Origin of the sequence: Pseudonocardia zijingensis (genome assembly GCF_042657305.1) — a bacterium.
Classification (GTDB): Bacteria; Actinomycetota; Actinomycetes; order Mycobacteriales; family Pseudonocardiaceae; genus Pseudonocardia; species Pseudonocardia zijingensis.
Genome location: NZ_JBHSKO010000030.1, coordinates 1 through 57,436 on the forward strand (window position 1 = coordinate 1; position 57,436 = coordinate 57,436).

At 74.7% G+C, this 57,436-nt stretch carries 53 protein-coding genes and 1 pseudogene (1 of these 54 cut by a window edge); 20 read left to right on the plus strand and 34 right to left on the minus strand.

Annotated elements, in window-relative coordinates; translation table 11 throughout:
• Positions 1-123: 123 nt before the first annotated feature.
• The 7 genes from ACFPL3_RS36385 to truB form a co-directional block, all read right to left on the minus strand.
• Positions 124-603, minus strand: a complete 480-nt coding sequence (locus ACFPL3_RS36385) for a DUF456 domain-containing protein (RefSeq protein ID WP_343942807.1) — start codon at positions 601-603, stop codon at positions 124-126.
• A gap of 36 nt (positions 604-639) precedes the next feature.
• The gene (locus ACFPL3_RS36390) at positions 640-1,986 is read right to left on the minus strand and encodes a M16 family metallopeptidase (protein ID WP_343942808.1); all 1,347 of its coding nucleotides are present in this window, start codon (positions 1,984-1,986) and stop codon (positions 640-642) included.
• 72 nt (positions 1,987-2,058) lie between these two features.
• Positions 2,059-4,314 (minus strand): polyribonucleotide nucleotidyltransferase, encoded by a 2,256-nt coding sequence (locus ACFPL3_RS36395; protein WP_343942809.1) that lies wholly within the window; start codon positions 4,312-4,314, stop codon positions 2,059-2,061.
• Positions 4,315-4,523: 209 nt separating this feature from the next.
• A complete protein-coding gene (gene rpsO, locus ACFPL3_RS36400) occupies positions 4,524-4,793 on the minus strand; it encodes a 30S ribosomal protein S15 (protein WP_343942810.1) in 270 nt (89 codons plus the stop codon).
• A 129-nt stretch (positions 4,794-4,922) separates the two neighbouring features.
• Positions 4,923-5,453 (minus strand): helix-turn-helix domain-containing protein, encoded by a 531-nt coding sequence (locus tag ACFPL3_RS36405; RefSeq protein ID WP_343942811.1) that lies wholly within the window; start codon positions 5,451-5,453, stop codon positions 4,923-4,925.
• A gap of 60 nt (positions 5,454-5,513) precedes the next feature.
• Entirely contained in the window at positions 5,514-6,440 is a 927-nt protein-coding gene (locus ACFPL3_RS36410) for a bifunctional riboflavin kinase/FAD synthetase (RefSeq protein WP_343942812.1), read from the minus strand.
• Positions 6,441-6,589: 149 nt separating this feature from the next.
• Positions 6,590-7,465, minus strand: a complete 876-nt coding sequence (gene truB, locus ACFPL3_RS36415) for a tRNA pseudouridine(55) synthase TruB (protein WP_343942813.1) — start codon at positions 7,463-7,465, stop codon at positions 6,590-6,592.
• Between the two features lie 82 nt (positions 7,466-7,547).
• On the opposite strand from truB, the gene ACFPL3_RS36420 reads away from it, so the two are divergent.
• Positions 7,548-9,182 (plus strand): ABC transporter transmembrane domain-containing protein, encoded by a 1,635-nt coding sequence (locus ACFPL3_RS36420; RefSeq protein WP_379590453.1) that lies wholly within the window; start codon positions 7,548-7,550, stop codon positions 9,180-9,182.
• The gene (locus tag ACFPL3_RS36425) at positions 9,179-10,903 is read left to right on the plus strand and encodes an ABC transporter ATP-binding protein (protein ID WP_343946386.1); all 1,725 of its coding nucleotides are present in this window, start codon (positions 9,179-9,181) and stop codon (positions 10,901-10,903) included. Before ACFPL3_RS36420 ends, ACFPL3_RS36425 begins: the two co-directional genes overlap by 4 nt.
• Positions 10,904-10,969: 66 nt before the next feature.
• Here ACFPL3_RS36425 and ACFPL3_RS36430 read toward each other — a convergent pair whose 3' ends face one another.
• The gene (locus tag ACFPL3_RS36430) at positions 10,970-11,650 is read right to left on the minus strand and encodes a DUF5995 family protein (RefSeq protein ID WP_343946387.1); all 681 of its coding nucleotides are present in this window, start codon (positions 11,648-11,650) and stop codon (positions 10,970-10,972) included.
• A gap of 213 nt (positions 11,651-11,863) precedes the next feature.
• Here ACFPL3_RS36430 and ACFPL3_RS36435 point away from each other — a divergent pair, with 213 nt between their 5' ends.
• Positions 11,864-12,424 (plus strand): RNA polymerase sigma factor, encoded by a 561-nt coding sequence (locus ACFPL3_RS36435; protein ID WP_343946389.1) that lies wholly within the window; start codon positions 11,864-11,866, stop codon positions 12,422-12,424.
• A gap of 6 nt (positions 12,425-12,430) precedes the next feature.
• Here ACFPL3_RS36435 and ACFPL3_RS36440 read toward each other — a convergent pair whose 3' ends face one another.
• Complete coding sequence (locus ACFPL3_RS36440; protein WP_379590456.1) at positions 12,431-15,412, minus strand: helix-turn-helix transcriptional regulator; 2,982 nt, start codon at positions 15,410-15,412, stop codon at positions 12,431-12,433.
• A gap of 164 nt (positions 15,413-15,576) precedes the next feature.
• On the opposite strand from ACFPL3_RS36440, the gene ACFPL3_RS36445 reads away from it, so the two are divergent.
• Together ACFPL3_RS36445 and ACFPL3_RS36450 are read left to right on the plus strand one after the other, a co-directional pair.
• The gene (locus ACFPL3_RS36445) at positions 15,577-16,389 is read left to right on the plus strand and encodes a DUF5995 family protein (RefSeq protein WP_343945531.1); all 813 of its coding nucleotides are present in this window, start codon (positions 15,577-15,579) and stop codon (positions 16,387-16,389) included.
• A gap of 42 nt (positions 16,390-16,431) precedes the next feature.
• A complete protein-coding gene (locus ACFPL3_RS36450) occupies positions 16,432-18,108 on the plus strand; it encodes an ABC-F family ATP-binding cassette domain-containing protein (protein WP_343945532.1) in 1,677 nt (558 codons plus the stop codon).
• Here the strand turns inward: ACFPL3_RS36450 and ACFPL3_RS36455 are convergent.
• The 10 genes from ACFPL3_RS36455 to rimP all read right to left on the minus strand — a co-directional run bounded on the left by ACFPL3_RS36455 (position 18,092) and on the right by rimP (position 27,293).
• Positions 18,092-18,244: a cytochrome c family protein gene (locus ACFPL3_RS36455; protein ID WP_343945533.1), complete on the minus strand. Its 153-nt coding sequence runs from the start codon at positions 18,242-18,244 to the stop codon at positions 18,092-18,094. The two genes, ACFPL3_RS36450 and ACFPL3_RS36455, sit on opposite strands and share 17 nt — an antisense overlap.
• Positions 18,245-18,327: 83 nt before the next feature.
• Positions 18,328-19,671, minus strand: coding sequence for an MATE family efflux transporter (locus ACFPL3_RS36460; protein WP_343945534.1), 1,344 nt, complete (start codon positions 19,669-19,671; stop codon positions 18,328-18,330).
• The gene (locus tag ACFPL3_RS36465; protein WP_343945535.1) at positions 19,668-20,294 is read right to left on the minus strand and encodes a class I SAM-dependent methyltransferase; all 627 of its coding nucleotides are present in this window, start codon (positions 20,292-20,294) and stop codon (positions 19,668-19,670) included. Before ACFPL3_RS36465 ends, ACFPL3_RS36460 begins: the two co-directional genes overlap by 4 nt.
• A 75-nt stretch (positions 20,295-20,369) precedes the next feature.
• On the minus strand, positions 20,370-21,341 hold the full coding sequence (locus ACFPL3_RS36470) for a DHH family phosphoesterase (protein WP_343945536.1): 972 nt from the start codon (positions 21,339-21,341) through the stop codon (positions 20,370-20,372).
• Positions 21,338-21,793, minus strand: a complete 456-nt coding sequence (gene rbfA, locus ACFPL3_RS36475; protein ID WP_343945537.1) for a 30S ribosome-binding factor RbfA — start codon at positions 21,791-21,793, stop codon at positions 21,338-21,340. The genes ACFPL3_RS36470 and rbfA overlap by 4 nt, the downstream gene beginning before the upstream one ends.
• A gap of 69 nt (positions 21,794-21,862) precedes the next feature.
• Positions 21,863-22,159 (minus strand): DUF503 domain-containing protein, encoded by a 297-nt coding sequence (locus ACFPL3_RS36480; protein ID WP_343945538.1) that lies wholly within the window; start codon positions 22,157-22,159, stop codon positions 21,863-21,865.
• A 52-nt stretch (positions 22,160-22,211) separates the two neighbouring features.
• Positions 22,212-25,217, minus strand: coding sequence for a translation initiation factor IF-2 (infB, locus tag ACFPL3_RS36485; protein ID WP_379590461.1), 3,006 nt, complete (start codon positions 25,215-25,217; stop codon positions 22,212-22,214).
• A 93-nt stretch (positions 25,218-25,310) separates the two neighbouring features.
• A complete protein-coding gene (locus ACFPL3_RS36490) occupies positions 25,311-25,793 on the minus strand; it encodes a YlxR family protein (protein WP_343945307.1) in 483 nt (160 codons plus the stop codon).
• Entirely contained in the window at positions 25,753-26,772 is a 1,020-nt protein-coding gene (gene nusA, locus ACFPL3_RS36495; protein ID WP_343945308.1) for a transcription termination factor NusA, read from the minus strand. Before nusA ends, ACFPL3_RS36490 begins: the two co-directional genes overlap by 41 nt.
• Positions 26,769-27,293, minus strand: coding sequence for a ribosome maturation factor RimP (gene rimP, locus ACFPL3_RS36500; protein ID WP_343945309.1), 525 nt, complete (start codon positions 27,291-27,293; stop codon positions 26,769-26,771). The genes nusA and rimP overlap by 4 nt, the downstream gene beginning before the upstream one ends.
• A gap of 180 nt (positions 27,294-27,473) precedes the next feature.
• Between rimP and ACFPL3_RS36505 the strand changes: the two genes are divergently transcribed.
• Entirely contained in the window at positions 27,474-27,923 is a 450-nt protein-coding gene (locus tag ACFPL3_RS36505; protein ID WP_379590464.1) for a hypothetical protein, read from the plus strand.
• Positions 27,920-28,375 carry a ferritin-like domain-containing protein gene (locus ACFPL3_RS36510; protein WP_343945983.1) on the plus strand — a complete coding sequence of 152 codons (456 nt, stop codon included), beginning with the start codon at positions 27,920-27,922 and terminating at the stop codon, positions 28,373-28,375. Before ACFPL3_RS36505 ends, ACFPL3_RS36510 begins: the two co-directional genes overlap by 4 nt.
• Before the next feature lie 1,279 nt (positions 28,376-29,654).
• On the opposite strand, the gene ACFPL3_RS36515 is transcribed toward ACFPL3_RS36510, so the two are convergent.
• Positions 29,655-30,677, minus strand: a complete 1,023-nt coding sequence (locus ACFPL3_RS36515) for an aminotransferase class V-fold PLP-dependent enzyme (RefSeq protein WP_343945982.1) — start codon at positions 30,675-30,677, stop codon at positions 29,655-29,657.
• 18 nt (positions 30,678-30,695) lie between these two features.
• On the opposite strand from ACFPL3_RS36515, the gene ACFPL3_RS36520 reads away from it, so the two are divergent.
• Positions 30,696-31,106 (plus strand): secondary thiamine-phosphate synthase enzyme YjbQ, encoded by a 411-nt coding sequence (locus ACFPL3_RS36520; RefSeq protein ID WP_343945981.1) that lies wholly within the window; start codon positions 30,696-30,698, stop codon positions 31,104-31,106.
• 8 nt (positions 31,107-31,114) lie between these two features.
• Here ACFPL3_RS36520 and ACFPL3_RS36525 read toward each other — a convergent pair whose 3' ends face one another.
• The 3 genes from ACFPL3_RS36525 to ACFPL3_RS36535 all read right to left on the minus strand — a co-directional run bounded on the left by ACFPL3_RS36525 (position 31,115) and on the right by ACFPL3_RS36535 (position 36,130).
• Positions 31,115-31,942 carry a protein kinase domain-containing protein gene (locus ACFPL3_RS36525; RefSeq protein ID WP_343945980.1) on the minus strand — a complete coding sequence of 276 codons (828 nt, stop codon included), beginning with the start codon at positions 31,940-31,942 and terminating at the stop codon, positions 31,115-31,117.
• Positions 31,943-31,961: 19 nt separating this feature from the next.
• On the minus strand, positions 31,962-34,106 hold the full coding sequence (locus tag ACFPL3_RS36530) for an FHA domain-containing protein (RefSeq protein WP_343945979.1): 2,145 nt from the start codon (positions 34,104-34,106) through the stop codon (positions 31,962-31,964).
• 272 nt (positions 34,107-34,378) lie between these two features.
• Positions 34,379-36,130, minus strand: a complete 1,752-nt coding sequence (locus ACFPL3_RS36535) for a proline--tRNA ligase (RefSeq protein WP_343945978.1) — start codon at positions 36,128-36,130, stop codon at positions 34,379-34,381.
• A 147-nt stretch (positions 36,131-36,277) separates the two neighbouring features.
• Here ACFPL3_RS36535 and ACFPL3_RS36540 point away from each other — a divergent pair, with 147 nt between their 5' ends.
• Positions 36,278-37,579, plus strand: a complete 1,302-nt coding sequence (locus ACFPL3_RS36540) for an acyltransferase family protein (protein WP_343945977.1) — start codon at positions 36,278-36,280, stop codon at positions 37,577-37,579.
• A gap of 13 nt (positions 37,580-37,592) precedes the next feature.
• On the opposite strand, the gene ACFPL3_RS36545 is transcribed toward ACFPL3_RS36540, so the two are convergent.
• Together ACFPL3_RS36545 and ACFPL3_RS36550 are read right to left on the minus strand one after the other, a co-directional pair.
• Complete coding sequence (locus ACFPL3_RS36545; RefSeq protein ID WP_343945976.1) at positions 37,593-38,036, minus strand: cytidine/deoxycytidylate deaminase family protein; 444 nt, start codon at positions 38,034-38,036, stop codon at positions 37,593-37,595.
• Positions 38,029-38,715, minus strand: coding sequence for a RibD family protein (locus tag ACFPL3_RS36550; RefSeq protein ID WP_343945975.1), 687 nt, complete (start codon positions 38,713-38,715; stop codon positions 38,029-38,031). Before ACFPL3_RS36550 ends, ACFPL3_RS36545 begins: the two co-directional genes overlap by 8 nt.
• 73 nt (positions 38,716-38,788) lie before the next feature.
• Here ACFPL3_RS36550 and ACFPL3_RS36555 point away from each other — a divergent pair, with 73 nt between their 5' ends.
• Positions 38,789-39,166: a VOC family protein gene (locus tag ACFPL3_RS36555; protein ID WP_343945974.1), complete on the plus strand. Its 378-nt coding sequence runs from the start codon at positions 38,789-38,791 to the stop codon at positions 39,164-39,166.
• On the opposite strand, the gene metX is transcribed toward ACFPL3_RS36555, so the two are convergent.
• The gene (gene metX, locus ACFPL3_RS36560) at positions 39,152-40,294 is read right to left on the minus strand and encodes a homoserine O-acetyltransferase MetX (RefSeq protein WP_343945973.1); all 1,143 of its coding nucleotides are present in this window, start codon (positions 40,292-40,294) and stop codon (positions 39,152-39,154) included. The two genes, ACFPL3_RS36555 and metX, sit on opposite strands and share 15 nt — an antisense overlap.
• An 87-nt stretch (positions 40,295-40,381) precedes the next feature.
• Here metX and yaaA point away from each other — a divergent pair, with 87 nt between their 5' ends.
• From yaaA to ACFPL3_RS36580, 4 genes are all read left to right on the plus strand, one after another.
• Positions 40,382-41,128, plus strand: a complete 747-nt coding sequence (yaaA, locus tag ACFPL3_RS36565) for a peroxide stress protein YaaA (protein ID WP_343945971.1) — start codon at positions 40,382-40,384, stop codon at positions 41,126-41,128.
• Between the two features lie 191 nt (positions 41,129-41,319).
• Positions 41,320-42,282, plus strand: a complete 963-nt coding sequence (locus ACFPL3_RS36570) for a serine protein kinase RIO (protein WP_343945969.1) — start codon at positions 41,320-41,322, stop codon at positions 42,280-42,282.
• A gap of 369 nt (positions 42,283-42,651) precedes the next feature.
• Entirely contained in the window at positions 42,652-43,908 is a 1,257-nt protein-coding gene (locus tag ACFPL3_RS36575; RefSeq protein ID WP_379590501.1) for a DEAD/DEAH box helicase, read from the plus strand.
• Positions 43,909-44,039: 131 nt separating this feature from the next.
• Positions 44,040-45,389, plus strand: a complete 1,350-nt coding sequence (locus tag ACFPL3_RS36580) for a GH39 family glycosyl hydrolase (protein ID WP_343945967.1) — start codon at positions 44,040-44,042, stop codon at positions 45,387-45,389.
• Between the two features lie 42 nt (positions 45,390-45,431).
• Here ACFPL3_RS36580 and ACFPL3_RS36585 read toward each other — a convergent pair whose 3' ends face one another.
• The 3 genes from ACFPL3_RS36585 to ACFPL3_RS36595 all read right to left on the minus strand — a co-directional run bounded on the left by ACFPL3_RS36585 (position 45,432) and on the right by ACFPL3_RS36595 (position 47,500).
• Complete coding sequence (locus ACFPL3_RS36585) at positions 45,432-46,565, minus strand: amidase family protein (RefSeq protein WP_379590471.1); 1,134 nt, start codon at positions 46,563-46,565, stop codon at positions 45,432-45,434.
• On the minus strand, positions 46,562-46,954 hold the full coding sequence (locus ACFPL3_RS36590) for a lipopolysaccharide assembly protein LapA domain-containing protein (RefSeq protein WP_379590473.1): 393 nt from the start codon (positions 46,952-46,954) through the stop codon (positions 46,562-46,564). Before ACFPL3_RS36590 ends, ACFPL3_RS36585 begins: the two co-directional genes overlap by 4 nt.
• Positions 46,955-47,041: 87 nt before the next feature.
• Entirely contained in the window at positions 47,042-47,500 is a 459-nt protein-coding gene (locus tag ACFPL3_RS36595) for a GNAT family N-acetyltransferase (RefSeq protein WP_343945964.1), read from the minus strand.
• A gap of 114 nt (positions 47,501-47,614) precedes the next feature.
• Here ACFPL3_RS36595 and ACFPL3_RS36600 point away from each other — a divergent pair, with 114 nt between their 5' ends.
• The 5 genes and pseudogenes from ACFPL3_RS36600 to ACFPL3_RS36620 all read left to right on the plus strand — a co-directional run.
• The gene (locus tag ACFPL3_RS36600; RefSeq protein WP_343945963.1) at positions 47,615-48,370 is read left to right on the plus strand and encodes a M15 family metallopeptidase; all 756 of its coding nucleotides are present in this window, start codon (positions 47,615-47,617) and stop codon (positions 48,368-48,370) included.
• 9 nt (positions 48,371-48,379) lie between these two features.
• The gene (locus ACFPL3_RS36605; protein WP_343945962.1) at positions 48,380-49,753 is read left to right on the plus strand and encodes a mycothione reductase; all 1,374 of its coding nucleotides are present in this window, start codon (positions 48,380-48,382) and stop codon (positions 49,751-49,753) included.
• A gap of 58 nt (positions 49,754-49,811) precedes the next feature.
• The gene (locus ACFPL3_RS36610) at positions 49,812-50,759 is read left to right on the plus strand and encodes an acyl-CoA desaturase (protein ID WP_379590476.1); all 948 of its coding nucleotides are present in this window, start codon (positions 49,812-49,814) and stop codon (positions 50,757-50,759) included.
• A 196-nt stretch (positions 50,760-50,955) separates the two neighbouring features.
• On the plus strand, positions 50,956-51,237 hold the full coding sequence (locus tag ACFPL3_RS36615) for a type IV toxin-antitoxin system AbiEi family antitoxin domain-containing protein (RefSeq protein ID WP_343945960.1): 282 nt from the start codon (positions 50,956-50,958) through the stop codon (positions 51,235-51,237).
• Between the two features lie 256 nt (positions 51,238-51,493).
• A pseudogene (locus ACFPL3_RS36620) lies at positions 51,494-51,796 on the plus strand (endonuclease domain-containing protein); the annotation flags it as partial.
• A 36-nt stretch (positions 51,797-51,832) separates the two neighbouring features.
• Here ACFPL3_RS36620 and ACFPL3_RS36625 read toward each other — a convergent pair.
• A complete protein-coding gene (locus tag ACFPL3_RS36625; RefSeq protein WP_343945959.1) occupies positions 51,833-52,618 on the minus strand; it encodes a lysophospholipid acyltransferase family protein in 786 nt (261 codons plus the stop codon).
• A gap of 120 nt (positions 52,619-52,738) precedes the next feature.
• Here ACFPL3_RS36625 and ACFPL3_RS36630 point away from each other — a divergent pair, with 120 nt between their 5' ends.
• A complete protein-coding gene (locus ACFPL3_RS36630; RefSeq protein WP_343945958.1) occupies positions 52,739-53,485 on the plus strand; it encodes an SAM-dependent methyltransferase in 747 nt (248 codons plus the stop codon).
• 6 nt (positions 53,486-53,491) lie between these two features.
• Here ACFPL3_RS36630 and ACFPL3_RS36635 read toward each other — a convergent pair whose 3' ends face one another.
• The 4 genes in view from ACFPL3_RS36635 to ACFPL3_RS36650 are tightly spaced (at most 1 nt apart) and all read right to left on the minus strand, a layout consistent with a single transcriptional unit that may run on beyond the window.
• On the minus strand, positions 53,492-54,256 hold the full coding sequence (locus ACFPL3_RS36635) for a hypothetical protein (protein WP_343945957.1): 765 nt from the start codon (positions 54,254-54,256) through the stop codon (positions 53,492-53,494).
• Entirely contained in the window at positions 54,249-56,129 is a 1,881-nt protein-coding gene (locus ACFPL3_RS36640) for an alpha-galactosidase (protein ID WP_343945956.1), read from the minus strand. The genes ACFPL3_RS36635 and ACFPL3_RS36640 overlap by 8 nt, the downstream gene beginning before the upstream one ends.
• Positions 56,126-56,941 (minus strand): carbohydrate ABC transporter permease, encoded by an 816-nt coding sequence (locus tag ACFPL3_RS36645; RefSeq protein ID WP_343945955.1) that lies wholly within the window; start codon positions 56,939-56,941, stop codon positions 56,126-56,128. The genes ACFPL3_RS36640 and ACFPL3_RS36645 overlap by 4 nt, the downstream gene beginning before the upstream one ends.
• A 1-nt stretch (position 56,942) precedes the next feature.
• Positions 56,943-57,436, minus strand: partial view of a carbohydrate ABC transporter permease gene (locus ACFPL3_RS36650; RefSeq protein WP_343945954.1) — the 3' portion only. Its footprint extends 433 nt past the window's final position; 494 of the gene's 927 nt are visible here — the last part of the coding sequence; its start codon lies off the right edge, out of view; the stop codon is at positions 56,943-56,945.

Genomic DNA, 57,436 nt, shown 5'->3' on the forward strand with positions numbered 1-57,436 from the left:
TTCTGCCAGCTCAAACACTGGCGAGGACTGGCCACCCGCTATGACCGGCACGCCCGCAACTACCTCGGAGCGCTCCACCTCGCAGCCCTGCTCACCTGGCTTCCATGATCCACCAGACACTCCCTAGGCGAAGACCAGCGCCCCCACCCAGACCGCGGCGGCGAGCAACCCCGCGGCCAGCTCGATCACGATGCTCCAGCCCACGGCGGAGAGCGCCCTGCGGGTGGAGGGCCATGCGGCGTCGTGGCCGCCGAGCCGGGCCAGCTCGGCGAGGTACACGCCGAGCACGAACCCGATGAACAGGCCCAGCACCGGGATCACGAAGAACCCGATCACGCCCAGCACCGCGCCCGCGAGGAGCGTGCGGCCGGGCACGCCCGCGTCGCGCAGGGCCCGGCCGGGCAGGAGGAACTTCACCACCGAGCCGATCACGACGATCGCCGCGACGACCGCGAGCACGATCCAGGCGAGCGTGTCGCCCCGTGCCAGCGTCCACGCCGCCACGCCGGCCACCACCAGTACGAGCCCGGGCAGGATCGGCACCACGATCCCCACGATGCCGACGGCCACGAGCACGGCGGCGAGGACGGTTACGAGCTCCACGCCCGAATCATGTCACCGCGCGAGCGGCGGGGCGCCTCAGCTGCCGTCGGCGAGGGCGCGCAGGGAGTCGGGGAGGTCGCCCTCGTCGTCGTACGGGCCGACCACCGCGGCGGTGAGCGGGGCCGCCAGAAGCTCGGCGGCCAGCTCCTCGACCTGGCCGGAGGTGACCTCGGCGATGCGGTCGAGGCTCTCGGTGATCGTGCGCTGGCGGCCGTGGTCGAGCTCCGAGCGCCCGAGCCGGTTCATCCGGGACGGGGTGTCCTCCAGCCCCAGCACGAGACCGCCGCGCAGGTTGCCCTGGGCGCGGGTGAGCTCGGCCGGGGTGAGGCCGCCCGCGGCGACGTCGGCCAGCACGGCCCGCACCACCGTGGCGACCTCGTCGAGGCGCTCGGGCGCGCACCCGGCGTAGACGGAGAAGCTGCCGGCGTCGGCGTAGGACGCCAGCGCCGAGTAGACCGAGTAGGCCAGGCCGCGCTGCTCGCGGACCTGCTGGAACAGCCGCGAACTAGGCCCTCCGCCCAGCGCGGTGTTGAGCACGGTGAGCACGGTGCGGCGCGGGTCGTGGCGCGCCAGCCCGGGCACGCCGAGCATCAGGTGCACCTGCTCGGTGTCGTCGGGGCGCACCACCAGGCGCGGGCCGGCCGCCAGCTGCGCGGGCGCGGGACGGCGCGGGGGCACCGGACCGACGTTCCCGGCGCGCGCGGCCGCGGCGGCGAGCGCGTCGGAGACCAGGTCGACCACCTCGCCGTGCACGAGGTTGCCCGCGGCGGCCACCACCATGCGAGGGGTGGTGTACTCGCCGCGCCAGAAGTCGTGGAGCGTCTCGCGGGTCATGCGCCGGATCGAGTGCTCCGACCCGATCACCGGGCGGCCGAGCGGGTGGTCGCCGAACAGCGCCTCGTCGAACAGCTCGCCGAGCAGGTCCTCGGGGTCGTCGTCGCGCATCGCGATCTCCTCGAGCACCACCCCGCGCTCGATCTCGACGTCCGGCGGCGCCAGCGTGGCGTCGGTGACGACGTCGGCGAGCACTTGGACGGCGAGCGGGAGGTCGGTGTCGAGCACGTGCGCGTAGTAGCAGGTGTGCTCCTTGGCCGTGAACGCGTTGAGGTCGCCGCCGACGGCGTCGAACTCCTCCGCGATCTCCACCGCCGAACGCCGCCGCGTGCCCTTGAACAGCAGGTGCTCCAGGTAGTGGGCGGCACCCGCCTGCAACGGCGACTCGTCGCGGGAGCCGATGCCGATCCAGATCCCGAGCGACACCGAACGCACACCCGGCACCGACTCGGTGACGACGCGCAGCCCGCCGGGCAGTTCGGTGCGGGAGACGCCGCCGGGGGCGGGAGCAGCTGCTCCCGCCCCCGGCGTCACGAGAACGTCTGTCACACCGAATCCTCGCTGACGCTCGTCATCGGTGCGACACCGTCGCTGTGTCGATGGTTGCCCTCGCAAGCTCGGTCAACTGGGAGAGACCGCCTCAGCCTCGTCGTCCTCGGCGGCAGGGCTCGTCTCGGCGGCGGGCGCGACGCCGTTGGCCGACTCCTCGCTCACCGGGATCAGGCTGATCTTGCCGCGGTTGTCGATGTCGGTGACCTCGACGCGGATCTTGTCGCCGACCTTGACGACGTCCTCCACCTTGCCGACCCGCTTGCCCTGGCCGAGCTTGGAGATGTGGACGAGGCCGTCCTTGCCCGGCACCAGCGAGACGAACGCCCCGAACGCCGCGGTCTTGACGACCGTGCCGAGGAACCGCTCGCCGATCTTGGGCAGCTGCGGGTTGGCGATCGCGTTGATCATGCCGATGGCCTCCTCCGCGGAGGGGCCGTCGGCGGCACCGACGTAGATCGTGCCGTCATCCTCGATCGAGATGTCGGCGCCGGTCTTCTCGGTGATCGAGTTGATCATCTTGCCCTTCGGGCCGATGACCTCGCCGATCTTGTCGACCGGGACCTTGATGGCCGTGACGCGCGGCGCGAACTGGCTCATCTCGTCGGGCCGGTCGATCGCCTCGCCGATGACCTCGAGGATCGTGAGGCGGGCGTCCTTGGCCTGCGACAGCGCGGCGGCCAGCACCTCCGACGGGATCCCGTCGAGCTTGGTGTCCAGCTGCAGCGCGGTGACGAACTCGGACGTGCCGGCGACCTTGAAGTCCATGTCGCCGAAGGCGTCCTCGGCACCGAGGATGTCGGTGAGCGCGACGTAGCGGGTCTGGCCCTCCACCTCGTCGCTCACCAGGCCCATCGCGATGCCCGCGACCGGCGCCTTGAGCGGCACACCGGCGTTGAGCAGCGACATCGTGGACGCGCAGACCGAGCCCATCGACGTGGAGCCGTTGGAGCCCAGCGCCTCCGACACCTGCCGGATGGCGTACGGGAACTCGTCGCGGCTGGGCAGCACCGGCAGCAGCGCGCGCTCCGCCAGCGCGCCGTGGCCGATCTCGCGGCGCTTGGGCGAGCCCACGCGGCCGGTCTCACCGGTGGAGTACGGCGGGAAGTTGTAGTGGTGCAGGTAGCGCTTGTGCGTCTCCGGCCCCAGCGAGTCGATCTGCTGCTCCATGCGCAGCATGTTCAGCGTGGTGACGCCCAGGATCTGGGTCTCGCCCCGCTCGAACAGCGCCGAGCCGTGGGCTCGCGGGACCACCTCGACCTCGGCCGACAGCGGCCGGATGTCGGTGATGCCGCGACCGTCGATGCGGATCTGGTCGCGCAGGATGCGCTGGCGCACGAGCTTCTTGTTGAGCGACCGGAACGCGGCGCCCAGCTCCTTCTCGCGGCCCTCGAACTTCTCCCCGAGGGAGGTGAGCACCGAGATCTTGATCTCGTCGAGCTTGGCCTCGCGCTCCTGCTTGCCCGCGATGGTGAGTGCGGCCGCGAGGTCGTCACTCGCCGCCGCCTCGACGGCCTCGTAGGCGTCGGGCTGGTACGCGGGGAACGTCGGGAAGTTGCCCGTGGGCTTCGCCGCGACGTCGGCCAGCTGCTGCTGGGCCACGCACAGGCTGCGGATGAACGGCTTGGCCGCCTCCAGCCCGGCCGCGACGACCTGTTCGGTGGGCGCCTGCGCGCCACCGGCGACGAGCTCGATCGTCTCGGTGGTGGCCTCGGCCTCCACCATCATGATCGCGACGTCGTCACCGACGACCCGACCGGCGACGACCATGTCGAACACGGCCCGCTGCAGGTCCTCGTACTGCGGGAACGCCACCCACTGCCCGTCGATCAGCGCGACGCGCACGCCGCCGATCGGGCCGCTGAACGGCAGGCCCGCGAGCTGGGTGGACGCCGACGCGGCGTTGATGGCCAGCGCGTCGTAGGGGTCCTGCGGGTCGAGCGACAGCACCGTGACGACGATCTGGATCTCGTTGCGCAGACCGTCGACGAACGACGGGCGCAGCGGCCGGTCGATCAGGCGGCAGGTGAGGATCGCGTCGGTGCCCGGGCGGCCCTCGCGGCGGAAGAACGAGCCGGGGATGCGCCCGACCGAGTACATCCGCTCCTCGACGTCCACCGTGAGCGGGAAGAAGTCGAAGTGCTCCTTGGGCTGCTTGGACGCCGTGGTGGCGGACAGCAGCATGGTCTCGTCGTCGAGGTAGGCGACGACGGAGCCGGCGGCCTGGCGCGCGAGGCGCCCGGTCTCGAACCGGATCGTGCGGGTGCCGAAGCTCCCGTTGTCGATGACGGCACTGGTCTCGTGCACGTCGTCAAGAGGGTCGGTCATGAGGTCCTTCTTCTCGGGACCCACGCCCGCACCGGCGGATCCTCGGCCTGGCCGGTCTTCGATCGAAGCCCCCGGGACCGTGTCCCGGGAGCCACTACCGAGGACCGGCGGATCGGCTGCGGTGAGGCGTGGCGTCGTGGAGTTGTTCGAGTGGAGTTGTGCGAATGTGGTGCCGGCCCGGACCGATCACGGTCCGGGCCGGCGGGGAGTCAGCGGCGCAGGCCCAGGCGCTCGATCAGCGACCGGTAGCGCTGCACGTCGACCGACGCGAGGTACTTCAGCAGCCTGCGGCGACGGCCCACCAGCAGCAGCAGGCCGCGGCGGGAGTGGTGGTCGTGCTTGTGCTGCTTCAGGTGCTCGGTGAGGCCGATGATGCGCTTGGTGAGAAGCGCGACCTGGGCCTCGGGCGAGCCGGTGTCGCCCTCGTGGACCCCGTACTCGTCCAGAACGCTCTTCTTGGTTGCGGCGTCGAGTGCCACGTGCTTCCTCTTCCTTCGCTGTGCCGTGAAGCCCGCTGCCCACGTGGGGAGCGGAAGACGGTGCACGGCCGCCACGGACTGCAGCCGGACCCGGTACGCCACGTTACCAGCCACGATGCACGCGACGTCTCACACCCCGGGACGGCTCGCCGCCTGCCGCAGTACCTCGGCGAGCTCCGGGAACGACGGCCCGAGCGTGGCCGCGGCGGCGGCCAGGCGGGCCGGGTCGGACACCCCGCGCAGCACCGCGGCCGCCGTGCCGTCGGGCACCCCGCGCGCCTGCCGGTGCGGAGGCGGGTGGGGCCTGCCCGTGCGTGGAGCGCCGCTCGTGCGCTGCCCGTTCCAGTGCCAGCGGGCCTCGGCGATCTCGGCGAGCAGCTCGTCGACCACCTGGCGGTCGGCGGGCGGGCGCAGCGAATGGCAACGCTGGTCGAGCATCAGCATCCGCGCCAGCACCGCCGGATCCCCGATCTTCACGCGCCGCGCGCTCACCAGCTGGCTGAGCATCGCCGGGCTCATCCCGAGCGTGCGCGCCAGCCGCGCCTGCGAGATGCCCAGCGCACCCGTGAGACGGCGGACCCGCTCACCGAGGGGGGCGCCGTAGAGCGCGCGCTGCCGTTCCTGGTTCTCGATGAGCGAGGAACTCGTCGCGTCCGCCATGGTCCCGATGCTCGCAGGCCGACCGCCCTCGCCGGGGCGGAACGGTGAAACTGGGGCGCACTACCGCCCGAGCAGCTCCCGCGTGCGCGCCACGTCGCGGTCCATCTGCTCGACGAGCGCGGACACCTCGGAGAACCGCTCCTGGCCGCGCAGCCGGTGCATGAAGTCGACCGCCACCTCGAACCCGTAGAAGTCCTCGTCGACGTCGAGCACGTACGCCTCGACCGTGCGCTCCCGCCCCGAGAACGTGGGGTTGGTGCCCACGGAGATCGCGGCGGGCAGCTCCCGGCCCTTGATCTCGAACAGGCCCGCGTACACCCCGTCGGCGGGCAGCGCCGTGTACGGGGCGGTGGAGAGGTTGGCCGTGGGGAAGCCCAGCTCGCGGCCGCGCCGGTCGCCGTGCACCACCACCCCCTCCACCCGGTGGGGCCGGCCGAGGGCGGCCGTGGCGGCCTCGACGTCCCCCGCGTCGATGCAGGCCCGGATGTAGGTGGACGAGAACGTGATGCCGTCGTCGGTGATCAGCTCGAGCCCCTCGACACCGAACCCGAACCGCTTCCCGAGCCGGGTGAGCAGCGCGACGTCACCCGCCGCCCGGTGACCGAAGGTGAAGTTGCGCCCCACCACCACGTCGGCGGCGTGCAGCCGCTCCACCAGCACCTCGTGGGCGAACTCGGCCGGCGCGGTGCGGGCCAGCTCCGGGGTGAACGGGAGCACGCAGAACGCGTCGATGCCCAGCTCCGACACCAGCTCCGCGCGCCGCCGCAGCGTGGTGAGCCGAGCCGGGTGGCTGCCCGGGCGCACCACCTCCGCCGGGTGCGGGTCGAACGTGACCAGCACGGCGGGCAGCCCGCGTTCCCGCCCCCGCTCGACCGCACGGCCGATCAGCCGCTGGTGCCCGCGGTGCACCCCGTCGAACACCCCGACGGTGACGACGCTGCGCCCCCAGCCGGGGGGCACGGCCTCCAGCCCACGCCAGCGCTGCACGGAACGAGCCTACGAAATGACCGAGGGCGACCTCCGAGCGGGCGCGGTGCGAGGCCGGTCGTATGCCGGCAAGGTGGCTTTACTGGCGCAATAGGCCAGCAAAGCCACCTTGCTGGCATTCCGGGGGCGGGGCAGCGGGGGGCCGGGCCTCAGGTGGACGCCGGGGCCAGGACCACCAGCGGGCGGGCGTTCGAGCCCTTGTCGGCCACCAGGGCCAGTGCACGGCCGTCGGGGGCGAAGACGCCGTAGGTGCCCGGTTCGCCGGTGGGCGGGAGCGGGCGGCCGTGGGAGATGTCGGCAGCCTGGGCGGCGTCCAGATCGCGGCGGGGGAAGGCGAGCCCGACGGCCGCGTCGAGCGGCACCACCGCGGACGGGTCGGCCTCCAGCTGCTCGAGGGCGCGGGCCTGCTCGAGGGTGAACGGGCCGACGCGGGTGCGCCGCAGCGCGGTGAGGTGCCCGCCCACGCCCAGCGCGGCGCCGAGGTCGCGGGCGAGCGCCCGCACGTAGGTGCCCGAGGAGCACTCGACGGCGACGTCGAGGTCGGGGCCGCGGCGGGCGAGCAAGGTGAAGGCCGACACGGTGACCGGCCGCGCGGCGAGCACGACCTCCTCCCCCGCCCGCACCCGCGCGTAGGCGCGCTGCCCGTTGACCTTGATCGCGGAGACCGAGCTGGGCACCTGCTCGATCGCGCCGGTGAGGTCCGCCATTCCGGCCGCGATCGCCGCGTCGGTGACCCCACCCGCGTCGGCGGTGGCGAGCACCTCGCCCTCGGCGTCGTCGGTACGGGTGGTGACGCCGAGCCGGATCGTGGCCGTGTAGGCCTTCGTGTCCAGCGCGAGGTGGCCGAGCAGCTTGGTGCCGCGGCCCACCCCGCACACGAGCACGCCGGTGGCCATCGGGTCGAGCGTGCCTGCGTGGCCGACCTTGCGGGTGTGCAGGATGCGGCGCAGGCGGGCCACGACGTCGTGCGACGTGAGGCCTGCCGGCTTGTCCACGACCACGAGGCCGGGCACGGGGGCGTCCACGGGCTGATTCTCGCAATCCGCGCGACCGGGCCCGAACCACGGGATACGGTCGGCGCGAACCGCAGGTCAGGGGGGCCATCGCATGGAAGGAGCCACGGCCGCGGGTGTCCTGCGCCGCGGGCTGGGGGCGCGCCGCCGGGAGCTGGTGCTGGCATCCCTCCTGGTGGCGCTGCACCAGCTCGCCGAGGCGGCGGTGCCGGTCACGGTGGGGTGGGTGATCGACCTCGCGGTGGTGCACCGCGACTCCGGTGCGCTCCTGCGCTGGCTGGGCGTGGTCGTCGCGGTCTTCGTGGTGCTCGCCGGCAGCGCGTGGTTCGGGTACTGGTGGGGCGCGCGCACCGAGCGCATGGCGGCGCACCGCGTGCGGCTGGACGTGGCCGCGCGGGTGCTGCACCCGGGCGGCGGGGCGCCGGGCCGCCCGGGCGAGCTCGTGAGCATCGCGGGCGCCGACGCCGACCGCGCGGGTGAGGTGTGCCGGGTGGTCTGGGGTGGCGTCGCCGCCCTGGCTGCGCTCGCGGGCGGGGCCGTGGTGCTGCTCGACGCGTCGGTGCTGCTCGGGCTCGTGGTGCTCGGCGGGGTCCCGCTGGTGCTGCTCTCCTCGCGGCTGCTGGCCCGCCCGCTGGTGGGGCGGTCCGAGCGCGAGCAGGAGTCGCTGGCCGCGGCCACCGCGGTGGCCACCGACGTGATCACCGGGTTGCGCGTGGTCAAGGGGATCGGTGCCGAACGGGCGGCGGCCGGCTCGTACCGGCGGGCCAGCCGCGCCGCGCTGCGCGCTCGCCTTGCCGCGGCCCACCTCACCGGCGGCTACCTCGGCGCCACCAACGTTTTCACCGGGCTGTTCCTCGTGGTGGTGGCCTGGGTGGCCGGCCGGCTCGCGCTGGAGGGCACGATCAGCGTCGGCGAGCTCGTGGCCGGGGTCGGGCTGGCCCAGTTCCTGATCGGGCCGCTCGAACGGCTCACCGAGCTGGGCCCGGTGCTCGCGGGCGCGCGCGGCTCGGCCCGGCGCGTGGCCGCGCTGCTGGCCGCGCCGCCCGCCGTGCCGGACGGCCCGGGCACGCTGCCCGACCGGCCCGCGGGCGCGCTGCGCGTACAGCTGCCGACCGGCCTCGCCCTGGACCTCGCGGCGGGCGAGCACGTCGGAGTTGTCGCACTGCGGCCCGCCGACGCGGCCGCGCTGCTCGACGCCCTCGGCCGCGACACCGACGCGCCCGTGCACCTCGACGGCACCGACCTGCGCGACGTCGGGCTCGACGAGGCGCGCCGGGCGGTGCTGGTGGCGCGCCACGAGGCCACGCTGTTCGAGGGCACCGTCGCCGACAACACCGGGCGCGACCCGGAGCCGCTGGCCGCCGCGGCCGCCGACGAGGTGGTGGAGACGCTCCCGGAGGGTCTGGACAGCGAGGTGGGCGAGCGCGGGCGCACGCTGTCGGGCGGGCAGCGCCAGCGCATCGGGCTGGCGCGGGCCCTCGCCGAGCGGGCGCCGGTGCTCGTGCTGCACGACCCCACCACCGCGGTCGACGCCGCCACCGAGCACCGCGTCGCCGCGGGCGTGTCGGCGCTGCGGGAGGGGCGCACCACCGTGGTGGTGGCCTCCAGCCCCGCGCTGCTGGCCCGCTGCCACCGGGTGCTCCTGGTGGACGACGGCGCTGTGGTCGCGTCCGGCACGCACGCCGAGCTCGTCACCGACCCCCGCTACCGGCGGGCGGTGCTGGCGTGAACGTGCTCCCGATCGCCACGCTCGCGCGCACCCGCGCCGCGCTCGGCGAGCTCGTACGGCCCCATCGCGTGCTGCTGGCCTGCACCGCGGTCACCCTGGTGGCGGCCTCGGTGGCGATGCTCGTGGTGCCGCCGCTGCTCGGCCGGATCGTGGACGCGGTGATCGCGCGCGGCCCGGTGGCGCTGGTCGACGGCCTCGCGCTCGGCATCCTGGCCGCCCTCGTGGCGCGGGCCCTCCTCGCGGCGCTGGGCTCGGTGCTCGTGGCCCGGCTCGGCGAGCAGGTGCTCGCCGAGCTGCGCGAACGCGTGGTGGCCAGGGCGCTGGGCGTGCCGCTCGCCGACGTGGAGCGGGCCGGCACGGGCGACCTGCTGCAGCGCGTGGGCGGCGACATCGCCGTGATCTCCGAGGGCGTGCGCCGGGCCGTGCCCACGGTCGTGATCTCGCTGCTCGACGTCGGGCTCACGCTCGTGGGCCTCACGGTGCTCGACTGGCGGCTCGCGCTGGCCGGCCTCGTGCCGCTGCCGATCTGGGTGCTGATCTCCCGCTGGTACGTGCGCGTGTCCGGCCCCCTGTACGCCGCGGAGCGCCGCGCGGAGGGCGAGCGCACGCAGTCGCTGCTCGCGGGGGTCGGGGGCGCCGCCACGGTGCGCGCCTTCCGACGGCGCGGGGCGCAGCTGGCCCGGATCGAGGGCCACTCGCGCGCGGCCGTGGACGCCGCGATGCGGGCCTCCCACGCCGAGCGGCGGTTCGGGCTCGCGATGAACGGGGCCGAGCTGGTGGGCGTGCTCGCCATCCTCGTCACCGGCTTCTTGCTGGTGCGCGCCGACGCCGTCACGGTGGGCGCGGCCACCGCCGCCGCGCTGTACTTCCTGCGGCTGTTCGACCCGATCGGCATCATGCTCTACCTGCTCGACGAGGCGCAGTCGGCGGGCGCGGCGCTCGCCCGGCTGGTGGGCGTGGCCGACATGCCGGTGCCGGCCCCGCCGCGGCGGCCGTGCACCCCCGCCCACTCCGGCGTCCGCCTGGCCGGGATCCGCCACGCCTACGACGGCGGCCCGGAGGTGCTGCACGGCGTGGACCTGGACGTGGCGCCCGGGGAGAAGGTGGCGGTGGTCGGGGCGAGCGGTGCGGGCAAGACAACGCTGGGTGCCGTCCTCGCCGGCGTGCACCCGCCCACGGCGGGCGTGGTGGAGATCGGCGGCGTGCGCCTCGCCGAGATCGAGGACCTGCGGCGGCACGTCGCGCTGGTCACGCAGGAGGTGCACGTGTTCGCCGGCACGGTGGCCGACAACCTGCGGATGGCCCGCCCCGACGCCGGCGACGACGAGCTCGCCGCGGCCCTCGCGGCCGTGGAGGCGCCGATGGGGCTCGCCGACGTCGTGGGCGACGGCGGCGACGAGCTGTCGGCCACCCGCGCGCAGCAGCTCGCGCTGGCCCGGCTCGTGCTCGCCGACCCGGCCGTCGCGGTGCTCGACGAGGCCACGGCGGAGGCGGGCAGCGTGGGGGCCCGCACGCTCGAACGGGCCGCGGCGGCCGCGCTCGAGGGCCGCACCGCCGTGGTGATCGCCCACCGGCTCACGCAGGCCGCAGCCGCCGACCGGGTGGTGGTGCTGGACAAGGGCCGGATCGTCGAGTGCGGGCCGCACCACGAGCTCGTGGCGGCCGGCGGGAGCTACGCCGCGCTCTGGGCCGCGTGGGACGCACCGCGCACCCCCGCCTGAGGCCCCCGTGAGTGGATACGAGTGCCCTGGCACTCGTATCCACTCACGACCCCCCGCCCGCCCGGGTCAGCCGCTCCCCAACAGTGCCCGGGCCACCAGAGCGGCGCGCCAGTCGAGCGCCGCGCGTTCCTTCTCCGCCTCCGAGGGGCGGCCCCGCAGGGTCCACAGGTGCTGGGTCTGGCGCCAGCACTCGCTGCGCGACAGCAGCAGCGACAGCCCGCTCGCGTCGTCGCCGGGGCAGCTGCCGGCCGCGGCGGCCGCCTCGTTGGCGAGCCGCGCGATCCGGCTGGTGATCGCTTGCACCACCACCTCCTCGGCCGGGCCGGGGCTGCGGCCCAGCAGCGTGCACACGCTGACGACGGCCGGGGGCAGGTCGAAGCAGACCAGCGCGTGCGCCCCGGCGAGCGCCGTGCGGGCGACGTCCCCCGACCCGCCCTCCCAGCGGCTCAGCACGACCTGCCACACCCGCGGCACGCCTATGTCCCTGGCGTGCGCGCGCACGGCCCGCAGGTAGCGCCGCACCAGCTCGGCCACCAGCGCGGTCCGGAACTCCACGTCGGGTCCCGGCGCGCCGGGACCGTCGTCGGTGGCCGCGACGGTGGTGAGCAGCCTGCCCACCGGCCCCGCCCCGAAACCGCGCACGCCGGCGTCGGCACCGTCCTGGAGCCTCGCCACGGCATCGACGGCACCGCCCGGGCGGTCCGGGTCCCCCGTCTCCGCCGCCCCCGACTCGATCGCCACCGACACCGCTCCTCCTCGTCGAGGCCGGTTCTCGGACGGCCTCCGGTCCTCCGGCGTGGTCGCCGGCGACGGGGTAGAGCCCTCGCGTGCCCGCGCAGATACCCGCGCGCGGGATATAGGGCGTCGATCTCACCGGACATAAGGCGTTGACCTGACGACACGAAACCCTGAAGCCCCGAGGCTGGTGCCGCAGGTCACCCGTCCCGCGAGGAGTTCGTGATGAGCACCCCCACGCCCACCCCCGGCAACGACGAGCTGCTGCGGTCGGCTGGCGGTGGGGACGAGCGGGCCTGGACCGAGATCGTGCAGCGCTACAGCGGGCTCGTGGGCGCGGTCGTGCGGTCCTACCGGCTGCAGGACGCCGACGCCCACGACGCCGAGCAGCGCACCTGGCTGCGGCTCGTCGAGCACCGGGCGGCCGTGCGCGACCCGCAGCGCCTGGGCGGCTGGCTCGCCACCACCGCATCGCGCGAGTGCCTGCGGATCCTGCGGGAGAGCCGCGCTGTCGTCACCGATGAGCTGGACGCCGTGCCGGATCCGGAGCGTGGGGTGGAGGACCAGGTGGTGGACGCCGACACCGTGTCGCGGCTCTGGACGATCGTCGGGGCGCTCCCGCCGCGCGGGCGCACGATCATGATGGAGCTCTTCGCCGAGGAGCCCCGCCCCTACGCCGAGGTGGCCCGGGCCACGGGGATCCCGATCGGCAGCCTCGGGCCGAGCCGGGCACGGCTGATCGACCGGGTGCGCCACTCGTTCGACACCGGCGCCGTGGTGGCCTGAGCCGGATCAGCGGTCGCGCAGCCGGGAGCGCATCAGCACAGCGCTGGCCTGCACGCGGCTGTGGACGTCGAGCTTGGCGTAGATGCGGGTGACGTGCACGCCCACGGTCTTCTCGCTGATGAACAGCCGCTGGGCGATCTCCCGGTTGGTGCGGCCCGCGGCGAGCTCGGTGAGCACCTCACGTTCGCGGGCGGTGAGGACGGCGAGCTCGTCGTCGGACCCCGTGGCGGGCCCGGTTGCGGGGCCGTTGGGTTCGGTGACCGGCACCGTCTCCGGTTCGGGCAGGCGCACCCGCGCCCGGTCGGCGAGCTCGGCGATCTCGCTCAGGAACGGGGTGGCCCCGAGCTCACGGGCCATCCGGGCGGCGCGGCGCAGCGACTCGGCCGCGACGGCGGAGTTGGCCCGGGTGGACAGCAGCGCCTCGGCCCGGCGCAGGTGCGCGTAGGCCGACGGGTAGGGCTGGCGGCGCTCCCGCCAGATCTCGGCCACGCGTTCCCAGGCGTCCGGGTCGGAGCGGCCCGCGGCGCGCTCGTCCTCGGCGGCGGACATCTCGACGAACCCGAGCACGACGTCGCGCACCGCGGGCACCGAGGCGGCCGCGATGCGCGCCAGGTCGTCGGCGTGGCGGCGCAGCCGGGCGTCGGTGCCGTCGTCCGGGCGCCGCATGCCGAGCCGCGTGAGCTCGGCGCGGGCGCGGGCGCCGTGCCACACCAGCGGGGCCACCAGCCAGACGTCGTCCGAGCCCTGCTCGACGACGTCGAGGCCGGCCGCCACGTGGTCGAGCGCGCGGTCGGGCCGGCCCTTCCACATCGCGAGCCCCGCCCAGAGCGTCAGCAGCGGGAGCCGGTAGCGGGGGCCGAGCGTGCCGGCCGAGAGCGCGTCGACGGCCTCGAGGTCGTCCTCGGCGGGGCCGAAGCGGCCCCGCCCGGTGTGCAGGCGGGCCCGGGCCAGGCGCAGTTCGAGGGCCTCCGCCCCGGCGGGCGCGAGCTCCCACGCCTCGGCGATCGTGTCGTCGGCCTCGTCCCAGCGTCCGATCCGGAACAGGCCGTTGGCCGCCGCCGCGAGCATCCCGGCGCCCGCGCTGCGCGCCAGCCCGAGCTCCCGCGCGCGCTCGGCGCCCGCCCGCGCGATCGCGATCCCCCGGTCGAGCTCGTTGAGCGGACCGCACAGCAGCTCGGCGAGGCTGCGGTGGGCGCGCGCGATCTCCAGCGGCTCGCCCGCCCGCTCGGCCACCGCGATCGACTCCCGCAACGCCGCCTCGCCCGCCTCCGGGTCCTGCAGGTAGGCGAGGCCGAAGCCGAGGGTGGCCAGTGCCCGGGCCTCGAGCACGGCGAGGCCGGCCCGGCGGGCGAGCGTGAGCGCGCGCTCCGCGGTCTCGCGGGCCGCGGCGTAGTCACCGGCCGTCCACAGCGCCGACGCGTGGCCGCCGAGCACCTCCGCCCGCTCCCGCTCGGCGCCCTCGGCCGGGAGCGCCGCCGTGGCCCGGCCGAACGCCTCGGCGGCCTCCGCGCCGCGCCCCGCGGCCACCAGGTACTGGCCGGTGCGGGCGTGCAGCGCCGCGGCCTCGACGTCGGGCGCCTCCGGTCCGTCGGCCGGTTCGAGCAGGTCCAGCCGTTCGGCCAGCAGCGCCACGGCCTGGTCGGCGTCGCCCGCCAGGTGTGCAGCCTCGGCGGCGCGCTCCAGGCAGTCGGCGCGCGGCAGCGGCGGCGCGGCCATCTCGCCCGCGAGCCGGGCGGCGCGCAGCCAGTGCCGGTGCGCCTCCGCGTAACCGCGCACGGTGGCGGCGGCCTCGGCGGCGGCCACAGCCGCGACGGCGGCCCGGTCGCGGTCGCCCGCACCGTGCCAGTGGTGGGCCAGCCGCGCGTCCACGCCGGGCAGCTCGCGGGCCCACGTCGAGCCCAGCGCCGCGGCGTAGCGCGCGTGCAGGTCCACCCGTTCGCCGGGCAGCAGCTCCCCCACCACCACGTCGGTCATCAGGCCGTGCCGCAACCGGTAGCCGTCGGCCGCCTCGTCGACCACGACCACCCCGGCGTCCACGCTCTCGCGCAGGGCGTCGAGCAGCCACGGCCCGCCCCCCAGCACGGCGTCGAGCAGGCGGTGCGGCAGCGGGCCGTCGGCGAGCGCCACCGCCCGCACCGTGCGCAGGGCGGGCGCCGAGAGGCGTTCGAGCCGCGAGAGCACGAGCTCGCGCAACGTGGTGGGCAGGCCGGTGGGGTCGCCGTCGGCCGCGGCCCGCAGCGTCTCCTCCGCGATGAACGCGTTGCCCGCCGACCGCATCCACACCAGCTCGACGAGGTCGGGGCGGTCCGGCTCTGCGGTGGTCACCAGCTCGGCCACGGCCTCCCGGCGCAGCGGCGGCACCTCCAGGCTGCGCACCTGGCGGTGGCGGGCGAGCTCCCGGATCACGGTGCGCGCGGCCGAGTCCCGGCCGGAGGCGCCCGGCTCCGTGCGGCGCGTGCCCACGAGCAGGAGCTGCTCGTCGGGGAGGTTGGCCACCAGGTAGGCGATGAGGTCGAGGGTGGAGCGGTCAGCCCACTGCACGTCTTCGACGACGAGCACCAGCAGCGACTCGAGCGCCAGCCGCAGCACCACCCGGTGCAGCAGCTCCAGGGTCTGCACCCGCGCGAGCGGCTCCGCCACCGCCGAGCGCAGCACGAGCAGGTCGTCCAGCTGATCCGACCACGGCTCGAGCACGGCCCGCACCTCACGCCCACGTGGCGAGCGCAGCAGCGTGCGCAGGGCGGAGGCCACCGGCCAGAACGGGGGGCTCTCGGCGATGTCCGTGGCGGCGCCGGCCAGCACGAGGGCACCGCTGCGCTCCGCACGACCGACGAGCTCCTGCACGAGGCGCGTCTTGCCCACCCCGGGGTCGCCACTGAGGAACACCGTGGCCATCCGGCCCTGCCGGGCAGACTCCAGCGTGGCCTCGAGCTCGCCGAGGACGTCCTCCCTGCCGACCAAGGGGCGCAGGGGCCATCGCTCGGTCACGTCCCCCGACGGTACTGGCCCCGGTGACCCGACGACCAGGCCGTACCCCCTTCCCGGCACCACCGCCCGCCGAAGAGGATCATCATCGACGTATCAGGGGCGCTGTCACGCTCTCCTCGAACGAGGGCTGCCACGGGTGGCGGGCAGCGGAGAGGAGTGAGCCGATGGGAACCGCCGAGACGGGCCGCGAGGACCGGATCGCACATGGGCGGCCGGCGAGGACGGGGAGCACCCAGCGCCTGGCCGAGCTGGCGGGGGACGCGCCGCCCGAGTCGATCCCCGAGGTGATCGAGCGGCTCGCGGCGATCCGGGACCACGCCACGGACACGTCGCTGCTCGCGGAGAACGACGGCATCGCCTCCTTCACCAAGCTCTACCACGTGATCACCACCCGGGTGGGTGAGATGGTCGAGAGCGGGGAGTTCCGGTCCTCGGAGTTCCTCGTGCGGCTCGACCTCGAGTTCGCCGAGCGGTACTTCCAGGCGCTGCGCCGCTACGCCGCCGACATCCACACCGCGCCCGGCGTGTGGCGGGTGCTGTTCGACAACCGCAGCGACCCGAACGTGGCACCGGTGAACTTCGCGGTGCTCGGCGTCAACGCGCACATCAACTACGACCTCGCGCACGCGCTCATCGCCACCTGGCGCCACGTGACCCCGGACGGCGACGGCGCGGACACCGAGCAGTACCACGACTACCGCCTGGTCAACGACGTGTTCGAGATGGAGATGGACGGGCTGCGCGAGGAGCTCGACTCGCTCCTCTCCAACGGACCCGACGGCGCGCCGTGGGACGTGGGCGCCAACTGGCTCGCCGACCTCGTGGTCACGTTCACCCGCGACCTCGCGTGGGACGAGGCGAAGCGCGTGTGGCGCCAGGGCGCCACCCCGGAGATCTGCCGGGCGTCGGAGCGGCGGCTCGACTCGATCGCGACGCTCATCGGGCAGGGAGTGCTGCGCGCCCCGCTGCCGTTCTGATAACCGGTCGACCCGCGGGGCACGGGCCCGCACGATGTCGGCGTGGGTCACATCGAGGCGATGGCCGTCGAGCACCGGCTGCCCGACGGGCGCACCCTCTTCTCCGACGTGTCCTTCCGGGTGGGCGACGGCGCCAAGGTCGCGCTCGTCGGGCCCAACGGCGCCGGCAAGACCACGCTGCTGCGGATGGTGGCGGGCGACCTGGCACCGGCGGCGGGGAGCATCGCGCGCAGCGGCGGGCTCGGCGTCATGCGCCAGTTCATCGGCTCGATCAGCGACGATCGCACCCTGGCCGACCTGGCGCTGTCGCTGGCTCCCCCGGCGGTCCGGGCGACCGGCGAGCGGCTGCGCGCCGCCGAGCTCGCCCTCGACGAGCACGAACGCTCCCAGCTGCGCTACGCCGAGGCGCTCGCGGCGTGGGGCGAAGCCGGCGGGTACGGCGCCGAGGTCGAGTTCGACACGGCCGCCGTCGCCGCGCTGGGCCTGCCCTGGACCGCGGTGCGCGACCGGCCCGTCGCCACGCTCTCGGGCGGGGAACAGAAGCGGTTCGCGCTCGAGCTGCTGCTCCGGGGCTCGGACGACGTGCTGCTGCTGGACGAACCCGACAACTTCCTCGACGTGCCCGGCAAGCGCTGGCTGGAGGAGCGGCTCGCGGAGTCGGCCAAGAGCGTGCTGTACGTCAGTCACGACCGCGAGCTGCTGGCCCGCACGGCCGACCGCGTGGTCACGGTGGAGGCGGGTTCCGCCTGGGTGCACCCGGGTGGCTTCGCGTCGTGGCACGCCGCGCGGGTGGCCCGCCACGACCGGCTCGACGAGCTGCGCCGCCGCTGGGACGAGGAGCGCGCCAAGCTCGAACGCCTCGTCGTGCACTACCGGGAGAAGGCGTCGCACAACGACGGCATGGCCTCGCGCCTGCAGGCGGCGCGCTCCCGGCTGGCCCGGTTCCTCGAGGCCGGCCCTCCGCCGGAGAAGCCGCGCGAGCAGAACGTGCGGATGCACCTGGGCGGCGCCCGCACCGGCAAGCGGGCCGTGGTGTGCGAGGGGCTGGAGCTCGACGGGCTGACCTACCCGTTCGACCTCGAGGTGTGGTTCGGCGACCGGGTGGCCGTGCTGGGCGGCAACGGCACCGGCAAGTCCCACTTCCTGCGGCTGCTGGCCCGCGGCGGCACCGACCCCGAGCCGGGCAGCGTGCCCGCGGCGGGGCTTGCGCTCGCCCCCGTGGCGCACACCGGCACGGCCCGGCTCGGCGCCCGCGTGCGTCCCGGGCACTTCTCCCAGACCCACGACCGGCCCGACCTGGCCGGGCGCACCCCGCTCGACGTGCTCGTGTCGGGCGGGCCCGACCGTCCCGGCACCACCCGCGGCGAGGCCATGAAGGCGCTCGCGCGCTACGAGCTCGCCGCGCAGGCCGAGCAGCGGTTCGACACGCTGTCCGGCGGTCAGCAGGCGCGGGTGCTGGTGCTGCTGCTGGAGCTGTCCGGGGCCACCCTGCTCCTGCTGGACGAGCCGACCGACAACCTCGACCTCGCCTCCGCGGAGGCGCTCGAACAGGCCCTCGACGCGTTCGAGGGCACCGTGCTGGCCGTCACCCACGACCGCTGGTTCACCCGGGGCTTCGACCGCTTCCTGCTCTTCGCGGGCGACGGCGAGGTGCGCGAGACCCCGGAGCCGGTGTGGGAGCCACAGGTCCTCGCGCCCAGCGCTACACGAGCTGTGTGAAGAAGGAGATGACCGACTCCGCGCCCTCACGCAGCAGCGACCCGATGTCCTGGACGGTGTCAGCCGCGCTGTCCGGGCTGACGAAGACCCAGAACACGAGCAGCGCGATGACGAGGAGTCCGACGATTCTCTTCACGTGCACCCGATCCGTGGCCCGCAGGGATGACAGCTTGCGGAGCATTGTCTACCGCACGTGACGCTCTGTGGCACGCGCGACACTCAGGAGCGAACGGCGCCGATCACGATCCAGCGATCACTGCGGGCGCGGACACCCACCGCGACGAGCCGGATCACCATCATCACGGCCAGTCCCGTCCAGATCCCCGCGAGCCCCCAGTCGAACGCCAGCGAGGCCCACGTCAGCGGGAGGAACCCCAGCACGGCCGCCGCGAGGGTGGACGTCCGCAGGAACGCCGCGTCCCCCGCGCCGAGCAGCACCCCGTCGAGGGCGAACACCACACCGCCGATCGGCTGCATCGCCGTGAAGAACCACCACGCCACCGGCACGGCGGCGAGCACGGCCGGGTCGGGCGTGAACACCGGGGGCAGCACGCCCGACAGCGCCGCGAACAGCACCCCGAAGCCGACGCCCAGCACCAGGCCGTAGCGGGTGACCTGGCCGGCGAGCGCGCGCGCCCGCTGCGCTCCCCGCTCGGGCGAGCCCAGCGCGGCGCCCACCAGCGACTGCGCGGCGATCGCCACCGCGTCCAGCACGAGAGCCTGGAAGAACCACATCTGCAGCACGATCTGGTGCGCGGCCGCCGTGGCCGCCCCGAAGCGCGTGGCGACGGCGGCCGCCGACAGGAAGCAGGCCTGGAAGGCGAGGCTGCGGGCCAGCAGGTCGCGCCCCAGGGTGAGCTGCGCGCGCAGCACGGCGGGCGCCGGGCGCAGCGACACCGCCCCCGCCCGGGCGGCCCGCACCAGCGCCACCAGGAACAGCATGGCTCCCACGGTCTGCCCGCAGACGTTGGCGAGCGCCGAGCCCACCACCCCCAGCCCGGCCCACCCGCCGGCACCGTGCACCAGCACCGGGCAGAGCAGCGCCGAGAGCCCGTTGCCCGCGAGCACGTAGCGCAGCGGGCGCCGGGTGTCCTGCACACCACGCATCCAGCCGTTGCCCGCGAGGGTCACCAGCACCATCGGCGCACCGCACAGCGCCACCCGCAGCCACGACGTGGCCGCGTCGGCGATCGCACCGCCGTCGCCGAGTGCCTGGGCCACCGGGTGGGCCACCAGCTGGCCCACCCCGAGCACCAGCACCCCGACGCCGAGGGCGAGCCAGGTGGCCTGCACCCCCTCCCCCACGGCGTCGCCGTGGCGGCCGGCGCCGTGCAGGCGGGCCGCGCGTGACGTCGTGCCGTACGACAGGAAGTTCAACTGGCTCGTGACCTGCGCGAACACCACCCCGGCCACGGCGAGCCCGGCCAGCGCCACGGCCCCGAGCCGCCCCACCACGGCCGTGTCGACGAGCAGGTACAGCGGCTCGGCGGCCAGCACCGGCAACGCGGGCGCGGCCAGCCGCACCACCTCCCGCGCGGGAACCCGGTCGGACGCCGCGCTCATCCGCCCTGGCGCGGACGGCGGCACACGTAGACGAACGCCGGCGGCAGGTTGCGCCACACGGTGGAGCTCACCAGCACCTCGTCGAACGTGGCGCGCAGCCGCCGCCGGAACCGGCGCGCGGCGCCCAGCGTCATCCCGTGCAGGTAGGCGAACGTCGTGAACGCGCCGCGGTCGCCGATCACCCGGCTGATCTCACCGAGCAGCGCCGTCTGCGTGGCGTCGTCGAACAGCGCCCACGGCAGCCCGCAGATCACCGCGTCCACGCTCGTGATCCCACGCTCGGCGAGCAACGCCCCGAGGTCGGCCGCGTCGCCGTGCACCACCTCGAGCTGCGGGTGCGTGCGGCGCAGGTAGTCGACCATCGCCGGGTCCAGCTCCACGGCCAGGTGCCGCGCGCCCGCGGGCAGCCGCTCGGCGATCACCGCGCTCACCGCGCCGGTGCCCGGGCCCAGCTCCACGACCACCGGCTCCCCGGTGCGCGGCACCACCGATGCGAGTACCGCGCCCAGCCGAGGGGAACTCGGCGCGATCGCGCCCATCGTCGCGGGGCGCCGCAGTGCTGCCGCGAGGAACGCGCGGCGGGCGGACCGGGCGTCCGCGGTGGGGGCGGTGTCGGACGTCATGCAGGGTTCCTCCGGGTGTCGTTCGCTCCGCTCACCACCGTAGCGGGCGGCTGATCCCGGACGGTGCGGCGACGGTCAGGCGGGCAGGGCCGCCCGGATCGCCGCCAGGACCTCCTGCTCCGTGCCCTCACGGGTGAAGCCGGCCGCCATCCGGTGGCCGCCCCCGCCCAGCGCCGCGGCCACGGCGGCGACGTCCACCCGCCCCGCGGAGCGCAGCGACACCCGCCAGCGCCGTTCCCCCACCTGCATCACGGACGCCACCACCTCGGCCTCCACGGCCGTGCGGAGCACGTCCACCACGCTGTCGATCTCCTCGGACCGGTAGCGCCGCACGTCGGCGAGCGGGATCGTGGTGTACAGCAGGCCCGACGGTTCGAGCACGGCGCGCTCGAGCGCGGCACACAGGCCCTCGAACCAGGCGAACGGGTGGCTGTCCATCAACGCCCTGGTCAACGCCGCGGGCTCGGCGCCCGCCTCCACCAGCTCGGCCGCGAGCCGGTGAGCCCCGGGACCCGCGGTGCGGAAGCCGCGCGTGTCGGTGACCAGCCCCGCGTAGAGGCAGCGCGCCACCTCCGCGTCGAGCGGCACCCCCATCGCCACCAGCACCCGGTGCGCCAGCACCACCGTGGCCTCCGCGCGCGGGTCGAGCACCCGCACGTCGCCGAAGCCGGGGTTGGTGGCGTGGTGGTCGAGCATCACCGTGCGACCGGCGGTGTCGAGCAACCCGCCCAGGGACCCGAGCCGACCCGGGTCGGCCGCGTCGCAGCTGACCAGCACCTGTGGCGCCGGGTTCACCTCGGCCGGGGGCACCAGCAACCCCAGCGCGTCGAGCGGCGCGAGCGACTCGGGAACCCGCTCCGGCGACGCGAACGCCACCTGCACCCGCGCCCCGCGCCGGTGCAGGGCGATACCGAGCGCCAGCGCGCTGCCGAGCGCGTCGGCGTCCGGGTCGACGTGCGCCAGCAGCACCACCTCGCGCGCGGTGTCGAGCACCGCCGCCGCGTCGGCCACGGCGAGTTCCACGGGAGCGACCGCGCCGGCGCTCACTCCTCCTCGGCCCCGTCGCGCTCCCGGGGCACCCGGTACGGGTCGGCGTCGCCCGCGGGGCTGGCCGACGCCGCGAGCCGCGCCACCTCGGCGTCGGACTCCCGGGTGCGGGCGAGCAGCTCCTCCATCCGGCGGGCCTCGTCGGGCACCTGGTCGGGCACGAACACGAGCGAGGGGGTGTGCCGGATCCCGGTGCCCGCGCCCACCTTCGACCGCAGCACACCGGTGGCGCTCGCCAGCGCCGCCGCGGCACCCGCGGCGTCCGGGTCGGCGTCCACCCGCTCCCCGAGCACCGTGTAGTACACGGTGGCCTCGCGCAGGTCGCCGGTGACCCGGGTGTCGGTGATGGTCACCATCTTCAGCCGCGGGTCCTTGACCTCGTGCTCGAGAGCATCCGCCACGATCTGCGTGATCCGCTTGGACAGCCGCCGCGCGCGGGCGTGGTCCACCACAACTACAGCCCTCCTCCGTCGGGCCGTGAGTGGATACGGGTGCCGGAGCACTCGTATCCACTCACGACCTCATTCGTCCTCGGGGCCCAGCATCCGATGCCGGGCCGAGAGCAACTCGAGTTCGGGACGGGCGGCGACGAGCCGCTCGCACCGGTCGAGGACCTCGGTGGCGTGGCCGGCGTCGACCGCGACGCAGGCGACACCGAGCAGAGCGCGCCGGTGCAGGTCGAGGTGCCCCGCCTCCGAGACGGCCACCTCGAACTTCCGGCGCAGCTCGGCCAGTACCGGCCGGACCACCGACCTCTTCTGCTTGAGCGATCGGACGTCCCCGAGCAGGACGTCCAGCTCCAACACTCCGACGAACATGGTTCTCCGAAACGGTGGGGGGCCGGACATCGTCCGGCCCCCCACCTGTTCGTCAGCTCCTCGGCTTCTCGCGCATCTCGAACGTCTCGATGAGATCGCCCTGCTTGATGTCGGAGAAGCTGCCGAGCGTGAGACCGCACTCGAAGCCCTCGCGGACCTCGACCACGTCGTCCTTCTCCCGCCGCAGCGAGGCGATCGAGAGGTTCTCGGCCACCACCACGCTGTCGCGCAGCAGGCGCGCCCGGGCGTTGCGCCGGATCACCCCGCTCATCACGAGGCAACCGGCGATGGTGCCGAACCGCGACGACCGGAAGATCTCGCGGACCTCGGCGGTGCCGAGACCGACCTCCTCGTACTCCGGCTTGAGCATGCCCTTCAGGGCCTGCTCGATCTCCTCGATGGCCTGGTAGATCACCGTGTAGTAGCGGATCTCCACGCCCTCGCGGTTGGCCAGCTCGGTGGCCTTGCCCTCGGCCCGGACGTTGAAGCCCAGCACGATGACGTTGTCGGCGATCGCGAGGTTGATGTCGCCCTCGGTGATGCCACCGACGCCGCGGTGGATGACCCGCAGCTCGACGTCGTCGCCCACCTCGATCTTCATGAGCGCGTCCTCGAGTGCCTCGACGGTACCCGAGTTGTCACCCTTGATGATCAGGTTGAGGGTGTTGGTCTCCTTCAGCGCGGCGTCCAGGTCCTCCAGGCTGACGCGCTTGCGGCGGCTGGCCAGTTCGGCGTTGCGCTCGCGGGCGCGGCGCCGGTCGGCGATCTGGCGGGCCACCCGGTCCTCGTCGACGACGAGGAACGTGTCGCCCGCGCCGGGCACCGAGGTGAACCCGATGACCTGCACCGGCCGCGACGGGAGCGCCTCGGTGACGTCCTCGCCGTACTCGTCGAGCATGCGCCGGACGCGCCCGGAGGCGTCGCCCGCGACGACCGAGTCGCCGACCCGCAGCGTGCCGCGTTGCACCAGCACGGTGGCCACGGGGCCGCGGCCGCGGTCGAGGTGGGCCTCGATCGCGACGCCCTGCGCCTCCATGTTCGGGTTGGCGCGCAGGTCGAGCGCGGCGTCCGCGGTGAGCAGGATCGCCTCGAGCAGCTGCTCGATGTTGGTGCCCTGCCGCGCGGAGATGTCGACGAACATCGTCTCGCCGCCGTACTCCTCCGCGACCAGCCCGTACTCGGTGAGCTGCTGGCGGACCTTCGCCGGGTTGGCACCCTCGACGTCGATCTTGTTGACCGCCACCACGATCGGCACGTCGGCGGCCTGGGCGTGGTTGATCGCCTCCACCGTCTGCGGCATCACACCGTCGTCGGCGGCGACCACGATCACCGCGATGTCGGTGGACTTCGCACCACGGGCACGCATGGCGGTGAACGCCTCGTGACCCGGGGTGTCGATGAAGGTGATCAGCCGCTCGTCGCCGTCGAGCTCGGTGGCGACCTGGTAGGCACCGATGTGCTGGGTGATGCCGCCGGCCTCGCCCTCGCGGACGTTGGTCTTGCGGATCGTGTCCAGCAGTCGGGTCTTACCGTGGTCGACGTGACCCATGATGGTCACGACCGGCGGCCGGACCTCCAGGTCCTCCTCCGTACCGGCGTTCTCGCCGTAGGAGATGTCGAAGGAGTCGAGGAGCTCGCGGTCCTCCTCCTCCGGGCTGACGACCTGCACGTCGTAGTTCATCTCGGTGCCGAGGAGCTCGAGCACCTCGTCGGACACCGACTGGGTGGCCGTGACCATCTCACCGAGGTGGAACAGCACCTGCACCAGCGAGGCCGGGTTGGCGTTGATCTTCTCGGCGAAGTCGGTGAGCGACGCGCCGCGCGGCAGCCGGATCGTCTCGCCGCTGCCCTTCGGCAGGCGGACGCCGCCGACCGAGGGAGCCTGCATCGAGTCGAACTCCTGGCGCTTCTGCCGCTTCGACTTGCGGCCCTTGCGCGCCGGACCACCGGGACGGCCGAACGCACCCGCGGCACCGCCGCGACCGCGACCGCCACCACCGGGACGACCACCACCGGGACCACCGCGGAAGCCACCACCGGCCGGGGCACCGCCACCGCCGGGACCGCCACCACCGGGACGGAAGCCGCCGCCACCGGGACGACCGCCACCACCCGGACGACCGCCACCGCCGCCGGGACGACCACCGGGGCCGCCACGGCCACCGGGACCACCACCGGGCCGGCCGCCCGCCGGGCGCGCCGGCATCATGCCGGGGTTGGGCCGCGGCGGCATGTTGCCGGGCGACGGACGCGGGCCACCACGACCGGCCTCACCGGAACGCGGCGCCTGCGGGCGCGGGCCGCCGGGACGCGGGCCACCCTGGCCCTGGCCCTGACCGCCCTGGCCGGGAGCCTGCCCGCCACCGGGCGGGCCGGGACGCGGCGCAGCAGGGCGCGGCGGGGCGCCCGAGCCGACGCCGAACGGGTTGTTGCCGACCCGCGGCGTGCGCGGGCCGGGACGCGGCGCCGCCGGACGCGGCGGCACGACGCCGGGCGCCTCGGCCGCAGCGGCAGGCCGCTGCTGGGCGGGCGCGGGCCCCGGACGGGGGCCGGGCCGCGGGCCGGAACGCTGCTGCTGGTGCTGCTGCGGCGGGGCCGCCGCGGTGCCTGCGGCCGCCGCGGGACGCTGCTCGGCCGGCTGCGGGGCCGCGGGACGCTGCGGCTCGCTGCGCGGGGTCTCCGGACGCGCCGGCGCCGGCGGGCCGGGACGCGGACCCGGGCGCGGGCCGCCGGAACGGTCACCGCCCGGCGTGGACGGCGCCTGCGCCGGCCGCTCCTGCGGACGCGGCGGACCGGGAACCGGGCCACCGGACCGCGGCGGCACGTTGCCGGGGGTGGGACCACCGCCCGGACGGGGCCGACCGCCACCACCGCGACGCCCACCACCGGAGTCGCCTCCACCGGAGAGCGACTCACGGAGCTTGCGGGCGACCGGGGCCTCGACGGTCGACGAGGGGGACTTCACGTACTCCCCGAGGTCCTGCAACTTGCTGAGGACCTGCTTACTGCTGACTCCGAGCTCCTTCGCGAGCTCGTGCACGCGGGCCTTGCCTGCCACTGCACTCCTTGTTAACCGGAGGCCGGGCGGCGGCACCGCTCGACCTCGAACCTAGTGTCGAAGCACGTTCATGGTGCGATCTTCACGACTGGCTCATGACGGGTCGACCTTGCTTCCTGGTGTGCCGGACCCGGGTGTCTCCCGAGCCCCGTTCGTACCCGCGGCCCCGATGTGGGCTCGCACCGGCGCGGGGTCCAGCGGCCCCGCGACACGGAGTGCCCGCGGGAACGCCGAGCGCCGCTCGGCACGGTCCAGACATTCCTGGGCGAGGTGCAGCCACGCACCACGCCCGGGGAGCCTGCGCCGCAGGTCCGGGATCAGTACCCCGTCCACCGCGACAACCCTCAACAGACCGTCGGCCACATCCCGGCGCCGACATCCGACGCACGTCCGGACTGGTCCCGCGGTGGATCGGTGATCCGGTGCGGAGGCCGGTCGTGCAGGGGCCGGACCCGGGGGGTGGGCCGGTGTGGAGTGTAGCGCAGCACCTGCGCCCGCTCCTCTCTCGCTGACGGCTCGACGACTCAATGATCTCTCAGCCGACCGACTCCGTCTCGGGCGCGTCGATGGCCCCACGGGGGTCCGCGTCGCTGCGGATGTCGATGCGCCAACCTGTGAGCCGGGCCGCCAACCGGGCGTTCTGTCCTTCCTTGCCGATGGCGAGCGACAGCTGGAAGTCGGGCACCACGACCCGCGCGGTCTTCGTGCGCGCGTCCAGGACAGTGACCGAAACCACCTTCGACGGCGAGAGCGCGTTGCCGACGAACGTGGCCGGATCCTCGGACCAGTCGATGATGTCTATCTTCTCCCCGGCCAGCTCGCTCATCACGCCCCGCACCCGGGCCCCCACGGGACCGATGCAGGCGCCCTTCGGGTTGACCCCGGGCACGGTGGACCGCACCGCGATCTTGGACCGGTGGCCGGCTTCCCGCGCCACCGCGACGATCTCCACGGACCCGTCGACGATCTCGGGCACCTCGAGCGCGAAGAGCTTGCGCACGAGGTTGGGATGTGTCCGGCTCAACGTGATCTGCGTCCCGCGCATTCCCCGGCTCACACCCACGACGTAGCAGCGGATCCGCTCACCGTGCTCGTAACGCTCGCCCGGCACCTGCTCGGCCTGCGGCAGCACGCCCTCCGTGCCGCCCTGCAGCTGCACGATCACCACACCGCGGGCGTTGGCACGGGCGTCGCGCTGGATGACGCCGGCGACGACCTCACCCTCCTTGGCGGCGAACTCGCCGTACGTCCGCTCGTGCTCGGCGTCGCGCAGCCGCTGCACGATCACCTGGCGCGCGGTGGTGGCGGCGATCCGGCCGAAACCCTCGGGGGTGTCGTCCCACTCGGTGTCGACCGTGCCGTCCGGGCCCAGCTCCTGGGCGAGCACCCGCACCGCACCCGTCTTGCGGTCGATGTCGATCCGCGCGTGCGGCTGGTGGCCCTCGGTGTGCTTGTACGCGGTGAGCAGCGCGGTCTCGATGGCCTCCAGCACCGTCTCGAACGGGATGTCCTTCTCGCGCTCGATGGTGCGCAGCGCCGCGATGTCGACGTTCACGCCGTCCCCTCCTCTTGCAGCAGCGCCACCTCGTGCTCCGGCGGAGGCCGGAACTCCACCTGCACGCCCGCGTGGTCCACGTCGGCGTAGCGCACCTCGCGCAGCCGCCCGTCGACCAGCACCGTGACGGCCTCCTCGCCGGCGGCACCGACGCGACCGGTGAACTGCGTGCCGTCGTGCAGCCGCACCGCCACCTGGCGCAGGTGCGCCCGCCGCCAGTGCCGCTGCCCCGTGAGGGGGCGGTCGACACCGGGCGAGGTGACCTCCAGCGTGTAGGACCCCCCGATGAGGTGCTCGCGGCGGTCGAGCTCGGCCGAGATCGCCCGCGAGACCGCCGCGATGTCGTCCAGGCCCACACCCGAATCGGAGTCGACCACCACCTTGACGGTGTGGCGGCGGCCCGCGGCCCGGACGTCGAGCTGGTCGAGCTCGAACCCGGCGTCCGCGACGATGGGCGCCAGCACGCCACGCAGCTCACCGGCCTGCGGACCGGTTGCCTGCGTGGGGCGGGGGGAGGGCATCGCGTCTACTCCTACGAACGGGGTGGGTCTGTCAGGGTATCGCGCCGCCTGTCGGACTCCTGCAGGCCGTTACCGCCCGTGCACCCCCCGGCACCCGGCCGGGCTCAGGGGCGGCCTGGCAGGATGACCGCCCGGCGAGCGCGGCGGCGAAGGAGACCGCGCACGGGTCGAGGAGAAGTCGTGCCAGGAGCGTTGAGCCGGCGCCGCGTGCTCGCCGGACTGCTGCTCCTGCCACCCGCCGTGGCCGGCTGCGCGCTCGGTTCGTCCGCCCCGGACGGGCCCGACCCCCTCATCGCCCTCGCCGACGCCGCCCGCGCCGACGCGGCGCTCGCCGCCGCCGCGATCGCCGCCGACCGCGACCTCGCCACCGCCCTCCAGCCGCTCGTCGACGCCCGCACCCAGCACGCCGCGGCACTCGACGCCGAGGTCGCCCGGCTCGACCCGGACCGGCCCACCCCGTCCCCCGCTCCCCCGCCCGCCGGGCGCCCAGGCCGCACCGAGGTGCAGCGCGCCGTGCTCGCGTCGGGGCGGGCCGCGGGCGAGGTGGCACTCGGCCTGCCCGCCGAGCGCGTCGGGCTCGTCGCCGCCGTGGCCGCCTGCTGCAACACCTACGCGGAGGTGCTCGCGTGACCACCGCGAACCCCCGGATCGACGACACCGCCGTCGCCGCCCTGCAGAACGCGCTCGCCGCCGAGCACGCCGCCATCTGGTGCTACGCGCTCGCCGTCGCGTTCCTGTCCGGCGCCGACGCCACCCGCGCCCGCGAGGACGAGGAGGCGCACCGGGAGCTGCGCAGCCAGGTCGAGGAGACCCTCACCCAGCTGGGAGCCCCAGCGGTGTCCGCGCAGCCCGCCTACGCCACGCCCGGCCCCGTCACCGACTCGGAGTCGGCGGCCCGGGTCGCGGTGGTGGCCGAGACCGACGCGCTCGCCGCCTGGTGCTCGGTGCTCGAACGCACCCGCGACCGCGCCCTGCGCCAGGCCGCCCTCGACACCATGGGCGCCGGCACCCTCCGCTGCGCCCGCTGGCGCCTGGCCGTCGGCGAGCCGCCGGCCATCCCGGTGTTCCCCGGCCGCTCCTGACCCGCGGGCCGGCTCAGGCGCGCCCGAGGCGCACACCACGGTCGCGGGGGCAGCCGCCAGGTACTGCTCGAACGTGATGATTCATCCGAACAGCGCCCCATGGCCCCCGGGACGGCCCTGAGGCCCCACTCGGAAGGATCACCGGCAACCGCCCAAGATCAGCAGCACACCCGTGCCCCTCGGCCTGAGAAGGGCGGCCTCCCGCAACGCCCACACCCGAGCCGCACCCCACAGTCGTCGAGACAGCCGCGACGTGCTGCTCGGGGGTGGTGATCGAACCCAGCACCGCTACAGCTCCCACGCGCAAGCAGCGGGGCGGCGGTGCAGGCCGATGATCGCGCCGAACCGCACACAGAGGCCTCAGGACCAGCCGCCTGGTACTGCTCGAGCCTGAAGATCCATCCGAACAACGCGCCAGTGCCCCCCGCACGGCCCTGACGCACTACTCGGAAGGATCACCGGCAGCCGCCCACGATCAGCAACACACGCGTACTTCTCGGGCTGCACGAGGGCGGCCTCCACCCCACGCCCCACACTCGAGGCGCACACGACGGTTCATGGGCGACCGCGAGGTACTTCTCGGACCCGATGATCCATCCCAACAGCACCCCACCGCCCCCGAGACGACCCTGACGCACTACTCGGAAGGATCACCGGCAGCCGCCCACGATCAGCAGCACACGCGCACTTCTCGGGCCGCAGAAGGGCGGCCTCCCGCCGCACCCGCACCCGCACCCCAGCCTCACACCACAGTCGCCGAGGCAACCGCCATGTACTCCTCGGACCTGAAGATCCATCCGAACAGCGCCTCAGCGCCCCCGGGAAGGCCCCCACGCACCACTCGGAAGGATCGTCGGCCGCCGACCGAGATCAGCAGCACACCCCAGTCACCATCGCGACCGTCCGGTACTCCTCGAGATGGAGGCGGGCGAACTCGGCCTGGCGCCGCGCCCGGAGCCGCACAACACGGCGCTGAGACAGCCGCGGAGCAGCAGGAGGTGGATCCGGCCCGACGCTCGCACCGAGGTGCACACCACAGCTGCCGGGGCAGCCGCGAGGTACTTCTCGAACCCGATGATCCATCCGAGCAGCGCCTCAGCGCCCCCGGGACGGCCCTGACGCACCACTCGGAAGGATCACCGGCAGCCGCCCACGATCAGCAGCACACGTGTACTTCTCGGGTGGCACGAGGGTGCCTCCCGCCGCGCCCGCACCCGAGCCGCACACGACGGTTGATACGGGAGCTCCGAGGTACTGCTGGGCCGGGGCAGGCGGGGCCTCAGGGGGTGAGGGCGTCCAGAGCGCGGGCGACGTCGGCCTCGGTGTTGTAGAGGTGGAAGGCCAGCCGGGCGGCGCCGGCCCTCGCCGCGCTCACGACGCCCGCGGCCGCCAGCCGCTCGCCGGCGCCGTCGCGGGTGACGGACACGATCGCGGAGCCGGCGGGCTCCATCCCGAGCCCCGCGCGGAAGGAATCGGCGAGCCCCACGCAGTGGGTGTGCACCGCGGACCGGTCGAGGCCGGCGAGCCACGGCAGCGCCACCGCGGCCCCGACGTGGCAGTACCAGGCGGGTGAGGTGTCGAGCCGCCGCGCGTCGGGCGCGAGGGTCATCGGCAGGCCGTAGATCTGCGCCCAGCGGTCGGCGCCCGCGAACCACCCCGCCGCCACGGGGGTGGCGGCCAGCTCGGGCCCCACCGCCATCCAGGCGACGCCGCGCGGGCTGAGCAGCCACTTGTACCCGGCGGCGACCACCGCGTCGGCCCAGGAGAGGTCGGCGTCGAGCCAGCCGAGGGACTGCGTGGCGTCGAGCAGCACCCGGGTGCCGCTGCCCCGGGCCGCACGCAGGCCGTCCAGGTCGACGAGCCGCCCGTCCGCGGACTGCACGACGCTCACGGCCACGAGGTCGAACTCCGCCGCGCGCGGGCCCACCTGGGCGAGGTCGACCTCGGTGACCGTGACGCCGCGGTCGGCCTGCGCCGCGAACGGCCACGTCACGCTCGTGAACTCGCCACCCGCCACGAGCACCCGGGCGCCGGCGGGCAGGGCGGCGGCGACCAGCCCGACGAGTGCGGACACGGCAGGCCCGGTCGCGACCCGGTCGGCGCCGAGGCCCACGAGGGCGGCGAACCCCGCCCGGGCCCGCTCGACGTACTCGTCGTACTCCCCGGCCCGGCCGGCGCCGGAGCGCCAGCCCGCGACCGCCGCCGCCACCGCCTCGCCCGCGGACGCGGAGGGGATGCCGATGCTCGCGGTGTTCAGGTAGCCGTCGGGGACGTCGAACCTCTCTCCGAATGATTGGCGCACGCGGGGAACACTACGGGCGTGGACAGCCAGCTGATCGAGATCCGGACGGGCGGCCGCGAGGCCGTCGTCGACCTCACCGGCGAGATCGCCGCCTTCCTGCGCTCCGTGGGTGCCCGTGACGGCCTGCTCAACGTCTGGGTCCCGCACGCCACGGCGGGGCTCGCGGTGATCGAGACGGGCGCCGGGAGCGACGACGACCTCCTCACCGCGCTGCGCGATCTGCTCCCCGCCGACGACCGCTGGACGCACCGCCACGGCAGCCCCGGGCACGGCCGCGACCACGTGCTGCCCGCGCTCGTGGCGCCGTCGATGTCCGTGCCGGTGCTGGACGGGAGCACGGCGCTGGGCACGTGGCAGTCGGTGTGCCTCGTCGACACCAACGGCGACAACCCGGTGCGCTCGGTTCGCCTGTCCTACCTCCCCGGCTGACCGCGCCGCTACCCGCGGCGGAGGTCGGCGAGGCGGTCGGCGACGTCCGCGGCCGTGCGGAGCCGCGCGGTGCCCTCGGCCGTGCAGTCGCGCACGAGCGCGGCGTCCCCCGGGGCGAGGCCGGGATGGATCTGCGGGCCGGCGGAGCGCAGCTCGCGGATGGCGCCGAGCGGGTGGCCCGGCAGCTCCCCGTAGAGGCCCACGCCGGCGAGCACCCGGTGGACGGTGGCGCCCAGCGCCCACACCTCGGTGCGCCGCGACGGCTCCGCACCCGAAAGCAGGTCCGGGTCGCGGAACTCCAGCACGCCGCCGCGGCCGGTGCCCGGCACGACCGCGCCGGGCGTCAGCACCCGGGTGAGGTCCGGCTCTGCCAGCCGCCCGCCGAGCGGGCCGCCCGGTTCCTCGACGAGCATGACGTTGCCGGGGTGGATGCCGCCGTGCACGATGCCGGCCTCGTGCAGGTCGTGGGCGCCGCGGGCGGCCTGTTCGAGCGCGATGAGCGCCTCCGCCCGGCTCGGCGGGGACACGAGGGAGCCGAGCGGGAAGTGCTCCATGGCGTAGGCGAAGTTCTCGCCGAGCACCGCGTCGAACACCCCCGCGACGAACGGGGAGCGGGCGGCCGCCACGGCGCGCAGCTCCCGCACGGCCCGGTCGAACGCGGGCTCGCTCACCCGCTCGGCGAACACCTTGACGACGACCTTGACGTCGACGCCGGGCGCACCGGACCCCGACGGCGGCCGCGCGAGGTAGCAGCGGGCGCGCGGCCCCTCACCGAGCAGGCCGAGCACCTCGAAGTCGGAGAGCGACGCGGGAACGAGCGTCGGGGTCGCGTCCAAACCCGGCGACCTCCTCTGGCTAGCGCGCCCCGTTCGGGGCCTCGAACTGGAAGCTGCGGCCCCCGATCCGCACCCGGGTTCCCGGCACCAGCAGATGGGTCTCCCCGGCGGGAAGCTGCGTCCACCCCTGCTCCCCCGGCGGCGAGACGAACGTGCCGTTGCGCGAGCCGACGTCGACGAGCAACGCCTCCCACCCGTTCACGACGATCTGCGCGTGGACGCGCGACACGGCCCCGGAGGAGTCCTCCAGGGCGAGCGAGCGCAGCGCGCCCGACGCGACTCGCGGGTCGGCCTCCGGCATCCGCCCCATGAGGTACTCGGCGTCGACGGTGTAGGTGGCTCCGTCGTCGAACACGAGCAGGCCGACGGGCGGGCGGGCACCGGGCTCCTCCACCGCGTTCTCGACGGCGAGCCCGCCCGTGGGGGCGCCGTCGTCGAGGGACTCGCGTTCCGGCTCGTCGGGTGCGGCACCGAGGATCCGCTCGGATCGCAGCGCGGTGGTGCGCGGGGTGTCGGGGTCGGTGTCGGCGAGCGGGTGGGCCGGCTCGGCGGGCGCCACCGCGTCCTGGGTGGGGACGCCCAGGCGGGGGGTGCCGTCGCTCGCACCGTCGTCGTCGCCGTCGGGCAGGGCCGGGACCGGTTCCAGCAGGGGTCCGGAGGCGATCCGGGTCTCCTCCACCGCGGAGGTGCCGGAGTCCTGGCCGAACGACGCGGCGCCGAAGTCGTCGGACCCGCGCTCGTCGGCGGCCTCGGGGTGCTCGGGCTGCTCGGCCGGGGCGGCCTCGGCGGCGGGGGCGCCGGACGAATCCTCGTCGGGCAGCCGGTGCCTGCGCCTGCGCCGCTCGGATGGCCCGATCGCGCTCAGCCCGGCCTCCGTGCCACCGTCGGTGGCGAACCAGCCCTCGATCCGGTCGGGACGGCCGGCGTCGTGGCCGCGGTCGTCGCTCCACGGGCTGCGGTCCGGGTCCTGCGCGGGGGCGTCCGGCGCGCCGAGCAGGTCGTAGGCGGCGCCGTTGACCGAGCCGTTGGCGGCGCCGTTCACGGTGCCGTTCGACATGCCGTTCGACATGCCGTTGGGGCTGCCGTTCGCGAGGCCGTGGGGGGCGCCGTTCGCGGTGCCGTTCACCCCGCCGTTCACCGAGCCGTTCACCGAGCCGTTGACCGACCCGTTCACCGGGCCGTTCAGCGGGCCGTTGACGGGGTGGTCGTCCGCGATCCCCTGCTCCGACGGCTCCGGCTCGCGCAGCTCCTCGGGGCGCTCGGGATGGGTGTCGGCCGGGTCGGGCTCGGCCGGGCGGGCGTTCTGGTCGGAATTGCTGCCGGAGACGCGGTCGAGGTCGTCGACCGAACCGCGCCGCGGCACCCACCCGCGGTGGGCGACCCCGTTCGACCCGGACGGCACGGGCCGCAGGTGAGCGCGGCCGGAGGACCGCCCGGAACCGGAGTCGCCGGGGTGGTAGTCCTCGAGCGCGCCGAGGCTCCCACCCCGCGATGACATGCCGTTGCCGGAGTTCTCGCCCGGGTAGAGGTCGGCGGGCGCGGCCGGCGCGGGCTCGGCGTCCCACTGCCGCTCGGTGTCGGCGACGTCGGACCACCGCGGTTCGGGCCTACGGGCGCGCGCGGCCTCCTCCCCCCGGTCGACCGAGCCGTGGTCGCCGCCCGGGACGAGCACGGCACCCGCGCCGGGCACGATGCCGCCGCGCAGGTCGTGCACCCCGTCGACGAGGCCGGGCGGGATGGGGCCGCCCTCCAGCGCCAGCACGACGGGGGCGTCGGGGCGCGGGATGAGCCGGTCGGTCCACGCCACCGACTGGGCGCCCGAGAGCGCCACCTGCCGGTCCGGCACGACCAGCCCGACGGAGCCGTAGAGGAACACCGCCCACTGTTCCCCGCGCTGCCCGCCACCGGATCGCGGGTCACCGCCGGTGACGGCGACGGTGCCGAAGCGCAGGCCCTCACCGGGCGCGTCGGCCCCGCCCAGCCACATCGCGAGCCTGCGTGCGAGCGCCCGGCCGGGCTCGGGGCCCGACGCGGCGGCGCACACGTCGAGGAGCTGGCGCAGCACGTGCCGGTCGGCGCACTCGGCGACGCAGACGACGCCGGGCCAGCGCCCCACGACACCGGCACCGGGCACGACTGCGGCGCGCAGCGCGTCGAAGTCCACTGGGTCTACCTCCCCCGCGGCGGCCGCGGGCGGACCGGCGGGGCGGCCAGTCCGCCACCGGCCAGGTGACGGTCACGGTCGTGCATCACTTCTGTCGATCGACGGGAACGGTACGGGGCGCGTGATCCACGGTTGCCGCCGCACCACCGTCGTCGCAGGTGGTGACGGTACGAGTCCGGTGGGTGACCGGGCTCGTCCCACGATTGCACCGGCCCAGTCGACCACGAACGGGTGATACCCGACCAGACCGGTCGCCGCTCACGAGGTGCAGGTCAGCGCGCGCCGGTGAGTGCGACGAGGTGATCGACCGCGGTCTCGACCGCGATCTCCTGCCGTTCACCGCTGCGGCGGTCCTTCACCTCCACCACACCGTTCGCCAGACCCCGTCCGACCACGACGATGGTCGGTACACCGATCAGCTCGGCGTCGGCGAACTTGACGCCCGGTGTCGCCTTGCGGTCGTCGAGGAGAACGCGCACGCCCGCGGCGTCGAGGTCGGCGGCGAGCCGCTCCGCCCCGGCGGCGATCTCCTCGGTCTTGCCCGCGATGACGACGTGGACGTCGGCGGGGGCGACGCGGCGCGGCCAGATGAGGCCCGACTCGTCGTGGCTCTGCTCGGCGATCACGCCGACCAGCCGGGAGACGCCGATGCCGTAGGAGCCCATCGTGATCCGCACCGGCTTGCCGTCGGAGCCGAGCGCGTCGAGCCCGAGTGCGTCGGCGTACTTGCGGCCGAGCTGGAAGACGTGGCCGATCTCGATGCCGCGGGCGGCCTCGAGCGGACCGGAGCCGTCGGGCGCGGGGTCGCCCTCGCGCACCTCGGCGGCCTCGATCGTGCCGTCGGGGGTGAAGTCGCGCCCACACACGAGGTCGACGACGTGGTGGTCGGGCTTGTCGGCGCCGGTGACCCAGGCCGTGCCGGTGACGACGCGCGGGTCGACGAGGTAGCGCACCCCGTTGGCGGCCAGCGCTGCCGGGCCGATGTAGCCCTTGACGAGGAACGGGTTGTTCGCGAAGTCGGCCTCGTCGAGCAGGGCGACCTCGGCGGGCTCGAGCGCCGCCTCCAGCCGCTTCATGTCGACCTCGCGGTCGCCCGGCACGCCCACTCCGAGCAGCGTCCACTCGTCCGCGCCCGGGAGCCTGGTCTTGACCAGCACGTTCTTGAGCGTGTCGGCGGCGGTGAAGGTGCGGCCGAGCCCGGCCTTCTCGTTGAGGAAGTCGACGAGCGACTCGATCGTGGGGGTGTCGGGCGTGTGGTGCGCCTGCGCCGGGGGCAGCCCCTCGATCGGCCGCGCGGGCGGTGGGGTGGTGGTGACCGCCTCGACGTTGGCCGCGTAGCCGCCCGCGCTGCGCACGTAGGTGTCCTCCCCGGTGGGTGCCACCGCGAGGAACTCCTCGGACGCCGAGCCGCCCATGGCACCGGAGGTGGCCTTGACCACCACGTACTCCAGCCCGAGCCGGTCGAAGATGCGCACGTAGGCGTCGCGGTGCAGCCGGTAGGACTGCTCGAGCCCCTCGTCGGTGAGGTCGAAGGAGTACGAGTCCTTCATGAGGAACTCGCGGCCGCGCAGGATGCCGGCGCGGGGGCGCGCCTCGTCCCGGTACTTGTTCTGGATCTGGTAGAGGATCACCGGGTAGTCCTTGTAGGACGAGTACTCGCCCTTGACCACCTGCGTGAACAGCTCCTCGTGGGTGGGCCCGAGCAGGTAGTCGGCACCCTTGCGGTCCTTGAGGCGGAACAGCAGCGGGCCGTACTCGGTCCACCGCCCGGTGGCCTCGTAGGGCTCGCGGGGCAGCAGCGCGGGGAAGTGGATCTCCTGGGCGCCGATGGCGTCCATCTCCTCGCGCACGATCCGCTCGATGTTGCGCAGCACCCGCAGACCCAGCGGCAGCCAGGTGTAGATCCCCGGCGCGGTGCGACGGACGTAGCCGGCGCGGACGAGCAGCTTGTGGCTCGGTACCTCCGCGTCGGCCGGGTCCTCGCGCAGGGTCCGCAGGAACAGCGACGACATCCGGGTCAACACCCGGGAAAGGGTAGCGACGCCCCGCAGGCACCCTCCCGCCGGTCGGCGCGCCGCCCAGCCGTGATCGCCGGCCGTGATCGCACCGTGTCCGGCCACTGCGTAGTCCGACGGATCCGCCCGCGCCCGCGCGGCGGCACCGTGGCTGCCATGACCAACGCGACGACGAACGCGACGACGGCACCGGCGATGGCCCCGCGGACCCTCCCGGACGCAGCCGGGCTCGCCGCCGCCACGCCTCCCGACCGGGACCGCTACGCCGATCTGCTGCGCCTGTTCTCCATCGGCATGGTGGTGCTCGGGCACTGGGTGGTCGCGCTGCTCACGGTGCACGGTGCGGGCGCGGTCACCTCGTCGCTGCCGCTGATGCTGTCGACCTGGGTCTGGCAGGTGATGGCGCTGTTCTTCTTCGTCGGCGGGTTCGCGCACGCCCGCGCGCTGCGCCACCGCCCGCCCGCAGCCGAGTTCGTCCGGGCGCGGGTGGCGCGGCTGCTGCCCCCGGTGCTGGTGCTGCTGGCCGTCTGGACGGCGCTGGCGGCGCTGATGCACGCCGGCGGCCTCACCGCGGGCGAGTTCGCCGTCGGCCTGCAGCTGGTCACGGTGCCGCTGTGGTTCCTCGGGGTGTACCTGGTGATCGTGCTGGCGGCCCCGGCCACCGCGGCGCTGCACCGCCGGTTCGGGCTGTGGCCGGTGCTCGGTGCGTTCGCGGTGGCGGTGGCCTGCGTCGACGTGCTCGCGCGCGGCCTGGACGTGCCGCCGGCCGGGTACGCGAACCTGCTGCTCGTGTGGCCCGCGGTGCACCAGCTGGGGTACGGCTACGCCGACGGCACCCTGCAGCGGGGCGGCCGCAGGCTCGCCGCGGTGCTCGCGGGCGGCGGGCTCGCCGCCACCGCGCTGCTGGTCTTCGGCCCGTTCGGCTACCCGGTGCTGATGGTGGGCCTGCCCGGCAACGAGGCGTCGAACGCGGCGCCGCCCACCCTCGCGCTGCTCGCGCAGAGCCTCTTCCTGGTGGGCGCCGCGCTGCTGCTGCGCCCGGCGGGCAACGCGCTGGTGGCGCGGCCGCGGGCCTGGTACGCGGTGGCGGTGGGCAGCTCGGTGATCATGACCGTGTACTGCTGGCACCTCACCGCCTGCTACGCGGTGCAGGGCGTGCTGCTCGCGCTCGGCGTCCGGCTGCCCGCGCCCGACACCGCATGGTGGTTCGCCGCGCTGGCGGGCTGGCTGGTCGGGTGCTCGCTCGCGCTCGTCGCGCTCGTGGCGCTCTTCCGCCGGTTCGAGCGGCCCTACGGCGCCTTCGCGCGTGGCACGGTCCGGCCCTCGGCCGTGGTGGCCGGCACGCTCGCGGCGGCCGCAGGGCTCTACGCGGTGGCCGAGGCCGGACTCGACGTTCCCGCCGCCGCGGCGCTGCCGCTGGCCCTCGTGGCCGCCGGGACCTGGGCCCTGCGCGGCTGAGACCAGGCGAGCATCAGCCCAGCAGGTGCGCGTTCGGCGTGCGGGCCGCGGCGGCGAGCTCCGGCAGCTCCACCACCTCGACCCCGCCCGCCCGCAGCAGCTCGGCCCCCTCGCCGTCGACGAACACCCCCGGCTCCCGCCAGGCGAACACCACGCGCTCCACGCCGGCGGCGAGGATCAGCTCGCTGCACGTCCGGGGCCGCGACGCGCGGGCGCTGCACGGCTCGAGCGAGCTGTAGACGGTGGTGCCGGGCGGGGCCTGCCAGCCCGGCCCGAGGTCGGCGAGCGCCGACTCCTCCGCGTGGTCGTGCGGGTCCCGCCGCCGCGACCAGCCCTCGGCGAGCACGGTGCCGTCGGCGTCGACGACGAGTGCGCCCACCGAGAACGCGGTGAGCGACGGCGGGCAGCGCCGCGCGAGCTCCACCGCGCGCGCGAGCAGCGCCCGGTCGTCACGCATCGGCCGCACCGAGCAGGTAGCGCAGCAGCACGAGGTCGCCCATCGGGCGGGCCTCGGCCAGGCGCATCCGGCGGGAGGTGCCGTGCGGGAAGCGCCCCGGCCGGACGAACCGCGGCGCCTGCTCGTCGCCCACGAAGAACGGGGCGATCACGAGCTGGATCTCGTCCACCACGCCCGCGGTGAGGAACAGCGTGTGCATCGCGGTGCCGCCCTCCACCATGAGCCGGGCGACGCCCCGGCCGGCGAGGTCGGCGAGCACCCGCGGCAGGTCCAGCGGGTCGCCCGCGTCCACGACCTCGGCGGCGGCCCCGACCGACCGCCGCGCCGCGGCCACGCCCGGGGACGCCGCGTAGACGAGCTTCGCCCCGGGACCGGTGGTGAAGAACCGCGCCGCCGGGTCCAGGTCGCCCGAGCCGGTGATCGCGACCTTCACCGGGGACGCGGGCCGGCCCGCCGCCACGCGCGCGGCCCGCCGTTCCTCGGACCGGACGTTGAGGCGCGGGTCGTCGCGGCGCAGCGTGGTGGCGCCCACCAGGATCGCGTCGACGCCCGCCCGCTCCGCGTCCACCCGGTCGAGGTCGGCGGCATCCGACAGCAGCAGCGGCTCCGGGCCCGCGTCGTCGATGTGGCCGTCCACCGACATCGCGACGGACAGCAGCACGTAGGGGCGTCCGGGCACGCGGAGATCCTCCCCCATGCCGGCGGACGCGGCGTGGCCGCTCCTGTCGGACGTGCTCGCTAGCGTCAGCGCCATGGCACTCTCGATCGGCATGGTCACCGTCGACTGCGCAGACCCGAAGGCGCTCTCCGGGTTCTGGGCGGCGGCGCTCGACACCGAGGTCCTGCAGAACTACGAGGACGCGTTCATCATGCTGGCGCCGAGCCCGCGGGGCGGGCCGGCGCTGGCCTTCCAGCTGGTGCCCGAGCCGCGCTCGGGCAAGAACCGGCTGCACCTCGACCTCGGTGCACCCGTCGGCGAGCGGCAGGCCGAGGTGGAGCGCCTCGTCGCGCTCGGGGCCACCGTGCTCGGGGAGCGCGGCGACCCGTCGGTCTTCACCTGGACCACGCTCACCGACCCGGAGGGCAACGAGTTCTGCGTCGGGGAGCAGGAGGGATCACCCCTCGAGTAGCTCCGTCACGAGCGCGCCCACCGCGTCGGCCTCGATGAGGAAGCCGTCGTGCCCGTAGGGCGAGTCCACCACGCGCAACGGGGCCGCACCCGGGATGCCCGCCGCGAGCCGGGCCTGCTGCTCGAGCGGGTAGAGCCGGTCGGAGCTCACGCCGGCCACGAGCGTGCGGGCCCGTACCCGGGCGAGCCCGGCCTCCACCCCGCCGCGGTCGCGGCCCACGTCGTGGGCGTTCATCAGCTCCGTCAGCCGCACGTAGGACATGGCGTCGAACCGGCGCACCAGCTTGTTGGCGTGGTGGTCCAGGTAGGACTCCACCGCGTACCGGCCGCCCCGGAACGGGTCCTCGCCGTCCTGGGCGTCGCGCCCGAAGCGCTCGCCCAGCTCGAAGGAGCTGCGGTAGCTCAGGTGGGCGATGCGCCGGGCCACGCCGAGACCCTGGTGCGGGCCCCGGCCGGGCGGGGCGTCGTGGTAGTCGCCCCCGTTCCAGCCGGGATCGGCGCGGATCGCGGCCAGCTGCGGGGCGGCCCAGCCGATCTGGTCGGCCGTGGTGGCGGCGGGTGAGGCCAGCAGGCACAGGCGCGCGACGCGGTCGGGGTCGGCGGCCGCCCACTCGAGCGCCCGCATCCCGCCCATGGAGCCGCCGATCACGAGCGCCCAGGCGTCCACGCCCAGCTCGTCGGCGAGCACCGTCTCGGCCGCCACCGCGTCGCGGGCCGTGACGAGCGGGAAGCGGCTGCCCCACGGCCTGCCGTCCGGGGCGGGCGAGGCCGGGCCGGTGCTGCCCTGGCAGCCGCCCACGACGTTGGGCGCCACCACGAACCAGCGCGCCGGGTCGAGCGGGCGCCCGGGCCCGATCAGCGGGTCCCACCAGCCCGCGGTGGGGTGACCCGGCTCCGCCGGGCCGCTCACGTGACTGTCACCGGTGAGCGCGTGCAGCACCAGCACGGCGTTGGAGGCGTCGGCGTTCAGCGTGCCCCACGTCTCGTACGCGATCCGCACTCCCGGCAGCGTGCCCCCGGCCTCCAGCCGCAGCGGCTCCGGCAGCTCGACCCAGCGCCTGCGCCCCGGGGGATCGCCCTCGCGCCACGCCCCGGTGGCGGGCGGGAGTTCCGTGTCGAGTGCGGTCACGGGCCCACCAGCACGACGATTTCGAGCCCGACCACGACGGCGACGGTAATCGGCCGCTCGCCGGGGGCACAACATAGGCTCCCCCACGTGCTCGTCCTGCTTCCCCCGTCGGAGACCAAACGCGACGGTGGCGACGGCCCGCCGCTGCGCCTCGACGCGCTGTCGCACCCCGCGCTCGGCGGCGTGCGCAAGGAGCTCGTCGACGAGCTCGTCGAGCTGGCCGCCGACCCCGCCGCCTCCCGGTCCGCGCTCGGTCTCTCCGCGGCGCAGGACGCCGAGATCGCGCGCAACGCGGCGTTGTGGACCTCCCCCACGATGCCCGCCCTGCACCGCTACACGGGTGTGCTCTACGACGCGCTCGACGCCGGATCGCTGCGCGGTGCGGGCGCGGCGCGGGCGCGCGAGCGGCTCGCCGTCGGATCGGCGCTCTTCGGGCTGTTGCGGGCGGACGACCCGGTGCCGGCCTACCGCCTGTCCGCCGGGTCGGCGCTCCCCTCGGGCGGCACCCTCGCGTCCCGGTGGAAGCCGGTGCTGGAGCCCGAGCTGGGCGCCGTCGCCGCCACGGACCTGGTGGTCGACCTGCGCTCGGGCTCGTACGCCTCGCTCGGCCGGGTGCCGGGCGCGGTCACGGTCACCGTGCTGGCCGAGCGGCCGGACGGCAGCCGCAGCGTGGTGAGCCACTTCAACAAGGCCCACAAGGGCAGGCTCGCCCGCGTGCTGGCCACCACGCGTGCCGAGCCGCGCGACGCCGCCGGCGTGGCGGCGATCGCCCGCCGGGCCGGCATGCGCGTGGAGCGCAAGGCCGACGCCCTGGAGATCGTGCTGCCCGCCTGAGCGAAAAGGCGTTGCGGCCCGTGCGCGGCTGCGGCAACCTGCTGCCGGGCCGGGGAGTCCGGCGTGATCGCGACCGAGGAGGTGCCACATGGCAAGGCCTGTCCGTGACGTGGCACGCCCTCGTCCGATCCCCGCCCCGCGCTGACCTCTGACGTCCGCCGCGGGGCGCACACTCCCACTGGAGCCCCGCGTTGCACGACTACGAGTCGTATTCCGAGACCTACGACAGCAACATCCCCCGCAAGGGCCGTCGCCGACGTTTCGACGACGAGGCACCCCGCCGCTCCCGCCGCCGGGAGCCGGACCTGTCGGCCCTCGACGAACGGGCGGGTGCCGACCCGGACGGCCCGCCCGAGGGCGACCGCTGGTCCACATGGGACGGCGCCGAGCACGGTCCCCGGCCCCGCCCGCAGTGGGTGGTCACCGAGCACGCCGCCGTCGACACCGAGCTCGGCGTGCTCAAGACCGGCAAGGAGGCCGACGTCCACCTCGTCGAGCGCGCCGTACCGGGCACGGAGCGCCGCACGCTGATGGCCGCGAAGCGCTACCGCACCGCCGAGCACCGGATGTTCCACCGGGACGCCGGCTACCTCGAGGGCAGGCGGGTGCGCCGGTCCCGCGAGATGCGGGCGATGGCCAACCGCACCGCGTTCGGCCGCGACATCCTCGCCGGGCAGTGGGCGAACGCCGAGTTCGCCGCGCTGTCACGCCTGTGGGCCGACGGGGTGGCGGTGCCCTACCCGGTGCAGTGCAGCGGCACCGAGCTGCTGCTGGAGTTCGTCGGGGACGCCGACGGCACGGCCGCTCCGCGGCTCGCCCAGCTGCGCCCGACCGAGGACGAGCTGTGTGATCTCTGGCACCAGCTCGCCGACGCCCTGCTGGGGCTGGCCCGCCACGGGCTCACCCACGGCGACCTGTCCGCCTACAACGTCCTCGTGGCCGACGGGCGGCTGGTGCTGATCGACCTCCCGCAGGTCGTGGACGTCGTGGGCAACCCGCAGGGACCCGGGTTCCTGGCCCGCGACGTGCGCCGCATCGGGGAGTGGTTCACCGCCCGCGGGCTGCCCGCGCAGGCCGGCTCCCCCGAGGCGCTGCTCGCCGATCTCCGGGCGGAAGTGGGAATGCCCGCAGAAGACGCGACGTCACAGGGGTAGCTCGCCGACGGCGCGATCCGCGGCCGGGCGCTCGGTTACTCTGATCTCCGGCGCCCGGCCCGGAACGGCCTTTGAAGCGGGCGCTGTCCGCAGTACCCATCAGGGCGCACACCCGCGCCCGGGCTCGTCCCGAGATCGCAGCCGCCGTACCGGCGCTGTTCTCCGTGCGGCGTGCCACGTCCCGGAGGTTCCTCCTTGTCATCCCCGTCCCCTCGCCGTGTCCAGAACTCGGCGAGCCCGCGGTCGCGTCGCTCCGACGGCGGCCGCACCCGCTCCCCCCGCGGCCGCTCCCGCTCCCCGCAGAACCGCCCGCCGCTCGCTCCCGTCGCCGCACCGGTCGAGGAGCTGTGGACGGTTCCCGAGTCGGGCATGCCCTCGTTCGCCGAGCTCGGCCTGCCCGAGCCCGTGGTGCGCGCCCTCACCGCCGGGGGCTTCACCGAGCCGTTCCCGATCCAGGCCGCCACGCTGCCCGACACCCTCGCCGGGCGCGACCTGCTCGGCCGCGGCCAGACCGGGTCGGGCAAGACCCTCGCCTTCGGCCTCGCGCTGCTCGCCCGGCTGGGTGCGCGGGCGAACCGGCCCCGCCCGCGGCAGCCGCGCGGGCTCGTCCTGGTGCCCACCCGTGAGCTGGCCCAGCAGGTCGACACGGCCATCGCCCCGTACGCGCGGGCGCTGGGGCTCACCACCGCCGTGGTGGTCGGCGGGCTGTCGTTCAACCGGCAGGCGAGCGAGCTCGCCCGCGGCGTCGACGTCGTGGTGGCCACGCCCGGCCGGCTCACCGACCACACCAACCAGGCCACCTGCGACCTGTCCCAGGTGGCGGTCACGGTGCTCGACGAGGCCGACCGCATGTCGGACATGGGCTTCCTGCCGCAGGTCCGCGCGATCCTGAACCTCACCCCGCCCGACGGGCAGCGGCTGCTGTTCTCCGCCACGCTCGACGGCGAGGTGGGCGCGCTGGTGCGCCAGTACCTCACCGACCCGATCACCCGCGCGGTGGCCTCGGCCACCGCCCAGGTGGCCACGATGGACCACCACGTGCTGCTCGTCGACCGCGCCGCCAAGCCGCGGATCGTCGCCGAGGTGGCCGCCCGTGACGGGCGCACCATCCTGTTCGCCCGCACCAAGCACGGCGTCGACCGGCTGGTGAAGGGGCTGCGCCGGGAGGGCGTGGCCGCGGGCGCGCTGCACGGCGGCAAGGCGCAGAACGCGCGCAACCGGGCGATCGCGGAGTTCAAGGAAGGCCGCACCCCGGTGCTCGTGGCCACCGACGTGGCGGCGCGGGGCATCCACATCGACGACGTCAGCCTCGTCGTGCACGTCGACCCGCCCGCCGACCCGAAGGACTACCTGCACCGCGCGGGCCGCACGGCACGCGCTGGCGACTCCGGCACCGTCGTCACGCTGGTCACGGCCGACGAGCGGCGCGACGTCGAGCGGATGATGCGGCTCGCGGGCGTGCGCGCCGCGCAGACCGAGGTCAGGGCAGGCGACGACGCGCTCGCGCGGATCACGGGCGCCCGGCAGCCATCCGGCGTGCCGATCGTCGAGCCGCCCCGCCAGGCCCCCACCCCGCGACGTGGCGGCAGGCGTCCCGGCCGGCGCAGGCGCGACCACGCCGCCTGAGGCCCGTGACCAAGTTGTGACCCCGGATCGGGGACGCAACAGCCGCTGCGGCAGCCGTTTCTCAGCAGGCCCACAGCGAGGGCCTGCCACCTTTCAAGGCGGAACTACCCGAATCGGACACCGAGGTACTCGTGCACGCTCCCCGACCCCTTGCCGCCGTCCTGGCGGTGCTCACGGCGGCCCTGGTCGCCTGTTCGGCCGACCCCGTCGCGTCACCGGCGCGGTCCTCCCCGAACGGCACGTTGCCGCCCATCGAGCTCGAGGGCGACTGGACGTGGACGAAGCAGGAGGCGCCGCTCGAGCTCGGTGTCACCCACACCCAGAACAGCCTCGACGAGCACGGCTCCACCGAGGCCCGCGAACGCGGCATGGAGATCCTGCGCAACGACAGCGCGATCTGGCAGAACCACCACCTCATGGGCTTCGGCACCGGCAACCCGGAGCCGGAGCCCGGTGAGTACGACTGGGACGACCTCGACCGGCGCATGAAGCTCACCGAGGAGACCGGCCAGAAGACCATGCTCACGCTCTGCTGCGCGCCCGACTGGATGAAGGGCGGCGAGGAGGGCGAGACCGACTGGGACGACCTCGAGAAGGAGCCCCGGCCGGAGCACTTCGGTGACTTCGCGAAGCTCGCCGCGGAGGCGGTGCAGCGCTACCCGCAGGTCGAGCGGGTGATGGTGTGGAACGAGCTCAAGGGCTTCTGGAACGACGAGAAGAACCGCTGGGACTACGAGGGCTACACCGAGCTCTACAACCAGGTCTACCGGGCCGTGAAGGACGTGCGGCCCGACATCCAGGTCGGCGGCCCCTACGTGGTGCTGATCAGCCTCGAACCCGGCACCCAGGACGCCTCCCCGGAGATCACCGGGCCGTGGGGCGCGGCCGACCAGCGCACGCTCGACGTAATCGACTACTGGCTGCAGAACAACGTGGGGGCCGACTTCCTCGCCGTCGACGCCTCCACCGGCATCCGCAACGACGAGGGCATCCCCTCGCCCGTCGCGGGCGCCCAGAAGTACGCCGACTTGGCGCGGTGGCTGCAGCAACGCAGCGACCTCCCGATCTGGTGGGCCGAGTACTACCCGCAGGTCCCGGAGGGTGAGGACGACAGCGGCGCCAGCCCCGTGAACGCCGCGGTCAACCTCGCGGCCATCGCCGCGATGGCCGAGTCCGGCACCGCGGGTGCCCTGCTGTGGGGCCCGCAGGAACACGACCTCGGCTCGCCCGCGCTGTGGACCGACGCCACCAAGGACGACGGCGGCGAGCCGCTCCCGCTCACCCAGGCCTGGCAGTTCCTCGTGCCGCGGATGGCCGCGGGCGACGTCGAGGTCGGGCGCTCCCCGTCCCGGCCCGACCTGCTGGCCTTCCGCGCCGACGACGGCGTGGTCGTGGTGAACCTCAGCCGGCAGAGCGCCGAGGTGGCGGAGGGCCGCACGCTGGAGCCGTGGCAGATCGAGGTCGGTGGCCGGGAGTCCTGAGGCCCCCGCCCCCGTAGTTCAGGAAAGCCACATTCAGGGCCTCTACGGCCCTGAATGTGGCTTTCCTGTACCAGCCCCCGGGCGCGGGGCGACCGCCGCCGGCGGACAGGTGCGCGCCAGCGCGAGCAGCACGCGGTCGGCGCCGTGGCGGGCCACGACCTGGAGCCCGACGGGCGCGCCTGCGCGCGTGAACCCGGCCGGCACGCTGATCGCCGGGTGCCCGGACAGGTTGAACGCCCACGTCAGCGCCACGCTCATGTGATCGCCGGGGCCGTCGTGCCCGTGCGGCGGGCCCGGGGTGGTCGGGGTGAGCAGCAGATCGGCGGCGGCGAACAGCGCGTCGAGGCGGCGGTCGTTGCCCGCACGCAGGCGCGCGGCGGCCGCGCGGTCGGCGGCAGTGGCGTGCGGGTCGCGGAGGGCCGTCCAGGCCGCGGCGGGGTCGTGCAGCACCGGCGACGTCGCGCTCCACGTCAACCCGGTGCGGGTGACCAGCCGTTCGGCGGCGGCACGGGCGACGTCCACGACCTCGTCGTCGAGCTGCGCGGCGGCGTGGCCGAGGTCGGCCGACCAGACCGCGGTGCGGGGCGCCCGCGCAAGGGGCAGGGCACCGAGCACCACCTCGGCCCAGACGGCGAGGTCGTCCGGGTGGCGGGCCAGCGGGGCGGCGACGGCCAGGCCGGCCCGGTCGCCGGAGGGCAGCAGCCCGGTGGTCGGTTTGTAGCCGAAGATGCCGCACCAGGCGGCGGGGATGCGGGCTGATCCCGCGCCGTCGCTGCCGGTGGCCAGCGGCACGATCCCCGCGGCCACCGCGGCCGCGGATCCGGCGGACGAGCCACCCGGCGACAGCTCGGGTCGCCAGGGGTTCCGGGTCGGGCCGCGGCTCGTGTACCCCCAGGTCTGCGGGCCCGGCCCGCGTGGGGTCGACGTAGTGCCGATCGGGACGGCACCCGCGGCCCGCAGCCTGCGCGTCTGCAGGCTCGACCACCCGGCGCGGCCCTTCACCGCGATCGGCACGCCGGCCAGGGGCCCGACCGGCTCACCCGCCGCGAGCCGGGCGTCGAGCCCGGCGGCCTCGGCTCGGGCCGCGGCCTCGCGGACGTGCGTGAACGCGCGCACCCGGCCGTCGACGGCGGCCCGGCGGCGCAGTGCCTCCTCGACCCGCTCGGTCGAGGTCACCGGCGGCGGGCGGCCCGCCTCAGCTGGAGCATCCGCAGCCCGCCCGGGATCGCGACGAGCAGCAGCCCGGCGATGGCGGCGAACAGCAGCGCCACGCCCGTGGGCAGGGTGCCGGACGCGCCCAGGAAGTTGATCTGCACGGGCGTGTTGTTCTGCAGGATGAAGATCAGCAGGAACAGCAGGACCAGCGCCGACAGGATCGACCCCGTCCAGAGGATCCCGCTGCGCGTGCGCCGCGGCGGCTCTCCGGGCGTCGGCACCGTGGGCCCCTCGGGGGCGACCGGACGCAGCCCGGGCTGGGTGGCCGGGTCGGCGTGCGGGTCGACCGGACCGGCGCTGCCGTAGGCGGGCGAGCGCAGGTTCATCGCCCTCGTCGGGTCCTCGGACATGAGCCACCTCGTTCGCTCGGCACCGGACGTGACCCCTGGTGAGTATCCCGCAACACGGCGCTCCACGCGACGCCGAGCGATCTTGGGTCAGCTGCGCCGCATCGGGACGTGCGCGACGCCGTCCCAGTCGTAGGGCTCGCCCACCTGCCCGAAGCCGAACCCGCGGTAGAACCCGGCGAGGTGCTCCTGCGCGTCGAGCACGCAGACGCGGTCGCCGACCTCGGCCAGCGCCGCCTCCATCAACTGCTTGCCCAGCCCGCGTCCACGCACCGAACGGGCCGTGCAGAGCCTGCCGATGCGGAGGTCACCCGAGGGCTCCCGCAGCAGGCGCAGGCAGCCGAGCACCGGCTCCGGGTGCCCGTCGCCCCCGAGCCAGAAGTGCCGCGCGCCCTCCTCCAGGTCACGCCCGTCGAGCTCCGCGTACGGGCAGGCCTGCTCCACGACGAACACGTCGACCCGCAGCCGCAGCAGCTCGTAGAGCGTGGCGACCGGCAGGTCGGCCGCCCAGGCGCGGTGCACGGTGGCGGTCAGCGCGTCACCGCTCATCGCAGGCCCCCCGGGGCGCAGTTCGGGTGTACCGCTCGCTGACAGTCGTCCATCAGGCATGCGTACCAGATCGGGTGAGCCCCTGATCGCCCTCCTCCGTGCGACGCTCGGCGCGTGCGCCGACCCGTGATCATCGCCACGCTGGCGGCCGCCGCGCTCGCGCTGGCCGGCCCGCCCGCCGCGGCGGCGGAACGCCCTCGGCTCCCCCTGCGCCCCGACGGGTACGGCGTGGCACAGCCCACCCCGCCCGACCTCGTCGACCGGCGGTTCCCCACCCGCGACGTCCTGCCGCCACCCGTGGACGGGGCGTTCACGTCCACGGTGGCGCCGGTGCCCGACGACGTGCTCGCCCGCTCCACGTGGAAGCCCGGCTGCCCGGTGCAACCGGAGGACCTGCGCTACGTCACCGTGGTCTTCCACGGCTTCGACGGGGCGGCGCACACCGGCGAGCTGATCGTCGCCGCCGCGGTGGCCGGCGACGTGGCCAGGGTGTTCGGCGACCTGTACGAGGCCCGGTTCCCGATCGAGGAGATGCGGGTCGTCGAACCCGCCGAGCTCGCCGCCCCGCCCACCGGCGACGACAACAACACCACCGCGTTCGTCTGCCGGCCCGCCACCGGTTCCACGAAGTGGTCGGCGCACGCCCTCGGCCTCGCCGTGGACGTCAACCCGTTCCAGAACCCCTACAGCAAGGGCGACCTCGTGCTGCCCGAACTCGCCTCCGCCTACCTCGACCGCGACCGCGACCTGCCCGGCATGATCCGCGACGGTTGCCCCGTCGTCGCAGCGTTCGAACGGATCGGCTGGACGTGGGGCGGGCGCTGGACCTCACCGGTGGACCGCCACCACTTCTCTCAGACGGGCACGTAGCGTGGGGTCGTGCGCCACCACGATCTCGTCGTCATCGGTACCGGCTCCGGCAACTCGATCGTCGACGAGCGCTTCGCGCACCTGGACGTCGCCATCGTCGAGCACGGCGTCTTCGGCGGCACCTGCCTGAACGTCGGCTGCATCCCCACCAAGATGTACGTCTACGCCGCCGACGTGGCGCAGGCGGTCCGGCACGCATCGCGCTACGGCGTGGACGCCACGGTGGACAAGGTGCGCTGGACCGACATCCGCGACCGCGTCTTCGGCCGCATCGACCCGATCGCCGGGGGCGGGCGCGAGTACCGCGTCGATCGCAACCCGCACGTCACGGTCTACGAGGGCCACGCCCGGTTCACCGGGCCCAAGGAGCTGGCCGTCAGCTACACCGACGGGTCCGGCGCCGACGCGTTCACCGCCGATCGGGTGGTGATCGCCGCAGGGAGCAGGCCGGTGGTCCCGGACGTCGTGACGGCCTCCGGTGTGCCGTACGAGACGTCCGACACCGTGATGCGGATCGACGCGCTCCCCGAGCACGTCGTGATCCTCGGCAGCGGCTACATCGGCGTGGAGTTCGCGCACGTGTTCTCGGCGCTGGGGGCGCGGGTCACGATCGTGGGGCGCAGCAGCATCCTCCGCCACCAGGACGAGACGATCTGCGAGCGCTTCACCGAGATCGTCCACAACCGCTGGGACGTGCACCTCGGCCACGACGTCACGGGCGTGCGCGGGGAGCACGGGGACGTCACGCTCGAGCTGTCCGACGGCTCGTCCGTGCACGGCGACCTGCTGCTCGTGGCCACCGGGCGGATGCCCAACAGCGACCGCCTCGACCTGGACCGCACCGGGGTGACGACCCACCCCGACGGGCGCATCGTCGTGGACGACCAGCAGCGCACCAGCGTCGACGGGATCTTCGCGCTGGGCGACGTCAGCTCCGCCTTCCAGCTCAAGCACGTGGCCAACCACGAGGCCAAGGTCGTGAGCCACAACCTGCTGCACCCCGAGGCGCCCCGCCGCAGCGACCACCGGTTCGTGCCCGCGGCGGTGTTCACCGAGCCGCAGATCGCCTCGGTGGGGCTCACGGAGGCCGAGTGCCGCGCCGGGCACCTCGACTACACCGCCGCCGTGCAGGACTACGGCGACGTCGCGTACGGCTGGGCGATGGAGGACACCACCGGCTTCTGCAAGGTGATCGCCGAACGCGGCACCGGCCGGATCCTCGGGGCCCACGTGATGGGCGCGCAGGCGTCCACGGTCATCCAGCCGCTGATCCAGGCCATGTCGTTCGGCCTCGGCGCGCGGGAGATGGCCACCGGCCAGTACTGGATCCACCCGGGCTTGCCCGAGGTGGTGGAGAACGCACTCCTCGGTCTCGAGCTTTAGATCTCGCCCCGAGCGGGTAAGGTCACCCTTAATCAACAACTGCCCGAGGAGCATGCCCATGACCGTTGCCGACACCCCGACTCGCCCGGCGGGCACACCCCGCCCAATCCTCGCCGGGCGGCGCGGAGTGGCGCCGCAGGTCGGCGTCTACGTCTTCGTGATCCTCCCCCTGGTGGCGCTCGTCGCCACCATCCCCTTCGCCTGGGGCTGGGGGCTCACCTGGATCGACGTCGCGATCGCCGGTGCCTTCTACGTCGCGAGCGGTCTCGGCATCACGGTCGGCTACCACCGCTACTTCACCCACGGGTCGTTCAAGGCGAAGCGGCCGCTGCGCATCGCGCTCGCCCTCGCCGGCAGCCTCGCCATGCAGGGCCCGGTGATCACCTGGGTGGCCGACCACCGCCGCCACCACGCCTTCTCCGACAAGGAGGGCGACCCCCACTCGCCGTGGCTGTACGGCACCGGCCCCGCCGCCCTCGCGAAGGGCTTCTGGCACTCGCACATGGGCTGGCTGTTCGACCGCGACCTCACCAACCGCGAGCGGTTCACCCCCGACCTGCTGGCCGACGCCGACATCCGCCGCGTCGACCGCCTCTTCGGGCTCTGGTCGATCCTCACGCTGCTCGTGCCCGCCGCGCTGGGCGCCCTGCTCTCCTGGTCGTGGTGGGGCGCGCTCACCGCGTTCTTCTGGGCCGGGCTGGTGCGCGTCGGCCTCCTGCACCACGTCACGTGGTCGATCAACTCGATCTGCCACATGATCGGCGACCAGCCCTTCGCCGCGCGCGACCACTCCCGCAACGTCTGGCCGCTCGCCGTCCTGTCCTTCGGGGAGTCCTGGCACAACCTCCACCACGCCGACCCCACCTGCGCCCGCCACGGCGTCCAGCGCGGGCAGGTCGACATCTCGGCGCGCGTCATCTGGGCGTTCGAGAAGCTGGGCTGGGCCCACTCCGTGCGCTGGCCCACCCAGCGTCGCCTGGAGAAGCTGGCGCGCGCCGCGGCCTGAGCCGGCCCCCGGCCCCCGGCCCCCGGCCCCCGGCCCCCGGCCCCCGGCCCCGAATGCCAGCATGGTGGCTTTACTGGCGCAATACGCCAGCAAAGCCACCTTGCTGGCGCAAGGTCGGGGCGCCTCGGAGGGCGGCGGAGGGCATGATCAGCGCAAACGGCCCACCGGTCGCCCTGGCCGTGGATGCTTCCCCCTTGTGGTCCTGGAGCACATCCTCGCCCGGCAGGCCGGCGTCATCACCCGCGCCCAGGCGCTGGCCTGCGAGATCTCGGCCGACACCACGCTGCGCCGCGTCCGCAGCGGCGCGTGGCACGAGCTGTATCCCGGCGTCTACCTGGTCGGCGGGCACCCGCTCACCGACGAGGCCCGGGTGCGAGCAGCATCGTTGTGGCCGGAGCAGCGGGTGCCGTGGTCACCGGCCCAGCCGCAGCGTTCTGGCACGGCATGCTCGATCGTGCACCGGCGGCGATCGAGCTGACGCTCCCCGCGGGATCCACAAGAGGCGCAGGCCCGGCGTCGATCTGCGCCGGCGCAACCTCCCACCGGTGGACGTGATCGAACGCCGGGGCGTTTCGGTGGCGGGCGCGCCCCTCGCCGCTCTCGAGACCGCGCTGGCGGTACCGCGCGGCTCGGTGTTCCTCGACCGCGCGCTGCAACGCCACGTCCGGTTCGCCGCCGTCTACCGGTCCTACTGCCGCTCCATCGGCAGGCACGGGTCGGCGGCCATGCACCGCATGCTTGTCGCCGCCGCGGACCGTGCCGACTCGGCCGCTGAACGGCTACTGGTCCAGCTGCTCCGCGACGCGGGGATCGGTGGCTGGGTGCTCGACCACCCGTTCGGGCCGTACCGCATCGACCTCGCCTTCCCGGCGCTGAACGTGGCGATCGAGGTCGACGGGTGGGCGTGGCACGTCGACGCGGAGCGGTTCCGCTCGGATCGCAGGAAGGGCAACGCGCTCACGCGCAGCGGCTGGGACCTCCTGCGGTACCCCTGGCACGCGCTCGACGGGCAGCCCGCCGCCTGCATCGCCGAGATCGAGCACACCCTCGCCCTGTCCCGGCGCCGACCGGCGTCAGCTCGCCGGCCGCTCCTCGCGGGGCGCATCGGCGCCGGGGGTGAAGGGCTCGGCGGGAGGGGTCTCGCCCCGGATCTCCGCGACCAGCTTCGTGACGTCGGACATGATCGCGTTCGTGGCCCCGTCCAGCGCGGTGCGGGTGCGCGGCCCGCCCAGCCAGGCCGAGAGATCAACGGGTGGGCCCGCCACCACCGTGACCCGCCGACGGGGGCGCAGCCGCGGCCTGCCGCTGGAGGGCGGGAGGACGTCCTGGGTGCCCCAGTTCGCCACCGGGATGACCGGCGCCCCGGTGAGCAGGGCGATGCGGCCGATCCCGTTCTTGGCCTTCATGGGCCAGCCGTCGGGGTCGGCGGTGTAGGTGCCCTCCGGGTAGAAGGCCACGATCTCGCCGCGCTCGATGGCGGCGATCGCGTCGCGGTAGGCGTCCTTCGCCCGGATCGATGCGCGGTAGACCGGGATGTGCTTGCCACCGCCGAGCACCCACTTCACGACCGGCATGTCCCACAGCTCGGACTTCGCGAGGAACCGCGGCATCCGCCCGTGGCAGATCGTGAACGCGACGTCGAAGATCGGGTCGGCGAACGACACGTGGTTGATCGCGAGCAGGGCGCCGCCCGACCTCGGGATGTGCTCACCACCGCGCCAGCCGACCTTCGTGCCGAACATCGCGAACGGCCAGATCAGCGCGATCGCGAGGCCGTACCAGAAGCCGGAGTCCCGCCAGCGCCGGGTGAACGTCAGCCGCAGCTTCTGCCACTCCGACAGCGGTCGGTCCTGCGTCACGGGTGTCTCCTCGGGCTCGAGCACAGGCCCGATCATCCCATCCGGGCAGATGTGACCGCGGTCCCACGGGCGTCGACAATCGCGTAGCCGCCCGTGGCCCCGGCGGCTACGGTCCCGGCCGTGGATCTCCCCCGCAGCTTCTCGATCCGCGAGAGCAGCCATCGCGTCCTCAACCCGTTCACCCCGGAGAAGCTGGCCACGCTGGGTGCGGCGCTGCGGCTGCCGCCCGGCACGCGCGTGCTCGACCTGGCGTGCGGCAAGGGCGAGCTGCTCTGCACGTGGGCGCGCGACCACGGCGTCACCGGTGTCGGCGTCGACATCAGCACGGCATTCCTCGACGCCGCCCGCGCGCGGGCGGCCGAGCTGCGGGTCGCTGACCTGGTCGGGTTCGTGCACGCGGACGCCACCGGTTACGTACCGGACGAGCCGGTGGACGTCGCCGCGTGCCTCGGGGCCACCTGGATCGGCGGGGGCACCGCGGGCACCGTCGAGCTCCTCGAACGCGGGCTGCGTCCCGGCGGCACGGTCCTCGTCGGCGAGCGGTACTGGCGGCAGCACCCGCCGGACCAGGAGGCCGTCGAGGGCTCCTACGCCCGGGACGTCGGCGACCTGGCGTCACTCCCGGAGCTCGTCGAGGGCTTCGGCGATCGCGGGTGGGACCTCGTCGAGATGGTGTTGGCCGACCAGGACAGCTGGGACCGGTACGTCGCGGCGCAGTGGCTGAACATCCGCCGCTTCCTCGACGCTCACCCCGACGACGAGCTGGCCGGGGAGCTACGTGCCGAGCTGAGTTCGGCGCCCCTGCGGCACGTGCGCTACCAGCGGGAGTACGTGGGGTGGGGTGTGTTCGCGCTCATGCGGCGCTAAGGAGGTTCAGGAACGCCACGCCCTGACCGTCAACCCCCAGCGCAGGACGCCGTCGGGCCCCAACCTCGCCGGCCGGCCCGGGCCGTCGAGGGAGGCCGCCGTCCCGATCATCGGTTCCACCCCGACCGAGCGGTACGGCGCCCCCTCCGGCCAGCCCCGCAGGTTCCGCCACAGCAGGAGCGCGGGGGCCGGGGCCTGCCAGGTGAGTTCGAGCGCGTCGGGGCCGTCCACCACCGTCACCGCAGCGCAGCGGGGGAGGACGGCGGCGGTGGCCGTGCCGTCGTCCGGCCCGAGGCGGTCGAGCCCGGACGGCCACGGGACGTGCTCGTCCTGGTCGATCAGGTGGGCCGTGCGGACGCCCGGGGCGTCGAGCCGGGCCGCGGACGAGACGTCGAGCAGCGCGTGCACGGCGTGGACGATCGGGGCGTGCGGCGGGCCGGTGATCGTGTAGTCCACGGTGAGCGCGCCGTCGCACCGGATGCGTCGCTCGAGCCGGAACCCGCCCGCGGTGACGCCATCGACCGTCCAGGGCACCGACCACACCGCGCCGTGGTCGGGTTCGCCGCGCACGGTGGGCAGGCACTCCTCCACTCCCCCGGCGTCGACGAACGCGGCGCCGGGCGCCACCGCGGCCCGGGCGGCCGCGACCGCGGGGTCGGGGTTGCGCCACAGCCACTCCCGCTCCGGGGTGCGCAGCGAGGTCCAGCGGCCCCCGTGGGCGAGGTCGACCTCGACCGTGAGCGGGCGGGGCTGCCACCCCTGGTCAGGCATAGTCGAGCACCACCACGTCGCAGTCGGGCGCGAGCCGGAACGGCACCTCGACCACGCCGTCGCCGACCGGGACGCGCAGCGGTCCGGCCCCGGGCCGGCGCCAGGCGAGCAGCACCGTCTGATCGTCGGTCGAGTACTGCACGGCGTACGCCGGGTCGGCCGGCGTACCGTGCCGGGTCACCGCGCCGGTGTGCACCACGGGCCGGATCTCCCGGTACAGCGCCACGAGCTCGCGAGCCCGGTCCCGCTCGGCCGGGGTCCAGGCGAGCAGGTCGGCGCCGCTCCCGAGCACCCCGGCCATCGCCACGACGAACCGGAACTCCAGGCTCGCCGGCTCGGTGTCGAGCCGGTCGGGTTCGCCGGTGACCCACGAGCTCATCACGTGCGGCGGGTACGCGGACAGGAAGCCGTGCTGGATCGCGAGCCGGTCGCGCGGGCCGGTCTCGTCGCTGGGCCACACGACGTCGGCCAGCGCGAGCACGGCGTTGTCGACCCGACCCCCGCCGCCCGCGCACGCCTCGACCGTGACGTGCGGGAACTCCTCGCGCAGCATCCGCATCAGCCGGTGGTACGCCCGGGTGTGCGCGATCGACCCGCCGAGCGTGATCGCCCGGTTCATGTCCCACTTGAGGTAGCTGATCGGGTGCTCGGTGAGCAGCCGCCGCAAGGTCTCTCCGGCCCAGGCCTCCACCTCCGGCTTCCCGAGGTCGAGCACGTACTGGTTGCGCAGCGTCAGCAGGGGCCGGTGCACCCAGTCGGGGTGGGCGCGGTAGAGGTCGCTGTCGGGGTTCACCGCCTCCGGCTCCACCCACAGCCCGAACCGCATCCCGCGCTCCAGCACGCCCTTGACCAGCGGTTCGAGGCCGTCCGGGAACTTCGTTCCGTCGACGAACCAGTCGCCCAGCCCGGCCCGGTCGCTCGTGCGCCCGCGGAACCAGCCGTCGTCCACGACGAACACCTCGACGCCCAGGTCGGCCGCGGCGTCGGCGAGCGCGAGCTGGTGCTCCACCCGCACGTCGAACGTGGTGGCGTACCAGGAGTTGTGGACGATCGGGCGGTGCTCGGGGCCGCGGGCGAGCCCGCGCTGGTAGGTGTGCCACGCCCGGGCGACGCCGGCGCGGCCGTCCGGGCTCCACACGCCGAGCAGGTGCGGGGTCTCGAACTCCTCCCCCGCGCCGAGCTCGATCGACGTCTCGTCGTTCACCCCGCCGCTCACGCGCACGACCTCGCGGAACGGCACCGCGTCGACCGTCAACCGCCACGACCCGCTCCACGCGAGCGCGATCCCGTACGCGTCCTCCGCGTCGCGCGACCGCAACGTCACCACCGGCGCGTAGGTGTGCGAGGTGATCCCCTGACGGCTGCCGATCGACAGCTGCCCGGCGGGCAGGTCCACCTCGGCCGGCGTGCACTCGCGCGACCAAGCCCCGACCAGCGTGCCCACCCGCGCCCCGGGCCCGACCGGCACGTTCCAGCCCGCCCCGAACGCCCGGTGCAGGACGAGCGGGCGGGACGCCCGCACCACCGCCCACCTCTCGACGACGTCGTGCGCGCGGGACGTGCGGACGTGCAGCTCCACCTCCAGGCCGAGGTCGTCGTCCCGGAGCAGCGCCCGCAGCCGGCAGCCGGTGTGCACCACGGAGCCGGGCACGAGCCGCAGGGCCCCGCCACCCGGCACGAGCAGCTCGCTGAACTGCGCGTGCCGGGTGCCCCCGGCGGCGAACTCCAGCGGGGCGATGTCGGCGGGCGTCTCGAACGAGCCGCGCGGCGCGACGACGTCCACGGGCCGGCCCCAGTGGGCCAGCTCGAGCCCGGCGTCACCCTCGCGCACGACGTAGGGCGACGTCGCGGTGGGCAGCTCCCAGGTGGTCACTTGCCGGTGCCCACGAGCAGTCCGGACACGAAGTGCCGCTGGAACACGAAGAACACGATCGCCGTCGGCACGGCCGCCACCAACGACCCGGCGGCGATCACGTTCCACGAGTTCGAGTAGCCGCCCTGCAGGTTGAGCAGGGCCGCGGTGATCGGGAACTTGGTGTCGGTCTGGAGCACGGTCATCGCCCAGATCAGGTCGTTGTAGATCCAGGTGGTCGCGAGCGCCGCGAGCGCGGCGAGCGCGGGCCGGCAGAGCGGGAGGACGATGCTCCAGAACGTGCGTCCCGCGCCGGAGCCGTCGAGCAGCGCGGCCTCGAACACCTCCGTCGGCAGCGAGCGCATGAACCCGTGCAGCACGAACGTGTAGAACCCGAGCCCGAACCCGACCTGCACCACGACCAGCGCGAACAGGGTGTCGTAGATCCCCATGCCCTGGGCGATGCGCGACACCGGGATGAGCAGGATCTGCGGTGGGAGCAGGTTCCCGGCCAGCATCACCAGCAGGATCGTGCGGCGCGCCGGGATGCGGTGGCGGGCGAGCGCGTAGGCGGCGAGCGCCGCGAGCGCGAGCGAGGCGACCACGGCGCAGACCGTCACCACCGCGCTGTTCAGCAGCGCGGTGACCACCTTCCCGCCGGCGAGAGCCGTGGCGAAGCCGTCGAACGTCAGTCCCGTGGGCAGGGCCCCGAGGCCGCGGGCGGCAATGTCGTCGAAGTCGCGCAGCGCGACGAGCACCACGAAGACGATCGGGGCCAGCCACAGCAGCGTGAACGGGATCATGACGGCGTGGAACCAGGGCGAGCGTCGCACGTCAGCCCTCCTCGACCCGGGCCTGGCGCACCAGGTACGTGATGATGAACGCGATCGCCAGCAGGAAGATCACCACGGCGAGCGCGGAGCCGTAGCCGAGGTTCACCAGCGTGAAGCCCTGCTGGAACATGTAGGTCGAGAGCAGCTGCGTGGTGTTGTAGGGCCCGCCACGGGTCATCGCCCACACGATGTCGAACGTGCGCAGCGAGTCGATCACGGTGACGGCGAAGACCACCGTGTTGACGCCGCGCAGCTGCGGCATGACGACCTTCCAGAACCGCTGCCAGGCGTTCGCCCCGTCGACGGCGGCGGCCTCCTCGAGCGTCGGGTCGCAGCCCTTCAGCCCTGCGAGGTAGAGCACCATGATGTAGCCGACCTGCCGCCAGACGGCCGCGATCAGCACCGCGTAGAGCGCGGTGTCGGGGTTGGCGAGCCACTGCTGCTGCAGGCTCTCCGATCCGATCGCGCCGAGACCCGCGTCGATCGGGCCGCCCG

Excerpts from the sequence above, each read along its gene's own strand:
- ACFPL3_RS36610 (WP_379590476.1), top strand. The coding sequence starts at position 49,812 with ATGACCGTTGCCGACACCCCGACTCGCCCGGCGGGCACACCCCGCCCA.
- ACFPL3_RS36395 (WP_343942809.1), bottom strand. The coding sequence starts at position 4,314 with ATGACCGACCCTCTTGACGACGTGCACGAGACCAGTGCCGTCATCGAC.
- ACFPL3_RS36635 (WP_343945957.1), bottom strand. The coding sequence starts at position 54,256 with ATGCCTGACCAGGGGTGGCAGCCCCGCCCGCTCACGGTCGAGGTCGAC.
- ACFPL3_RS36545 (WP_343945976.1), bottom strand. The coding sequence starts at position 38,036 with ATGCGTGACGACCGGGCGCTGCTCGCGCGCGCGGTGGAGCTCGCGCGG.
- ACFPL3_RS36420 (WP_379590453.1), top strand. The coding sequence starts at position 7,548 with ATGGAAGGAGCCACGGCCGCGGGTGTCCTGCGCCGCGGGCTGGGGGCG.
- ACFPL3_RS36575 (WP_379590501.1), top strand. The coding sequence starts at position 42,652 with ATGCCCTCGTTCGCCGAGCTCGGCCTGCCCGAGCCCGTGGTGCGCGCC.
- ACFPL3_RS36460 (WP_343945534.1), bottom strand. The coding sequence starts at position 19,671 with ATGAGCGCGGCGTCCGACCGGGTTCCCGCGCGGGAGGTGGTGCGGCTG.
- ACFPL3_RS36465 (WP_343945535.1), bottom strand. The coding sequence starts at position 20,294 with ATGACGTCCGACACCGCCCCCACCGCGGACGCCCGGTCCGCCCGCCGC.
- ACFPL3_RS36445 (WP_343945531.1), top strand. The coding sequence starts at position 15,577 with ATGGGAACCGCCGAGACGGGCCGCGAGGACCGGATCGCACATGGGCGG.
- rimP (WP_343945309.1), bottom strand. The coding sequence starts at position 27,293 with ATGCCCTCCCCCCGCCCCACGCAGGCAACCGGTCCGCAGGCCGGTGAG.
- ACFPL3_RS36435 (WP_343946389.1), top strand. The coding sequence starts at position 11,864 with ATGAGCACCCCCACGCCCACCCCCGGCAACGACGAGCTGCTGCGGTCG.
- ACFPL3_RS36590 (WP_379590473.1), bottom strand. The coding sequence starts at position 46,954 with ATGTCCGAGGACCCGACGAGGGCGATGAACCTGCGCTCGCCCGCCTAC.
- ACFPL3_RS36480 (WP_343945538.1), bottom strand. The coding sequence starts at position 22,159 with ATGTTCGTCGGAGTGTTGGAGCTGGACGTCCTGCTCGGGGACGTCCGA.
- ACFPL3_RS36555 (WP_343945974.1), top strand. The coding sequence starts at position 38,789 with ATGGCACTCTCGATCGGCATGGTCACCGTCGACTGCGCAGACCCGAAG.
- ACFPL3_RS36540 (WP_343945977.1), top strand. The coding sequence starts at position 36,278 with ATGACCAACGCGACGACGAACGCGACGACGGCACCGGCGATGGCCCCG.
- ACFPL3_RS36595 (WP_343945964.1), bottom strand. The coding sequence starts at position 47,500 with ATGAGCGGTGACGCGCTGACCGCCACCGTGCACCGCGCCTGGGCGGCC.
- ACFPL3_RS36405 (WP_343942811.1), bottom strand. The coding sequence starts at position 5,453 with ATGGCGGACGCGACGAGTTCCTCGCTCATCGAGAACCAGGAACGGCAG.